Annotated in this window: 43 protein-coding genes and 1 pseudogene (1 of these 44 running past the window's edge); 31 read left to right on the top strand and 13 right to left on the bottom strand. The window is 62.0% G+C overall.

Annotated features, from left to right (window positions below):
• Positions 1–1,431: the 5' end (the start) of a heterodisulfide reductase-related iron-sulfur binding cluster gene (locus tag QKE52_RS05150; protein WP_347948317.1), read on the bottom strand. It extends 1,560 nt beyond the left edge of the window; 1,431 of the gene's 2,991 nt are visible here — the first part of the coding sequence; it begins with the start codon at positions 1,429–1,431; the stop codon falls past the left edge of the window.
• 112 nt (positions 1,432–1,543) lie between these two features.
• Here QKE52_RS05150 and QKE52_RS05145 point away from each other — a divergent pair, with 112 nt between their 5' ends.
• Genes QKE52_RS05145 through QKE52_RS05135 form a run of 3 tightly spaced genes read left to right on the top strand, consistent with a single transcriptional unit; the run spans position 1,544 to position 3,159 of the window.
• Positions 1,544–2,116, top strand: coding sequence for a DUF6230 family protein (locus tag QKE52_RS05145; protein WP_049154769.1), 573 nt, complete (start codon positions 1,544–1,546; stop codon positions 2,114–2,116).
• Positions 2,106–2,570: a DUF6114 domain-containing protein gene (locus tag QKE52_RS05140; RefSeq protein ID WP_232745439.1), complete on the top strand. Its 465-nt coding sequence runs from the start codon at positions 2,106–2,108 to the stop codon at positions 2,568–2,570. The genes QKE52_RS05145 and QKE52_RS05140 overlap by 11 nt, the downstream gene beginning before the upstream one ends.
• Entirely contained in the window at positions 2,563–3,159 is a 597-nt protein-coding gene (locus QKE52_RS05135; protein WP_347948316.1) for a hypothetical protein, read from the top strand. The genes QKE52_RS05140 and QKE52_RS05135 overlap by 8 nt, the downstream gene beginning before the upstream one ends.
• Before the next feature lie 2 nt (positions 3,160–3,161).
• Here the strand turns inward: QKE52_RS05135 and QKE52_RS05130 are convergent, their stop codons facing one another.
• From QKE52_RS05130 to QKE52_RS05120, 3 genes are all read right to left on the bottom strand, one after another.
• Positions 3,162–5,099: an ABC transporter ATP-binding protein gene (locus QKE52_RS05130; RefSeq protein ID WP_347948315.1), complete on the bottom strand. Its 1,938-nt coding sequence runs from the start codon at positions 5,097–5,099 to the stop codon at positions 3,162–3,164.
• Positions 5,100–6,818: an ABC transporter ATP-binding protein gene (locus tag QKE52_RS05125; protein ID WP_347948314.1), complete on the bottom strand. Its 1,719-nt coding sequence runs from the start codon at positions 6,816–6,818 to the stop codon at positions 5,100–5,102.
• 163 nt (positions 6,819–6,981) lie between these two features.
• Positions 6,982–7,398 (bottom strand): methylenetetrahydrofolate--tRNA-(uracil-5-)-methyltransferase, encoded by a 417-nt coding sequence (locus QKE52_RS05120; RefSeq protein ID WP_347948313.1) that lies wholly within the window; start codon positions 7,396–7,398, stop codon positions 6,982–6,984.
• A gap of 162 nt (positions 7,399–7,560) precedes the next feature.
• On the opposite strand from QKE52_RS05120, the gene QKE52_RS05115 reads away from it, so the two are divergent.
• Genes QKE52_RS05115 through QKE52_RS05105 form a run of 3 tightly spaced genes read left to right on the top strand, consistent with a single transcriptional unit; the run spans position 7,561 to position 10,525 of the window.
• Positions 7,561–8,343 (top strand): phosphoadenylyl-sulfate reductase, encoded by a 783-nt coding sequence (locus QKE52_RS05115; protein ID WP_347948312.1) that lies wholly within the window; start codon positions 7,561–7,563, stop codon positions 8,341–8,343.
• A complete protein-coding gene (gene cysD / locus QKE52_RS05110) occupies positions 8,343–9,239 on the top strand; it encodes a sulfate adenylyltransferase subunit CysD (protein WP_347948311.1) in 897 nt (298 codons plus the stop codon). Before QKE52_RS05115 ends, cysD begins: the two co-directional genes overlap by 1 nt.
• Positions 9,239–10,525 (top strand): GTP-binding protein, encoded by a 1,287-nt coding sequence (locus QKE52_RS05105; protein WP_347948310.1) that lies wholly within the window; start codon positions 9,239–9,241, stop codon positions 10,523–10,525. Before cysD ends, QKE52_RS05105 begins: the two co-directional genes overlap by 1 nt.
• Positions 10,526–10,556: 31 nt before the next feature.
• On the opposite strand, the gene QKE52_RS05100 is transcribed toward QKE52_RS05105, so the two are convergent.
• Complete coding sequence (locus QKE52_RS05100; protein WP_347948309.1) at positions 10,557–11,189, bottom strand: LppP/LprE family lipoprotein; 633 nt, start codon at positions 11,187–11,189, stop codon at positions 10,557–10,559.
• 58 nt (positions 11,190–11,247) lie between these two features.
• The gene (locus QKE52_RS05095; protein WP_049155049.1) at positions 11,248–11,739 is read right to left on the bottom strand and encodes an LppP/LprE family lipoprotein; all 492 of its coding nucleotides are present in this window, start codon (positions 11,737–11,739) and stop codon (positions 11,248–11,250) included.
• A 111-nt stretch (positions 11,740–11,850) separates the two neighbouring features.
• Between QKE52_RS05095 and QKE52_RS05090 the strand changes: the two genes are divergently transcribed.
• Positions 11,851–12,429, top strand: coding sequence for a nucleosidase (locus tag QKE52_RS05090; RefSeq protein WP_070511004.1), 579 nt, complete (start codon positions 11,851–11,853; stop codon positions 12,427–12,429).
• Between the two features lie 33 nt (positions 12,430–12,462).
• Here the strand turns inward: QKE52_RS05090 and QKE52_RS05085 are convergent, their stop codons facing one another.
• The 3 genes from QKE52_RS05085 to QKE52_RS05075 all read right to left on the bottom strand — a co-directional run bounded on the left by QKE52_RS05085 (position 12,463) and on the right by QKE52_RS05075 (position 18,777).
• Positions 12,463–13,776 carry an AI-2E family transporter gene (locus tag QKE52_RS05085; protein ID WP_347948308.1) on the bottom strand — a complete coding sequence of 438 codons (1,314 nt, stop codon included), beginning with the start codon at positions 13,774–13,776 and terminating at the stop codon, positions 12,463–12,465.
• A 34-nt stretch (positions 13,777–13,810) separates the two neighbouring features.
• Positions 13,811–17,257 (bottom strand): bifunctional proline dehydrogenase/L-glutamate gamma-semialdehyde dehydrogenase, encoded by a 3,447-nt coding sequence (locus tag QKE52_RS05080; RefSeq protein ID WP_347948307.1) that lies wholly within the window; start codon positions 17,255–17,257, stop codon positions 13,811–13,813.
• A 410-nt stretch (positions 17,258–17,667) separates the two neighbouring features.
• Entirely contained in the window at positions 17,668–18,777 is a 1,110-nt protein-coding gene (locus QKE52_RS05075; protein WP_046647137.1) for an iron-siderophore ABC transporter substrate-binding protein, read from the bottom strand.
• 161 nt (positions 18,778–18,938) lie between these two features.
• Here QKE52_RS05075 and QKE52_RS05070 point away from each other — a divergent pair, with 161 nt between their 5' ends.
• From QKE52_RS05070 to QKE52_RS05035, 8 genes are all read left to right on the top strand, one after another.
• The gene (locus tag QKE52_RS05070; protein ID WP_232745446.1) at positions 18,939–19,868 is read left to right on the top strand and encodes an iron ABC transporter permease; all 930 of its coding nucleotides are present in this window, start codon (positions 18,939–18,941) and stop codon (positions 19,866–19,868) included.
• Positions 19,865–20,872: an iron chelate uptake ABC transporter family permease subunit gene (locus tag QKE52_RS05065; protein WP_232745432.1), complete on the top strand. Its 1,008-nt coding sequence runs from the start codon at positions 19,865–19,867 to the stop codon at positions 20,870–20,872. Before QKE52_RS05070 ends, QKE52_RS05065 begins: the two co-directional genes overlap by 4 nt.
• Positions 20,873–20,930: 58 nt before the next feature.
• Complete coding sequence (locus QKE52_RS05060) at positions 20,931–21,671, top strand: ABC transporter ATP-binding protein (protein WP_232770689.1); 741 nt, start codon at positions 20,931–20,933, stop codon at positions 21,669–21,671.
• Positions 21,672–21,901: 230 nt separating this feature from the next.
• The gene (gene dnaK, locus QKE52_RS05055; protein ID WP_049155042.1) at positions 21,902–23,746 is read left to right on the top strand and encodes a molecular chaperone DnaK; all 1,845 of its coding nucleotides are present in this window, start codon (positions 21,902–21,904) and stop codon (positions 23,744–23,746) included.
• A gap of 3 nt (positions 23,747–23,749) precedes the next feature.
• Complete coding sequence (gene grpE / locus QKE52_RS05050) at positions 23,750–24,454, top strand: nucleotide exchange factor GrpE (protein WP_347948306.1); 705 nt, start codon at positions 23,750–23,752, stop codon at positions 24,452–24,454.
• A gap of 135 nt (positions 24,455–24,589) precedes the next feature.
• On the top strand, positions 24,590–25,795 hold the full coding sequence (gene dnaJ / locus QKE52_RS05045) for a molecular chaperone DnaJ (protein WP_046647142.1): 1,206 nt from the start codon (positions 24,590–24,592) through the stop codon (positions 25,793–25,795).
• Between the two features lie 13 nt (positions 25,796–25,808).
• A complete protein-coding gene (locus QKE52_RS05040; RefSeq protein WP_046647143.1) occupies positions 25,809–26,231 on the top strand; it encodes a helix-turn-helix transcriptional regulator in 423 nt (140 codons plus the stop codon).
• Between the two features lie 332 nt (positions 26,232–26,563).
• Positions 26,564–28,084: an aldehyde dehydrogenase family protein gene (locus tag QKE52_RS05035; protein ID WP_347948305.1), complete on the top strand. Its 1,521-nt coding sequence runs from the start codon at positions 26,564–26,566 to the stop codon at positions 28,082–28,084.
• Here the strand turns inward: QKE52_RS05035 and QKE52_RS05030 are convergent.
• Entirely contained in the window at positions 28,081–29,232 is a 1,152-nt protein-coding gene (locus QKE52_RS05030) for an alpha/beta hydrolase (RefSeq protein WP_347948304.1), read from the bottom strand. The genes QKE52_RS05035 and QKE52_RS05030 overlap by 4 nt on opposite strands.
• Positions 29,229–29,489: a hypothetical protein gene (locus tag QKE52_RS05025; protein ID WP_347948303.1), complete on the bottom strand. Its 261-nt coding sequence runs from the start codon at positions 29,487–29,489 to the stop codon at positions 29,229–29,231. The genes QKE52_RS05030 and QKE52_RS05025 overlap by 4 nt, the downstream gene beginning before the upstream one ends.
• 102 nt (positions 29,490–29,591) lie before the next feature.
• On the opposite strand from QKE52_RS05025, the gene QKE52_RS05020 reads away from it, so the two are divergent.
• On the top strand, positions 29,592–30,401 hold the full coding sequence (locus tag QKE52_RS05020; RefSeq protein ID WP_070682366.1) for a carbon-nitrogen hydrolase family protein: 810 nt from the start codon (positions 29,592–29,594) through the stop codon (positions 30,399–30,401).
• A 4-nt stretch (positions 30,402–30,405) separates the two neighbouring features.
• On the opposite strand, the gene QKE52_RS05015 is transcribed toward QKE52_RS05020, so the two are convergent.
• Positions 30,406–31,605, bottom strand: a complete 1,200-nt coding sequence (locus QKE52_RS05015; RefSeq protein WP_347948302.1) for an FAD-binding oxidoreductase — start codon at positions 31,603–31,605, stop codon at positions 30,406–30,408.
• Between the two features lie 168 nt (positions 31,606–31,773).
• On the opposite strand from QKE52_RS05015, the gene QKE52_RS05010 reads away from it, so the two are divergent.
• The 10 genes from QKE52_RS05010 to QKE52_RS04965 all read left to right on the top strand — a co-directional run bounded on the left by QKE52_RS05010 (position 31,774) and on the right by QKE52_RS04965 (position 45,326).
• On the top strand, positions 31,774–33,144 hold the full coding sequence (locus tag QKE52_RS05010; RefSeq protein WP_347948301.1) for a sodium:glutamate symporter: 1,371 nt from the start codon (positions 31,774–31,776) through the stop codon (positions 33,142–33,144).
• A 209-nt stretch (positions 33,145–33,353) separates the two neighbouring features.
• Positions 33,354–34,751 carry a WHG domain-containing protein gene (locus tag QKE52_RS05005; RefSeq protein ID WP_347948300.1) on the top strand — a complete coding sequence of 466 codons (1,398 nt, stop codon included), beginning with the start codon at positions 33,354–33,356 and terminating at the stop codon, positions 34,749–34,751.
• Between the two features lie 536 nt (positions 34,752–35,287).
• Entirely contained in the window at positions 35,288–37,849 is a 2,562-nt protein-coding gene (clpB, locus tag QKE52_RS05000; protein WP_347948299.1) for an ATP-dependent chaperone ClpB, read from the top strand.
• An 83-nt stretch (positions 37,850–37,932) separates the two neighbouring features.
• Positions 37,933–38,784, top strand: coding sequence for a sulfurtransferase (locus QKE52_RS04995; RefSeq protein ID WP_293775890.1), 852 nt, complete (start codon positions 37,933–37,935; stop codon positions 38,782–38,784).
• Between the two features lie 97 nt (positions 38,785–38,881).
• The gene (locus QKE52_RS04990) at positions 38,882–40,147 is read left to right on the top strand and encodes a hypothetical protein (RefSeq protein WP_347948298.1); all 1,266 of its coding nucleotides are present in this window, start codon (positions 38,882–38,884) and stop codon (positions 40,145–40,147) included.
• Positions 40,148–40,272: 125 nt separating this feature from the next.
• The gene (pyrE, locus tag QKE52_RS04985; protein ID WP_070753941.1) at positions 40,273–40,818 is read left to right on the top strand and encodes an orotate phosphoribosyltransferase; all 546 of its coding nucleotides are present in this window, start codon (positions 40,273–40,275) and stop codon (positions 40,816–40,818) included.
• Positions 40,811–41,485: a TrmH family RNA methyltransferase gene (locus QKE52_RS04980; protein ID WP_071407172.1), complete on the top strand. Its 675-nt coding sequence runs from the start codon at positions 40,811–40,813 to the stop codon at positions 41,483–41,485. Before pyrE ends, QKE52_RS04980 begins: the two co-directional genes overlap by 8 nt.
• A gap of 63 nt (positions 41,486–41,548) precedes the next feature.
• Entirely contained in the window at positions 41,549–42,748 is a 1,200-nt protein-coding gene (locus QKE52_RS04975) for a glycoside hydrolase family 76 protein (RefSeq protein ID WP_070682384.1), read from the top strand.
• A gap of 181 nt (positions 42,749–42,929) precedes the next feature.
• Positions 42,930–43,964, top strand: coding sequence for a class II fructose-bisphosphate aldolase (gene fbaA / locus QKE52_RS04970; protein ID WP_144014041.1), 1,035 nt, complete (start codon positions 42,930–42,932; stop codon positions 43,962–43,964).
• 141 nt (positions 43,965–44,105) lie between these two features.
• The gene (locus QKE52_RS04965; RefSeq protein WP_070509844.1) at positions 44,106–45,326 is read left to right on the top strand and encodes an FUSC family protein; all 1,221 of its coding nucleotides are present in this window, start codon (positions 44,106–44,108) and stop codon (positions 45,324–45,326) included.
• Positions 45,327–45,352: 26 nt separating this feature from the next.
• Here the strand turns inward: QKE52_RS04965 and QKE52_RS04960 are convergent, their stop codons facing one another.
• Positions 45,353–46,282, bottom strand: a complete 930-nt coding sequence (locus QKE52_RS04960; protein ID WP_347948297.1) for a hypothetical protein — start codon at positions 46,280–46,282, stop codon at positions 45,353–45,355.
• A gap of 195 nt (positions 46,283–46,477) precedes the next feature.
• Between QKE52_RS04960 and QKE52_RS04955 the strand changes: the two genes are divergently transcribed.
• The 5 genes and pseudogenes from QKE52_RS04955 to QKE52_RS04935 form a co-directional block, all read left to right on the top strand.
• Positions 46,478–47,566 (top strand): hypothetical protein, encoded by a 1,089-nt coding sequence (locus tag QKE52_RS04955; protein WP_071409876.1) that lies wholly within the window; start codon positions 46,478–46,480, stop codon positions 47,564–47,566.
• Between the two features lie 150 nt (positions 47,567–47,716).
• Positions 47,717–49,009, top strand: a complete 1,293-nt coding sequence (locus tag QKE52_RS04950) for an adenylosuccinate synthase (protein WP_070509851.1) — start codon at positions 47,717–47,719, stop codon at positions 49,007–49,009.
• Between the two features lie 587 nt (positions 49,010–49,596).
• Complete coding sequence (locus QKE52_RS04945) at positions 49,597–54,636, top strand: YPDG domain-containing protein (protein WP_347948296.1); 5,040 nt, start codon at positions 49,597–49,599, stop codon at positions 54,634–54,636.
• Positions 54,637–54,892: 256 nt separating this feature from the next.
• Positions 54,893–56,242 (top strand): formate-dependent phosphoribosylglycinamide formyltransferase, encoded by a 1,350-nt coding sequence (purT, locus tag QKE52_RS04940; protein ID WP_347948295.1) that lies wholly within the window; start codon positions 54,893–54,895, stop codon positions 56,240–56,242.
• Between the two features lie 692 nt (positions 56,243–56,934).
• Positions 56,935–57,671, top strand: a pseudogene (locus QKE52_RS04935) (adhesin); the annotation flags it as partial.

Below are 57,671 nucleotides of genomic sequence, written 5' to 3'. Positions count from 1 at the left end.
CATCACCTGGAACAGGAACTCATTGCCGGCACGGCGCGCCGGGTCACCGGTACAGGTCTCGCCCGTAGCCAACACACCGAACTTCACGCCCGCAGTGTGCAGCATGTCCACCACCGCGCGCGTTGTGGCGCGGCCCTTGTCGTCGTAGGCACCCGCGCAACCGACCCAGAACAGGTACTCCAGGTCCGAAAAATCCGCAGCGTCCTCGCCGATGATCGGCACCTCGATGCCGTCGGCGCGCGCCTGATCAATCCACGCGCGGCGCTCCGAGGCGTTGCGGCCCCACGGGTTGCCCTTCGTTTCCATGTTCTTAAACAGCCCGGTCAGCTCCGACGGGAAGTCAGACTCCGCCAGAACCTTGAAACGGCGCAGGTCCGCGATGTGGTCGATGTGCTCGATGTCCACCGGGCACTGGTCCACGCACGCACCACAGTTGGTGCACGACCACAGGACGTCATCATCAATCGTGCCGGCCATCGCCAGCACGTTAAGCCCCTCATGCGGGTTGTAATTATCCAGCGCGCCCTGGCGCAGGTCCATCATGACCTTCTTCGGACTCAGCGGCTTGCCGGTATTCCACGCGGGGCACAGGTCCTGGCAGCGGCCGCATTCGGTGCAGGAGGAAGCGTCGAGAAGCATTTTCCAGCTCCCCGGTTCGAGGTCCTCCAAGTCCGGCGTGGGTAGCGCGCCGAGCGCCTTCTCACCGTCGGCGTTGCGCTGGAAGAAGATGTTGAAGAAGGCCAGGAAGCGGTGCCACATCACGCCCCACTGGAAATAATGGGCGATGCACGCGATGAACACTAGGCCCGTGAGCAGCTTCACCAGGGCGAAGAACTGCACCATGCTTGGCGACGCCTGCATCATCCCCGCCACACGCATCGTCAAGAAATCAGCCCACGGGGACCCACCGCCGTAGGTGGCGATAGCGGCGGCCTTGACGGCGAGCATGCCCAGGCCCTCGAGGAGCACGATGGCCTCCACCAGGCGTGCGGGGAAGACCTGCGAGTTGTAGAAGCGGCTGCCGCGATCGGTGTGGCCGAGTTTCAGGCGCACGCCGATGAGGAAGCAAATGCCGAGCACGGTGCCGATGGCGAGGACCTCTTCGATGAAGTGGTACACCGGCCAGTCGCTGAGCCACGGCCAGCCCTTATCGGGCGCGAAGGTTTGAATATAGGCCTCGAACCACACGATGGCGCCAAAGAGGAAGCCCACCATGACGAGCCAGTGCGCGGCGTTGACCAGCGGGCGGCCTTTGAAGTGGGTATGGCCGAAGACTTCGATGAGCACGCGACCAAGGCGCGCCAGGGGCCGGTCGGTACGGTTCAGCTGCGTGGGCCCGCCGGAGCGGATAAACCGAAACAGCGCCGTGAGGCGGTAGAAAAAGTACAGCCACACCGGGATCGATGCGGCGATGGCAACCCAGCCGAACATGCGCGCTCCTTTAATTGCTGCTGTGCGTGCCTCCTACCTTAAATCCCCCGGCCCCAAATCAGTGAGTCAGCATTCAGCTATCATCTTGAGGGCTAAGAATTCAGGAGGCGTTGTGGGCAGAATCAATGTTCCGAAGGCCGCGGTGGGCCTCGTTGCGGGCTTCGCAGCATTCGGAGTGGCCGGAGTTGCGGTTGCGCAGGGCGGTCTGACGGCGAATCTGGCGCTCTCGGGTACGTTCTTCAACGTCAACATTCGTCACTTGGAAGGCGATGGCTTTTCCTTGTTTGTGGATAGCGACAAGAAGGGCGAGGAGGATGTTCCCACCGCGCGGCTGAAGATGGAACACGCCGTGGCCTCGGATTTGTGTCTTTATGTCACCACTGACCTGCCTGCGGTGGGGGAGTCCACGCTCGCGCTCAAGGCGAAGGGCGATAACAGTGTGGAGGCCACTGGTCTCCTCGTTGGTGCGTCGAATATCGAGGGCTCGCTGGTCATGCAGGACGCGAACGTGGGCATCGACGCCAGCCAGCTGTCCCAGTCCGCCGACCCGGGAACGTGGGGCCTCTATGCCAAGCAGGTTTCGCTGACTGCCGACGACGTGCGCGCCACCTCCATAGGCGCGAAGACGCTATCCGCAAAGAATGTGGGCGTATCTGTGGAGCGGGGCCGCGGCAATGTCTGCTGATCACGCTAGGGATTCCGACGCAGCACTGCATGGAGCAGAAGCGCCGGATTCTCTCGATGTTGACCAGGCTGTAGCTCCCGCGGCAGCCACAGGCGGGGCGTGGGGGCGGTTTAAGACGTGGCGCGCCGGGCGGCCGTTTATTCCGGGGCTGCTGCTCATTCTTTCGGGCATCGTCATCGCTATGCCGGCCTACTTCACGGTGCAGATCTCGGACCTGCTCGTCATGATTTCTACCGTGTCGGGTGTGTCCACCCTGCTTATCGGGGCGTTGCTGGTCATGTTTGGCCTTGGCGCGTGGTTCCGTCCCACCACTGCGACGTATCTGGGGGTACTGGGCATCATCGTGGCGGTCATCGCGCTTCCCACCTCCAACTTGGGAGGCTTTCTCATCGGTTCGCTACTCGGCATCATCGGCGGCGCGCTGACCTTGGCCTGGGAGCCCAGCGATGGTTAACGCTTCGAGGCGCGAAGCTGCCCGACCGGCGCGCGTGAAGGTCGGGGTAGCCGTGCTCAGCGCGCAGATCCTGGTGAGCAGCGCGGGACCAGTCGGGGCGCAGGTTGCCCCAGCGCAGCCTTATTTTTCCACCGTGCGAGCGGACGAGGTGACTCTGACGGGGAACGTGAAAGCCACATTGGGTACGATGCCCGCCCGAGACGGCGAGGTGCGCGTTATCGAGCTCACCGGCGAGCGCCTTGCCGTGCGCAACCTTGCCATCACGCTGCCGGGCAACGCCGGCGATGGCCTGCTCACCACCGGCGGGGCCATAACGACGGTGGAGCCCGCGCGCATCGTGGCGACCTCGCTGACCGCCACGCCCACCGTCGAAGGCGCGCGCACCGTGCCCGTCACGGCAGACCTCACCGGCGGTGACATTAAGGCCGTCCTCGACCAGCTCGGTATACCCCAGCCGAATCCTGTCCCAGACGCCGAGCTTCCCGACGCCCTCATGGAACACCTCTCCCTCACCGACGTCACCCTCGAGCTAGCAAACCTCACGGGCGACTCGTTCTCGGCCCCGATAATGTCCGTGACGGTCGACTAGCGTTAGTCTTCGCGGAACTGGGACTGGTGGAGGCGCCAGTAGGCGCCGTGGGCGTCGAGAAGCTCGGCGTGGGTGCCCTGCTCGACGATGCGGCCTTCTTCCATGACGATGATGAGGTCGGCGTCGCGAATCGTGGACAGGCGGTGCGCGATGATGAAGGACGTGCGGTCCGCGCGCAGCGCATTCATGGCCTGCTGAACGAGCACCTCGGTGCGGGTATCCACGGATGAGGTGGCCTCGTCGAGGATGAGCAGCGCCGGTTGCGCCAGGAAAGCGCGGGCGATGGTGATGAGCTGGCGCTCGCCGGCGGAAATCGCGCCGCCATCCTGGTCAATCTTGGTGTCATAGCCATCGGGGAGGGAGTGGACGAAGCGGTCCACGTAGGTGGCCTTCGCGGCGGCAATGACCTCCTCGTCGGTGGCGTCGAGGCGGCCGTAGCGGATGTTGTCCATGATGGTGCCCTCAAAGACCACGGCGTCCTGCAGCACCATGCCCACCTGGGAGCGCAGTTCGCGGCGCGAGATCTCCGCGGTGTCGACGCCATCGAGGCGGATAGTGCCCGAATCGATGTCGTAGAAGCGCATGATGAGGTTGACCAGCGTGGTCTTGCCAGCACCCGTGGGGCCGACGATGGCCGCGGTCTGGCCGGGCTCCACGCGCAGGTTGAGGTCCTGGATGAGCGGCTTGTCGGGGCTGTAGGAGAAGTCGACGTCGTCGAACTCCACGAGCCCCTTCGCACGCCCACCCAAGCGGGAGGTGGACTCCTCGGCGGGCTCTTCCTCGGCGTCGAGGAATTCGAAGACGCGCTCTGCCGAGGCCACGCCCGACTGCACCTGCTGCATCATGCCGCCGAGCTGGCCCAGCGGCTGGTTGAACTCGCGCGAGTACTGGATGAAGGCCTGCGCGCCGCCCAACGTCAGCGTGCCGGAGGCCACCTTCAACGCACCCAGCACCGCGATGACCACGTAGGACAGGTAGGAGATGAACTGCATGATCGGCATCATCATGCCCGCCAGGAACTGAGCCAGCGAGGCGGAGCGGAACAGCTCCTCGTTGCGCTTATCAAAATCCTCCGTCATGGAATCGATGCGCCCGAAGACCGTCGCCAGGTCGTGGCCCGAGAAGGCTTCCTCGACCTGCCCGTTGAGGTCACCGGTGGCCTTCCACTGCGCCTTGAACTGCTTTTGCGCGCGCGAGCCAATGACCGCAATCACCACTGCGGTCAGCGGCAGCGCCAGCAGCGCGACGAGGGCCAGCTGCCAGGACACGGTGAACATCATGACCGTGATGCCCACGACCATGAGCAGGTTATAAAACAGCTGCGAGATGGCCTGCTGCAAGGCGGACTGGATGTTATCGGCGTCGTTGGTGGTGCGCGAGAGGAGATCGCCGCGCGACTGCGTATCGAAGTAATTGAGCGGCAAGCGGTTGAGCTTGGCCTCGATGCTCTCGCGGAGGTCGAAGACGATCTTCATGACCATGGAGTTGAGCAAGTAGCCTTGCCACCACTGGAAGAGCGAGGACACCACGTACATCGCAATCACGATGCCAATAATCGTGCCCAACGTGGAGAAGTCGATGCCGAAGCCAGGGTTCAAGTCCATGGCGGAAGCCATGTCGGCGAACTTATCCTGCCCGCCCGCGCGCAGCGCCGCGATGGCCTGCTCCTTGCTCATCCCAGCGGGTAGCTGGCGGGAAATGACGCCGGAGAAAATGACGTCGGTGGCCTTGCCCATCACCTTCGGCGCGGCCACGGCGAGGAACACGCAGATGATGTTCATCGCAGCAATCGCAAACAGCTGCACCTTAAACGGAGCGAGCAGACCAAAGAGGCGCTTGGCGGACGGCCAGAAATTCTTGGCCTTGCGCGGGGCGTTCTCGCCGGTCTTTTCCTCGATTGTGGTGTCTTCACTCAACGTAGCGTTGTCCTGCTCAGCCATTTATGCCACCTCCGAGGTCTTCTGGGATTCCACAATCTCGCGGTACGTCTCGGAGGACTCGAGCAACTCCTCGTGCGTGCCGCGGGCCACGACGCGCCCAGCGTCCATGACCAGAATCTGGTCGGCGTCCACGATCGAGCTCACGCGCTGCGCCACGATAATCGTCGTCGCCTCCGCGGTGTACTCGCGCATTCCGGAGCGCACGGCGGCATCCGTCAGTACGTCGAGCGCGGAGAAGGAATCATCAAAGAGGTACACCAACGGGCGGGCGACGAGCATGCGCGCGATGGACAGGCGCTGGCGCTGACCACCCGAGACGTTGGTGCCGCCCTGCGCGATGTGCATGTCGAGGTCCTCAACGAAGTCAGCTTGCGCCACGCGCAGTGCGTTCCACAGCTCCTCATCGGTGGCCTCCGGCGCACCCAGGCGCAGGTTGGAGGCCACTGTGCCGCTAAACAGGTAGGGCTTCTGCGGCACGAGGCCCACACGCTTGACGACGTCCCCCCGCTTCATCTCGGCGATATCGGTGCCGTCGAGAAGCACGCGTCCCTTCGTCGGGAGGTAGAGGCGCGGGACGAGGGAGAGCGCGGTGGTCTTGCCGGAACCGGTTGCGCCGATGAGCGCGGTGGTGGTGCCGGGGGTGGCGGTGAAGGAGACGTCGTGAAGCACGGGCGCTTCGGCGCCGGCGTACTGGAAGGAGACGTTGTCGAACTCGACGACGCCTTCGGAGCGCTCCGGGGTACGGGGCTGGTCCGGCTCGGTGATGGAGGGCTCGTGCTCGAGGACGTCGGTGATGCGGCGCGCGCAGATGACCGCACGCGGGAGGATCATCGCCATGAAGGTGCCCATCATGACCGCGGCGAGGATCTGCAGCAGGTATTGCAGGAAGGCGGTCAGTGAGCCGACCTCTACGAGGCCCTCGTCCACGCGGTGGCCGCCGAACCAGAGGACCGCGCCCGTGGCCACGTTGAGGATGACGGTGATGATGGGGAACATGAGGATGAACAGCTGGCCGACCTTCAGGGAGAGGTTGGTCAGGTCGCGGTTGGCGGTGCGGAAGCGCTCGGCTTCGTGCTCCTCGCGGGTGAAGGCGCGGACGACGCGGATACCGGCGATTTGTTCGCGTAGGGTGCCGTTCATGACGTCGAGCTTGCCTTGCCAGGCGCGGAAGAGCGGCATGAGCCGGACGATGATGAGGGAGATGGCGGCGAGTAGCACGATGACGGAGACCGCGACGAGCCAGGACATGCCGGCGTCTTCGCGGATGGCCATGATGACGCCGCCGATGGACATGATCGGTGCGGTGACCATGAAGTTGAGCATCATCATGTAGACCATCTGGATCTGCTGGACGTCGTTGGTGCCGCGGGTGATGAGGGTGGCGGTGCCGAAGTTACTCATATCTTCGGCGGAGTAGCGGGTGACGCGGCGGAAGATGTCGGAGCGCAGGTCGCGGCCCAGACCCATGGCGGTGCGGGAGCCGAACCAGATGGCGGCGATGGCGGTGAGGACTTGGACGAAGGCCACGATGAGCATGATGCCGCCGGTGCGCCAGATGTAGTCGATGTCTACTTGGGCCACGCCCCTGTCGATGATCTTCGCGTTGAGCGAAGGCAGGTAGAGCGTTGCCGCGGTGGATAGCGCCTGGAGGAGCAGCACCGCGATGACGTAGCCGGTGTACGGCTTGGAGCGGGATAGAAGGATGCGAACGAGTTCCATGTGCCAGCGTTTCGTGCGTGTTGGCGGCCGCGCCGGGCCGCTGGAGAGCATTGACCGCGCAAGTCTATCCCGCTAGACGCGAGCGCGTCTAGCGTGGGTATGGGCAGCAGGCTTCCCTTATGGCTGCGCGAGCGACTAGCTCGCGCGCTCGCGCGCCCGCGCGCTAGAAGCAGACCGGCGCGCGCTGCGCTTGTGCTGTGACGGCGGCCCAATCCTCGACGTCGTCGGTGGGTTGGCACAGTCCCTCCCACGTGGTGATGGCCACGCCGCGGGCCATGAGCTCCAGCAAAACTAGGTGGCGGTCGCCGGAGGCGGAGAGCTGGTTGAGGTCCGTGTGGTTGATGTCCGCGTCCGGGCCAGAGCCCACGCTCACGTTGCCGATGAGCCGCAGGCGCGGCGTTGTCCCCTTCGGGCACGGCGAGGCGGCGGATTCCGCGCCGGACAGCCCCGCGAAGCGGCGCAGCAAACCGAAGGGCGCGGGGCGCTCGCAGTAGAGGTCCACGCACAGCCCGGCCCTGATGAGCCGTTCGGCGGTGGAGAGCGCTGCGGGACCGTCCCCGACGATGGTAACACGCTGCATGAGAACCCCTTCAGTTCGTTAGAAATAGACTATCTAGTCTGTAAATCTAGTCCGCTCGGTTCATTCTGGCTAATTTTTATTCTTCCTAGTACCCAAGCTCACAGCCCTCGCACCCCTCTGTGGGGCTGCACACACGCCCAGCTCCCTTTAATGTGAGGAGTCATGACCGAACCGATCAACCTGCTGGACCGCGGCGACTACCGCGACCCCAGCATTAGCCCCGAAGGCACCCGCGACACCGCGCCGCTGGAACCTGCCGTGGCCCAGCGCAACCAGGAACTTGTCGAGGAGTGGGCCGATAAGCTCCACGACGCCTCCGCCGAAACAATTACCGCCTGGGCCGCCGAGCACGCGCCGGGCCGGCTTGCCGTCACGATGTCCATGGAAAACACCGTGCTGGCCGAGCTCGCGCACCGCGCCCACTTAGACGCCGACCTGCTCTTTATCGACACCGGCTGGCACTTTCCGGAGACGTTGGAGGTAGCGGGGGACGTCGCCAAGCGCTATGCGGATCTGCCGCTGGTGACCGTGCGCCCGCTGCTGAGCCCCGAGCAGCAGGACAAGATTTATGGCCCGCGCCTGTATGCGCGCGACGTTGCAGCATATAACCGCATGCGCAAGGTGGAGCCGCTCAACATGGCCATGGACCCGTACGTCGGGTGGGTTACCGGCCTGCGCCGTGCTGATTCCGAGCACCGCGCGAGTGCCCCGGCGCTGAGCCTGGACCGCACGGGCCGGCTGAAGATTTCCCCGATTATTACCTGGGACCTCGACGACACCGACGCTTACATCAAGGAACACGATCTCATCATCCACCCCCTCACCCTGCAGGGCTACCGCTCCATCGGCTGCGCGCCGCTGACTTTCCCGGTAGGCGAGGGCGAGGATGCGCGCTCCGGGCGCGTTTTCGCTGACGGCAAGACAGAATGCGGGTTGCACGAATAATGACTCTTTCACCACACCTTAAAGACTTAGAGAACGAATCCCTCCACATCCTGCGCGAAGTCGCCGGACAATTCGACAAGGTAGGCCTGCTCTTTTCCGGCGGCAAAGACTCCGTCGTGGTCTTCGAGCTGGCCCGCCGAGCCTTCGCGCCGGCGACCGTTCCGTTCGAGCTCATCCACGTCGATACCGGCCACAACTTCCCGGAAGTAATCCAATTCCGCGACGAGCTGGTGGAAGAAACCGGCGCCCGCCTGCACGTGGCGCTGGTCCAGGATTGGATCGACCGCGGCGACCTCCAGGAGCGCCCCGATGGCACCCGCAACCCGCTGCAGTCCGTGCCGCTGGTGGAGACCATTGCGGAGCGCGGCTTCGACGCCGTCCTCGGCGGCGCGCGCCGCGACGAGGAGCGCGCCCGCGCCAAGGAGCGCATCTTCTCCATCCGCGATTCCTTCGGCGGCTGGGACCCGCGCCGTCAGCGCCCGGAGCTGTGGGACCTCTACAACGGCGGCAAGATGGCCGGCGAAAACGTCCGCGTATTCCCCATCTCCAACTGGACGGAGTCCGATATTTGGGAGTACATCGGCGCGCGCAACCTGCAGCTTCCCTCCATCTACTACTCGCACCAGCGCGAGGTATTTAACCGCAACGGTATGTGGCTCACGCCAGGTGAATGGGGCGGCCCGCGCGAGGACGAGCAGGTAGAGACCCGTACCGTGCGCTACCGCACCGTGGGTGACATGTCCTGCACCGGCGCGGTGGATTCCACAGCTTCCACGACGGATGAAATCCTTGCCGAAATCTCTGTGTCTACCCTCTCCGAGCGCGGTGCTACCCGCGCCGACGACAAACTCTCCGAGTCCGCCATGGAGGACCGCAAGAAGGAAGGTTACTTCTGATGACTCTCGCGCCCAGTGTTAGCGCCCTGAAGCAGCGCGATACCCTGCGCCTGTGCACCGCCGGCTCCGTAGATGACGGCAAGTCCACCTTCGTCGGACGCCTGCTCTATGACACCAAGTCCGTGCTCGCGGACCAGGTGGAGTCCATGGAGCGTTCCTCCGCCGACCGCGGTTTTGACGGCATGGATCTCTCGCTGCTTGTCGACGGCCTCCGTGCCGAGCGCGAGCAGGGAATCACCATCGACGTGGCCTACCGCTACTTCGCCACCGATAAGCGCACTTTCATCCTCGCCGATACCCCGGGACACGTGCAGTACACGCGCAATACGGTCACCGGCATGTCCACCTCCCAGGTGGTGGTGCTGCTTGTCGACGCCCGCAATGGCGTCGTCGAGCAAACCCGCCGCCACCTCAACGTTGCCGCGCTCTTGGGCGTGCGCCACGTGATTCTGGGTGTGAACAAGATCGACCTGGTGGACTACGACGAGGCCACCTTCCGCGCGATTGAGGCGGAGTTCAACGAGGTCGCCGCGCGCCTGGGCATTACGGATTCGGTGGTCATCCCGATTTCTGCGCTCAAGGGCGATAACGTGGTGGAACGCTCCACCAACATGGACTGGTATGAGGGCCCGACGGTCCTCGAAACGCTCGAGACCGTCCCCGTGGCCACCGGCCGCGCCGATGACCTGGACCTGCGTTTCCCCATCCAATACGTCATCCGCGAGCACGCCTCCGACTATCGCGGCTATGCCGGCCGCGTGAAGGCCGGGCACGTGGCGGTGGGGGATGAGGTGACCCTGCCGGGCGGGCGCACCTCGACCGTCACCGCGATTGATACCACCGATGGCCCGCTTGGATCCGATGAGGCGGCGCGCGCCGGCGACTCCGTGGTGCTGCGGCTGGCCGACGACATCGACTTGGCCCGCGGTGACCTCATCGCCGGTTCGCAGCGCCCGGAGGAGGTACGCGAATTCGGCGCCACCGCGGTGGTCCTCACGGACAAGGAGCTGCGCGCGGGCCAGATGGTGAAGCTGCGCTATGGCACCGCGCTGGTCAAGGCGCGCGTGGCATCGGTGGACCGCATCCTCGACCTAGACGGCGTGGCGGATGTTGAGGCTCCGGAGTCCGCGGCGCTCAATGACATCGCCTACATCACCGTCCAAACACAAGCGGAGCTTCCCGTGGAGGACTACGCCGCCCGCGGCGCGGTGGGCAATTTCCTGCTCATCGATCAGTCGAGCGGCAACACGCTGGCCGCAGGCTTTGTGGGCCAGCGGCTGCGCTAACGGTTGCGTTGCGGCGGCCGAACCGCCGCACTTAGCTTCCCGGCGGGACGTCGCCAGACATGATGACCTTCTGCTGGCCGTCGTCCCAGCGGAAGCCGGCATGCGTCTCACCGGTGTGCCCCGCATTGGATTCGCCCTCGCGCGGCCAGTGGTAGGTCACGGCGATTTCGTTGCTGCTGACCTGCTCGACGGTGGGGAAGAAGCCATAGGGCTCAGCGGTGGCGGTGCCCAAGTACTCGCCCTTGTGGAAGAGCATGATGTGGTACGGCGAGGAGGACGTTCCGCGCTCGATGCTGATGGTCTGCCAGCTCAGCTCCGCGCAGGGATCGAACTGCGAGAAATCCACCAGCGTCCAGTTGTTGTCATTCCACGGCGGAATCGTGCCAATGCCTGATTCATAGGCCGCGTGGGCGTCGATATCCTGGCAGGATTCCGCATCGTCTGTAGGGGACTCGGCAGGCAATGTCGGCGAGGCACCTGCGGCCGGCGACGATGCAGCGGGGCCCTCGGCGCCCTCTGCGTTATCCGGAGTGCTATCCGTTGCGCTGCTCTGCACGGAATTGAACATCGGCGAGTCCGCAGAATCCTGCGCCGCGTTGTCCTGGGAACAGGCGGCCAGCGGGAGGCAAATAAGGGCAGCGCCGATGAAGGCGGACCTGAGCATGATGTTCCTTTCCTAGTGTGTGCGCCTCGTCTAAGGCGCACGACTAGCTCTATCTTATCTAGCTCACCGGCGGAACATCGCCGCTCATGATGACTTTGTGCTGGGCCTCGTCCCATCGGAAGCCGGCGTGTGTCTCTCCCGTCGGCGCGGCATTGGCATCGCCCTCTTGTAGCCAGTGATAGGTTACGGAAATCTCGTTGCCATTGACCCGCTCCACGCTGGGGAAGAAGCCATAGGGCTCGGCGGTGGCGGTGCCGATGTACTCGCCGTAGTGGAAGAGCATGATGTGGTGCGGCGAGGAGGCCGTTGCACCTTCGATGGAAATGGTCTGCCAGCTCAGCTCCGCGCATGGATCGAAGTGGGAGGAATCAACCAGAGCCCAGTTGTGGCCATTCCACTGCGGGACTTGGGCGATGTTGTCGTTGAAAGCCGCGTGTGCGTTTCCTGCCTCGCAGACTACGGGGCTGGCTTGGGCTTCTTCGGGGCTGCTGCAGGCGATAAGGGGGAAGCACAGCAGTGCGGTTGCGGCGAATACTCGTGGGGTGAACATGGTGTTCTCCTTTCTGAGGTCTCGGTGTGGTTCCAGACCCTACAAGTGGCCGCAACGCTCAGAACAGAGATGTGGAGAGCATTCCTCGGGCCACCGGGTAGTCTCGCAGGCATGGAGAATCTTTCTGGTCGTACCTTGTTCGTCGCCGCCGTGGACGCTGAAGCCGCGCATGTGCCTCAGGGAGCGCCGCTGCTCATCACGGGTATTGGTACGGTGCCCGCCGCCATCGAGCTGACGGCGGTTTTGGCCTCAGCGCAGCAGCTGCCGGAGCGCGTCATCAATATCGGTACCGCGGGCGCGCTTCGCGACGATCTCGCTGGCGTCTTCGAGATCTCGCACGTTCGCAAGCACGACTTCCACTTGGAGGTGCTCAGCGACGTCTCTCGTTATCTCCTCCCCGAGGTCATTGAATTAGAGACCTCCGGAAAGCTGCCCACTGAGACTCTGGCGACGGGCGATTCCTTCATCTCGGACACCCCTACCCGCACGCGCCTTGCCCAAGATTCCGCGCTGTGCGACATGGAGGGCTACGCCATCGCCGCGGTGTGCCGAAAGTTCGGTGTGCCGTGCACGTTGCTCAAGCAGGTATCGGATACCGCGAATGAGGAATCCTACGGCTCGTGGGCTTCGGTGCTCGATCGCGCCGCGGAGGAGCTGGCCGTCGCTTTTGGCACGGTAACCGCGGACTAGGCCCTACATACGACAGTTGCAAGGCCCCGGGGGCTAGCGGGCGCTGCTGGCTTCCAGCTTCTCGTAGAGCTCCATGACGGTGTCGTGGCCCTCTGACGTAGAAATCTTGATGTTCTTGGCTTCGATTTCGCCGGCGCGCAGGCTGGCCATTTCCTGGTGGTAGCGGAAAACCACGGCAATGGTGGCCGCCACCGGGACGGCCAGGAAAGCGCCGATGATGCCCGCCAGGGCGGAACCCACGGTCACGGAGAGCAGCACCATTGCTGCGTGCAGTCCCATGGCCTTGGACTGCAGCATCGGCTGGAGCACGTTGCCCTCCACCTGCTGGACAATGATGATGAGGGCAAGTGCCAAGAGGGCCTTGGTGAGGCCATCTGAAACCAGCGCGATGATGACGGCCAAAGCACCCGCAGTGACCGCACCGATGACTGGGATGAAGCTGGCGAAGAAGGTCACCACGCCGATGACGAGAGCCAGCGGAACCTGGAGGACCCAGAGGCCGAGGCCGATGAGGAGGCCGTCGACAGCCGCGACGGCTGCTTGTGCCTGAATGAAGCCAGACAATGTATTCCACACGCGAGTCAGCAGCTCAGTGGCGTGCCAGCCCGCGGAGTAGCCGGAGTAGGTGCGCAGCCATGGCAGGAACTTGTCGCCGTCCTTGAGGATGAAGAAGGCTACGAAGAGCATGATGGCGAGCGCCATGGCGATGGAGCTGGCCATCGATACGCCGGAAATCACCCCGGTGGCAATGTTGGAAGCTTGGCCCTTGATGAAGGTCATGGCGTCATCGAGCACTTCCTGCACCTTCGCCGCATCAATCTCAAAGGGCAGGTCCTTGGCCATATCGACGAGCTTGTTCAAGCCGCTCTCAGCTTGGCTGACCAGGGACGCACCCTGAGAGGAGACCACCGGGGCCATCGCCGCGAACACGCCGCCAATGATGGCCAAAAAGCCCAGCAGCGTGGTGATAGCGGCCAGCGCACGGGGGAACTTATGCGCACGCAACCAGTTGGTCACGGGGAAGAGCACCGTGCACACCAAAATGGCCAGGATGACCGGCAGTAGGCCCACCCAGATGAACTTCAGCAGGTAGCCGGCCAAGCCGACACCTGCCACCACGATGATGAAGATCAAGCACACCTTGGCCAGGGAGATGGCGTCGCGCCCGAGGACGCGGGACTTGTCATCGGTCTTCGACACCGGGAGGGCGGCTTCTTCGTTGATGGGCTTCGCAGCAGCGGACTGTTCTGCGGCTTCAAAAGCCGCAGTGGACGCCGCCGCGTCAGAGGCCGTGGAGGGCTGGGGGTCGGTGCCCGGGCGGGCACCGTCACCATTGTTGTTTGTCATGCGCTCCATCTTCTCATATGAGCGCAGAAACGAGCTATGCGCGGATGCTGCTTACCTGGCGGATGATGCCGAAGCGGTGCATCGTCACCGAGACCGCCTGCTCGAGGAGGAAGGGCAGAAGCTCGCGGCGGCCATCGGCCAACACCGGCTGGTCCAAGACCACGGAGTTGGATTCCACCGCCGCCTCAAAGAGGCCCGGCTCCACGGAGCCAACGACGCGCACGCGGCCCGATTCCAGGCGAGCGACCTCGCGGGCGAAGGCATCCGCCGACACGCTGTCGACCTTAAAGCCCAGTCCACGCAGCTCCGCGGCCTTCTCCGGGGCGGCGCTGAAGCGCACCGGTGAGCCGGTGCGGGTGGCGGCGAGGGCGAGGCGGGAGACGTCGCGAAGCGCGCCGTCCGAGGCAATGCGCACCTGCAGCGGGGTGAGCACCGGGCGGTAGCGGAAGACGTTGGCCTCGCACACCAAGCCGGCGCGGTCGTGCTTGCGGCCGAACTCCTGTTGCCAAGCCAGCTCGTCGAGCTCCGCCGCGCGCCACAGCCAGGCGGTGTCCTCTTCCGAGAGATCGAGGTCACCGAAGGCACGCAGCTGGGCCGCCACCGGCTGCGAAATATCCACGTCGAAGGGGCGCAGCGGGCCCTCGGACCAGGTGCCGAACTGTGCGACATAGTTCGGGCCGCCGGCCTTGGCACCCGGGCCCATGACGGACTGCTTCCAGCCGCCGAAGGACTGGCGTTGCACAATCGCGCCGGTAATACCGCGGTTGACGTAGGCGTTGCCCACCTCGACGCGCTCGAGCCAGTAATCGATCTCATCGTTATCCAGCGTGTGGATGCCGCCGGTGAGGCCATAGCCGGTGGAGTTCTGCCACTCGATGGCCTCCTCCAGGGTCTCCGCGTGCATGATGCCAAGCACCGGGCCGAAGCACTCGTTGACGTGGAACCAGGAACCCGGGCGCACGTTATCGCGAATACCCGGCGACCACAGGGTGCCTTCCTCGTTGAGCTTCTTCGGCTTCACCAGCCACTTTTCACCCGGCTCCAGCTGGGTCAGGCCGCGCAGCAGCTTCTCACCCGGGGCTTCGGCCAGGCCATTCATCGTCGTCGTGATGTCGTAGCCGGGGCCGGGGATGAGGGTCTTGACGGCGTCGACAAGCTGGGAGCGCAGGCGTTGCGACTCGCCGGCCGCGCCGACAAAGATAACCAGGGAGGAGGCCGAGCACTTCTGACCAGAGTGGCCGAAGGCAGAGAGGTAGAGGTCCTGAATGGCCAGGTCCGGGTCCGCGGACGGAGTGATGATGAGCGCGTTCTTGCCGGAGGTCTCCGCCATGATGTTGAGCTCCGGCTTCCAGGAGCGGAAGAGCTTGCCGGTATCGGAAGCGCCCGTGAGGATGACGGCGTCGACGTCGGCGTGGGAGACCAGAGCGCGGCCGGCGTCGCCCTCGTCGGTGAAGACGAGCTGGACCAGATCCGGGTCGAGGCCCTGTGCCTCGAGGCCGGCGCGGAAGGCGTCCACGACAAGCTTCGCACAGTGCACGACCTGCGGCGCAGGCTTGATGATGACGGCGGAACCCGCGGCCAGAGCGGCCGCGATGCCGCCGGTGGGGATGGCCACCGGGAAGTTCCACGGCGGGGTCACCACGGTCACGCGGTAGGGCGTGAACTCGGCGGCGTAGTTCTCCAGCAGGCGCGCGGACTGCGCGTAGTAGGTGCAGAAGTCGATGGCCTCGGAGATTTCCGGGTCGGTCTGGGTCACCGTCTTATTGGCCTCGTAGGCGGCCACGGAGATGAACTCGCCGCGGCGGTTGGCCAGCACATCGGCCACGGCCTCGAGCGCGCGGGCGCGGTCCTCGGCAGGACGGGCACCCCACTCGGCGCCGAGCTCGGCGGCGCGGGCCACGTGCTTGTCGACGACCCCCGTATCCGTCACCTCGTCCACCCCGTGCTCGCCCGGGTCGTTGGCCAGGGCCTTAAGCGCCCACTCGCGGTTAGCCTCCAGGGCTGGGTCGGTGTCCGGCTCGTTGGCGAAGCGCCCGGTGCGCGGTGCCTGGCGGCCGGCTGCCTGCTCGGCCTCCTCCAGGCGGTTCTGGGTGCGGCGCGGGCCGGCGAAGGTATCCCAGCGCTGCGCGACGGCCTCGCGGAAGACCTCCTCCTGGTCCTTCAGTGCCTGCTCCTCCGGGGCGAAGAGGGCGTAGAGGAAGTTCTGCGGAGCGGAGTTCTCCTCCAAGCGGCGCACCAGGTAGGAGACAGCGACGTCGAAGTCCTCCATGTGCACGACCGGGGTGTAGAGGATCTGGCGGCCCTCGAAGGCCTCGCGGACCGCGGTCTGCTGAGCCGGGGACATGCCCTGGAGCATCTCGGAATCCATCATGCGCATCACGCCGCGCTTGGTGCCCAGCTTGTAGGCAAACGCCGCGGTGTAGAGGTTGTGGGTGGCCACGCCGATGCGCACGCAATCGGCGAACTCGGGGCGCAGGATGTAGTCGAGCAGGCGGTAGTAGTTGGCGTCCACCTCATCCTTGGTGGCATAGGGCGCTGCCGGCCAGCCGTGGATCTCGCCCTGGACGTGCTCCATGGAAAGGTTTGCGCCCTTGACGATGCGAATCTTGATGTGGGAGCCGCCCTCGGCCACGCGCTGCTTAGCGAACTCGGCGAGGTGCGTCAGAGCGTCGAAGGTATCCGGCAGGTAGGCCTGCAGCACGATGCCGGCCTCGAGGTTGATGAACTCCGGCTCGCTGAGCAGCTCGGTGAACAGGCGCACGGTGAGGTGGAGGTCGTGGTATTCCTCCATATCCAGGTTGATGAAGACCTTGTCCGGGCGGCGCGCGGCGGCCTCGTACAGCGGGCGCAGGCGCTCCTTGAGGCGGACCAAGGAACCCTCGATATCCCAGGGGTTGAGCTGGGCCACCATGGAGGAAGCCTTGACGGACACGTAGGTCACGCGCGGGTTCTTGATGAGCTTGAGGGTGCGCTCAGCGCGGGAGCGCGCTTCCGCATCACCCAGCACGGCCTCGCCGAGGAGGTTGAGGTTGAGTTGCTCGCCGGACTCGGCGGCCTTGTCCAGGGTCTTGTTCAGGGCATCGCTCTCAGCGTCGAGGACCAGGTGGCCGACCATCTGGCGCATGCGCATGCGGGCCAGCGGCATGACCAGGTTGGGCAGGATCGGGCCGAAGAAGCCACCCAGGCCCACCAGCGATCCGTTGATGAGGCCGAGGAAGGAAGCATCGTAGGTGGTGGTGACGGACTTCAGTGCGTGGGCGGCTACCTTGTCATCTTCGGGGCGCATGACGCGGTCGACGAAGTCCATGGTGAAGGCCACTCCGTCCGGGTTGCGCAATAAGTCAGCGAGCTGTTCTGTGGCCGGATCCTGTTCGTCGGCAGTGGAGGCGAGCCAGGAGTGGGCTTGGGCCGCGGCGGCGTCGATCAGCGCGGCGTCGATGTCGGTGGATTCGGGCACGGGGGTATGAGCATCGTTAGTCATGGATTACAACCTTTATGGGTCTCAAGGCACACTGGTACAGCCTTATGGAATGCGGAAAGAACACAAACTATCGAGTCCAGCAGTTGCTCAAGCTCTGTGCGGCGCTGATTAGCCTGTCCAGTTTGTGTGATAAGAGGGCTTACTTAACGTTGGCGTGCACAACTGGAGGCCGGTCGGAAGAACGACGCTGTCTAATGAAGTAAGCATTCATATGTGACCACCCTTCTTGCGTGGGGAAACGGCCAAGCGGTGGCTTGGCCGGGCCAGCGAAAAATAGGCGCCTTTAACATGGTCCGCCACACAGTGGGTGCAGACATGTAACCCATCTCGCTTATATGAAAGCTAGCCCCTTATGTTGGGGTGAGTCAATCCCACAGGTGTTGTTTTGAGGGGAGGTTGCTACCCCCGTGTTAGTGACTGAGATACTCCGTGAGATCTGTCGCGATCTTCTGTGCGCCCATTGGACCTAGGCCGAGTGCCCACGTATCGTCGCTGACCTCGATAGCATGGCCGTCTTTAACCGCTGGAAGCTGCTGGAACGCCGCAGTGGAAATGGCGGTGTCTTGGCCGGTGGCGGAGGGATCTCCGTAGCTGCAGTAGAAGATGTAGTCGGCGTCCGCTTGGTCAATGTTCTCCGGTGAGATTTCTGCAGCGAGCTCTTCGATGTCCTGGTTGGCGGGGCGGGCGAGGCCGGCGTCATCAAGCACCGTTCCAATGAGTGAAAGGCGCCCGTAGAGGCGTACTTTGCCCGGCATGAAGCGCAGAATGGTGACGGTGGTGTCTTCGCTAGCTGGCCCGTCCTTAATGACCTTCTTTACTTCTTCGATCTTCTTGTCGTAGTCGGCCATGACTTGTTCGGTGCGCTCTTCCTCGCCGAGGGCTTCACCGATCAGGTGGAAGTTTTCTTTCCAAGTGTACCCAGGGCGAATCGAGAAAACGGTAGGCGCGATGGAGCTGAATTGGTCATAATACTTATCCATGCGCAGCTGCGAGCCGATGATGAGGTCCGGTTGTAGTGAGGCGATCTTTTCCATATTGACTTCGTTGATCGTGCCTACCGTTTCGATGTCACTTGCTTTGTCGGCCATGTAATCGGGGACGGGGTTCTGACCCTTAGACGTGGTCATGCCGACTGGCTTCATGCCAAGGGCAAGGACGGAGTCGAGCTCGCCGCTTTCGAGAACGACTACTCGTTGAGGCTTCTCTTTGAGCTCGGTCGTACCACGGGCATGTGTGACGGTGCGGGGGAACTGGCCGGGAGCTGCATCGCTGCCAAAGGATTGGGTCTTCTCTCTGGCTCCAGCAAAGCCCTCGCCACCAGTTGCCACGGAGTCATTTCCTGCGGCGGAGTTGGATTTTCCTGTTTCCTTCTCTGCTGGAGAGGATGAGCTGGACCCGCCGGTGTTTGAATCGGCGTTTTCGAGGCTGGCGCAACCGGTGAGAGCTAGCGCTGCGGTAAGGCCAACAGCGGTAAGGCGGAGGAGTGGGATGTGAGACGCGATTTTCTTTCGAGTAGTCATAAAAGGTAGCCTAACCTAAATTAGGTCAAGCTAAGGAAACGTGAGCGTATGAAGGTGTTTGGGTGGTGTTGGTGATTGAGCAGGGGGTGCACACCGGAAAGGGAAATACTCGGCGTCTTGGTCGGGTAGTAGTTGCTGGCCTTGCCATTCTCTGTATCGGCGTGGGGCTGTCGCTGGCGTTGGGGGCGCGCAGCATTCCTTTCAGTGACGTGTTGGCCGCCCTTCGAGGTCAGCCTGGTATAGCTTCCTCGATCGTGTGGGAGAGGCGGCTTCCCCGTACTCTCGTGGCCGTTTGTGCGGGCTGTGCTTTGGCTCTCGCTGGTGCAGTTCTGCAGATTATGACGCGCAACCCTTTGGCAGATACCGGAGTTTTCGGGATTAACGTAGGCGCCAGCTTGGCCGCGGCCATTGCTCTGGGCTGGTGGGGGTGGCAATCACCTTTTGCTTTTTCGCTCGCAGCCATCATCGGTGCGGCAGTGACCATGCTGCTGGTCACCGCGGTAGGGCGTGGCAGAGCTGGCGATGTTGATCCGCTGAGACTGATTCTTGCAGGTGTAGCCATCGGGGCGGTATGTGAAGGGCTTTCCTCCGCTCTCATCCTGGTAGATCCGCACTCTTTTGCACGTATCCGCGCGTGGGTGACGGGCTCTGTTGACGTGGCCTCGTGGACACCGGTGGCGATTACAGCCGGCGGGTTAGCAGTTGGTGTGGTGCTGCTGATTGCCTTTGCGCGCCATTTGCCGCCCCTTGCTCTGGGGGATGACGTTGCGGCGGGTCTCGGTATCAACCTCAAACTGACTCGTTTGGGACTTGTCGCGGCGGTAACAGTGTTGGCTGCTACCGCTACCGCAGCGGCGGGGGTGATTGTATTTGTCGGATTAGTCATCCCGCATGTTGTCAGGCTGTGCGGGATATATGAAGAACGGGCACAGCTTGTCGCCGCTGCCGTGGTGGGGCCTTTGTTTTTGTTGGGAGCCGATATTGTGGGGCGCTACCTCACTGCTGCTGAGTTGCCGGCTGGCGTCACGGTGTCGCTCATTGGTGCCCCAGTATTGATTGCGCTGTCCCATCGCGCTGGAAGGAGGCTGTGATTGTGAGCGTGAGAAGTGTTTTGTCCTTTACGGGCATTGTGATTGTCGCGCTGGCTATTGCTGCCTATTCGCTCTTCTCGCCTGGTGCCGGGCAAGAAAGCGCAGCGTTGTGGTCCGTGGCTACGAATCCCAATAGCACTGACTTTGCGGCCACCGTCGTGTGGCAATGGCGTGCTCCGCGGGTGGTTGCTGCGATTGTCGTAGGAATGTGTTTGGGCATAGCGGGCGCCATCTTTCAGATCCTTACTCACAATCCTCTGGGGTCGCCCGACATCATCGGGTTTAATACCGGTGCCTATACCGGTGTCATCGCGGTTTCCTTGGCGGGCTTTAGCTCCGCGTTCAACATTGCGCTAGGCGCATTGGTGGGTGGGGCTCTCACTGCGTTACTCATCATGGGGCTTTCATTTGCAGGAAGGCTTACGGGAGCAAGACTGATTGTGGTGGGGATTGGAGTGACGTTCTTTCTTTCAGCAATAAACAAGTGGTTGATTCTTAGCGGTGAGTTGGAGCAATCCTTAGGCGCGGCGACTTGGGCTGCTGGAACATTGAATGCTGTGTCCTGGGCACGAGTTATTCCATTGGGGGTGCTGGGAGGCGCGGCGTGCGTCGCTGGGTTGCTGCTGCGTGGCTGGTGCGACGCGCTTGCCCTGGGGGATAGCGCGGCGAGTGCGTTGGGGTTGAACGTGAGTCGTGCACGTGTGGTGATGGTTCTGGTTGGCACAGTTCTTGTCGCTGTATCGACGGCGATAGCGGGTCCAATCTCATTTATCGCCCTCGCGGCCCCGCATATGGCTCGGTTGCTCTCGCGTCCAGACAGGACACCGGTGTTGCTCTCTGGAGTCCTCGGTGCTCTTTTCTTGCTCGCTGCCGACTTAGCAGGGCAGCGACTGTTTTTCCCAATTACTCTGCCTGCCGGTCTTATTACGGTGTGCGCCGGTGGCATCTATCTGGCGGGTCTGCTGCTGTGGCAATCCCGAGCTGCCGGAATGAAAGGTCAGTAAAGTGAACCAGCAAAAAGTATGTGACGGTGCGCCGAGCGTGCGGGCTGAGGGGGTGAGCATGTCCTACGGGAGGACTGCCCCGCTAATTCTCGACTCGGTGGATGTGTCTTTTCCGGCCGGGAAATTCACTGCCATTATCGGTCCCAATGGTTGTGGAAAATCCACTTTGGTCAAGGTGTTGGCGCGGTTGGAAACACCGAACGCGGGCGCGGTGCGCATTGGCGAACAAGATGCAGCCGCATTCTCTCGGCGAAGCTACGCTCGGCGCGTCGCCGTGATGTCGCAGCAATCCATAGCTCCCGAAGGGATCAATGTCAGGGAACTGGTCGCGCGCGGGCGCTTCGCCCACCAAGGATTTATGGGGTGGAGGAGTCAGGAGGACGAGCGTGCTGTTAGTCGCGCGCTAGCAAAGGTAGGCCTTGAAGAACTGGAGACGGCCGAGGTAGCGGCGTTGTCTGGTGGTCAGCGTCAGCGTGCTTGGCTGGCTATGGCCCTCGCCCAGGAAACGCCTGTGCTCTTCTTGGATGAGCCAACGAGCGCTCTTGACATCGGATACCAGCATTCCTTCATGCGGCTGATGCGACAGCTGGCAGGAAACAAAACCCTCATTGCGGTCATTCATGACTTGGCGCATGTATTGCGCTATGCGGATCGCGTCGTGGCGATGAAAGATGGAAAGGTGTGGGACGCGGGCGTGCCGCGCGACGTCATTACCCCTGCCCTTATTGAGGAACTCTATGGGCTGACAGTCCGCGTTGTAGATGTGGACGGTGAGCCAGCAATCGTCCCTGTGGGGTGAGTTTCCGCCAAACCGGTTTTGTTTTCCCAGCGTGTGGGCGGTAATTAAAAAAGTTGAGTGGATCGGGAACAACTTTGGGTTTGCCCGCGTTGTGTAGGTTGAGTGACCGGCGCTCAGGTTTGGATGACAATGGGTGCCGCTTCTGTTAGAGTTCAACCCTGAACGCGGCGGAAGTTGAGTCGCGCACTATCAACTTAAGAACAAACCCCAACAAGCAAGGAGAAAAGATTATGGGACGCGCAGTAGGAATTGACCTCGGTACCACCAACTCGGTCGTATCCGTTCTGGAAGGTGGCGAGGCCACCGTTATCGCTAACTCGGAGGGTTCCCGCACCACCCCGTCCGTCGTGGCTTTCGCTAAGAACGGCGAAATCCTCGTCGGCCAGTCCGCTAAGAACCAGGCGGTCACCAACGTTGACCGCACCATCCGCTCCGTTAAGCGCCACATCGGCACTGACTGGACCATCGACATTGATGACAAGAAGTACACCCCGCAGGAGATTTCGGCCCGCACGCTCATGAAGCTCAAGCGCGACGCCGAGGCTTACCTGGGTGAGGACGTTACCGACGCCGTTATTACCGTCCCGGCTTACTTCGAGGACTCCCAGCGCCAGGCCACCAAGGAGGCCGGCCAGATCGCAGGCCTCAACGTCCTGCGCATTGTTAACGAGCCGACCGCCGCTGCACTGGCCTACGGTCTGGAGAAGGGCGAGCAGGAGCAGACCATCCTGGTCTTCGACCTGGGCGGCGGTACCTTCGACGTCTCCCTGCTGGAGATCGGTGACGGCGTGGTTGAGGTTATGGCTACCGCTGGTGACAACCAGCTCGGTGGTGACGACTGGGACCAGCGCATCGTCGACTGGCTCGTGGATAAGTTCAAGGCTTCCCAGGGCGTTGACCTGACCAAGGATAAGCGCGCCGTCCAGCGCCTGCGTGAGGCTGCGGAGAAGGCCAAGATTGAGCTGTCCTCCTCCCAGTCCGCCAACATCAACCTGCCGTACATCACGGTGGACGCGGAGAAGAACCCGCTCTTCCTGGATGAGACCCTGTCCCGCACCGAGTTCCAGAAGATCACCCAGGACCTGCTGGACCGCACCAAGGAGCCGTTCAACCAGGTCATCAAGGATGCTGGCCTGTCCCTGTCCCAGGTTGACCACGTGGTTCTCGTCGGTGGCTCCACCCGTATGCCGGCTGTGTCCGACCTGGTGAAGGAAATGACCGGCAAGGATCCGAACAAGGGCGTTAACCCGGACGAGGTCGTGGCAGTCGGCGCTGCTCTCCAGGCAGGCGTGCTGCGCGGTGAGGTCAAGGACGTGCTGCTTCTCGACGTCACCCCGCTCTCCCTCGGCATCGAGACCAAGGGTGGCGTGATGACCAAGCTCATCGAGCGCAACACCACCATCCCGACCAAGAAGTCCGAGACCTTCACCACGGCTGATGACAACCAGCCTTCCGTGCAGATTCAGGTCTACCAGGGCGAGCGCGAGATGGCTTCCGCCAACAAGCTGCTCGGCTCCTTCGAGCTCGGCGGCATCGCCCCGGCACCGCGCGGTGTCCCGCAGATTGAGGTCACCTTCGACATCGACGCCAACGGCATCGTCTCCGTCTCCGCTAAGGACAAGGCCACCGGCAAGGAGAACACCATCAAGATTCAGGATGGTTCCGGCCTGTCCCAGGAGGAGATCGACCGCATGGTCAAGGATGCCGAGGCTCACGCCGAGGAGGACAAGAAGCGCCGAGAGGAGCAGGAGACCCGCAACCAGGCGGAATCCACCTCCTACCAGACCCGCAAGTTCATGGATGAGAACGCCGACAAGCTGCCGGAGGACCTCAAGACTCGCGTGACCGAGGCTGCCGACGCCGTCGACGAGGCCCTCAAGGGTGATGACATTGAGGCGATTAAGTCGGCCGTCGAGAAGCTTGGCACCGAGTCTCAGGAGCTGGGCAAGGTCCTGTACGAGGCACAGGCTGCTGAGGCAGGTGCCGAGGGTGCCGCTGCTGGTGAGACCGCTGGTGACCCGAACGTCGTCGACGCCGAGGTTGTCGACGAGGACGACGAGAACAAGGAGAAGTAAACCATGACCTCCCCTCAGGACCCGGGCAACCCGGCCAACACCGACCCTGAGGCAACCTCCGCTGAGGCTGCGGAGGCTGCCGCCGCCGAGGCTGCTTCTGCCGACGGTGCCACCGACGAGGCCGCTGAGGCGCAGGCCGATGCTGCCACCGCGGGCACCGCTGAGGCAGAGGCCGCGGTTGAGGATGCCGCCCGCGACATCACCGAAGAAGCGGCCGCTGGTGAGGACACCGTCGCAGAGAATTCCCTGGAGGCTCAGCTGGCTGAGCGCACCGAGGACCTGCAGCGCCTCAACGCGGAGTACACCAACTACCGCCGCCGCACTGAGCGCGACCGCCAGGCCGTGATCGAGACCACCAAGGCCAAGGTCCTGGCAGACTTCTTGCCTATCCTTGATGACCTGGAGCTCGCACGCCAGCACGGTGACCTCAATGAGGGCCCGCTCAAGGCCATCGCGGACAAGCTCACGGGCGTGCTGACCAACAACCAGCTGACCCCGTTCGGTGCCGAGGGCGATGCCTTCGACCCCGAGGTGCACGAGGCAGTTCAGGACCTGTCCACCGGTGACGAGCAGGTCATCGGCACGGTTCTGCGCCGCGGCTACACGGTGGGCGAGCGCGTTGTGCGCACCGCCATGGTGATTATCGCCGACCCCGCCGAGTCAGCCGATGCCGCTGACGGTCCGGACAGCCCGGATAACGCAGAATAGGCATCGCAGGTGGCGTCAGGGTTTGAGTATTCCTTGGCGCCACTGTTCTTTTCACTACTTAGTTAGCATTTTTACTTAGCAAAAAATCTTTAAACCCAACCGATTAACGATTCTCCTGAAAGGAGGAGATGCCCAGTGAACGCTAAGCCAGAATGGGCAGACAAGGATTATTACGCGGATCTGGGGGTCTCCTCATCCGCTACCGCTGAAGAAATTAAGCACGCGTACCGCAAGCTGGCCCGCCAGAATCACCCCGACGCCAACCCGGATAATCCCGCGGCGGCGGAGAAATTCAAGCAGGTGGCCGAAGCCTATGATGTGCTGTCTGATAAAGCTACCCGCAAGGACTATGACGAGTTCAAGGCCATGATGCGCGGCGGCGGCTTTGGACGGAGAGGAGGCGCCGGGTTTCCCGGCGGGTTTCGATCCACGCACATGGGTGGACCGGGTGCGCAAGACTTCGACCTCTCGGACATCTTCGGAGGATCCGCTCGAGGAGCGTCTCAAGGCGGCGGTCTGGGGGATATCTTCGGTGGCGTTTTCAACCGCGGCGGTGGTGCTGGCCACACAGCTCGGCCGTCGCGGGGGGCCGACGTCGAAACGCACATAACCCTCGACTTCCGCGAGGCGGCCAAGGGGACCACCATCCCGCTGCAGTTGAGCGGCGAAGCCCCCTGTACCACGTGCCACGGTTCCGGCTCGAAGACCGGCAAGCTGTCGACGTGCTCGACGTGTGATGGCACCGGGTTCACCTCGGAACAGCGCGGCTCCTTCGGTTTCTCGGCGCCGTGTACCGACTGTGGGGGCACCGGCCAGCGCGCGGAGGATCCGTGTGTGGATTGCTCTGGCACCGGAACGGTACACCGCACCCGCTCGATTACGGTACGTATCCCCGCCGGGGTCATCGATGGGCAAAAGGTGCGCCTGGCTGGCCAGGGCGAAGCGGGGCCGAACGGCACCCCGTCCGGCGATCTCTTCGTAGCGGTCACGGTGAAGCCCGACAAGGTCTTCACTCGGGAAGGCGATGACCTACACGTCACCGTCCCCGTCTCCTTTGCCGAACTGGCCTTGGGGGACACCATTACGGTGCCGACCCTCGATTCACCCGTGCGCGTCAAGGTACCGGCGGGAACGCCCGACGGACGCACGCTGCGCGTCAAAGGTCGCGGCGTGGCCAAGCGTGGCGGCAAGGCCGGCGACCTCATGGTGACCGTGCAGGTCACCGTGCCTTCCACGCTGGATGCCGCAGCCTCCTCGGCGCTGCGCAGCTACGCGCAGGCGGAGAAGGACTCCGGCTTCGATCCGCGTGCTGGATGGGCCGGCAATACGGTGACTCGCTAGAAGGAGGTGTGAGATGAGCAAGGACGACACAAATCGAACCGATGCGGCCCAGCCCAAGGCGATGTACGTCATCTCTGTTGCCGCGGAACTATCCGGCATGCACGCTCAAACTCTGCGCACGTATGACCGGATGGGGCTGGTCTCCCCAGCCCGCACCTCCGGGGGTGGGCGCCGCTATTCCGAGAGCGACATCGAGCTCTTGCGCAAGATTCAGGCACTCTCGCAAGATGATGGCGTGAATCTGGCCGGCATCAAATCCATCATCGAGCTGACCGCGGAGCGGGACCGCCTCGCGGCCGAGCGCGATGAGCTGCAGGCGGAGGTCGACCGCCTGCGCAGCCAGGCGCGACCATCGCGCGGCGAGCTGGTCCACGTTCCTCGTTCTACCTCCGTGGTGATGTGGACGCCGCGGCGCAACCGCCGCCGCGACAGCTAGGCACGTCCCCCTCCTTCGCGGAGGGGGTTCTTTTCGTTTTGAGCAAGTCGGACTGAGGCTCCGTACTCTCCACTTAACAAGTGCCCGAGTTGCCAAAGATCCACGGTCCAGAGCAATTGTGGGCATGATCTTTGGCAACTCGGGCACTTTTTCTGGCGGCAACCGTCCAGAAGAAAAAGCTTTCCTTGTAGAAAACGTGAGTTTGTTGAAAAATAGCGCTACACTCGCACCCAACGTTGTGCGGCCTGTCACATTTCTTGGAGAATGTGTTCGAGAACCACTGGTGAAGGCGCAACGGAAACCCTTAAGACAACGAGAAAGGTGCGATGACCATGACTTTGTACGCTAACCCCGGAACCGCAGACGCCATCGTCAACTACCGCGAGCGCTACGACAACTACATCGGCGGCGCGTGGGTACCGCCGGTCGACGGCGAATACATGGACAACATCACCCCGGTTACCGGTGAGGTCTTCTGCCAGGTTGCCCGCGGCAAGGAGGCGGATATCAACCTGGCCATTGACGCTGCGGAGAAGGCTTTCGAGACCTTCGGTAAGACCACCCCGGCAGAGCGCGCGCTTCTGCTGCACCGCATCGCCGACCGCATCGAGGAGAACTTGGAAAAGATCGCCGTCGCGGAGACCTGGGAGAACGGCAAGGCCGTGCGCGAGACCCTCGCCGCCGACATCCCGCTGGCGGTCGACCACTTCCGCTACTTCGCCGGCGCCATCCGCGCGCAGGAGGGCCGCCTGTCGCAGATTGACCAGGACACTGTGGCTTACCACTTCCACGAGCCGCTGGGCGTTGTGGGCCAGATTATCCCGTGGAACTTCCCGCTGCTCATGGCGGCGTGGAAGATCGCGCCGGCGCTGGCTGCGGGCAACACCATCGTGATGAAGCCTGCCGAGCAGACCCCGGCCTCCATCCTGCTGCTCATTGAGCTCATTGAGGACCTCCTGCCGAAGGGCGTGCTCAACATCGTCAACGGTGTAGGTGAGGAGGCAGGCGTGGCGTTGTCCACCTCGGACCGCATCGCCAAGATTGCCTTCACCGGCTCCACCCCGGTGGGCAAAATCATTAACAAGGCCGCTGCGGACAAGGTCATTCCGGTCACCCTGGAGCTCGGCGGCAAGTCACCGTCCATCTTCTTCGCGGACATCATGGACAAGGACGATGCTTACCTGGAGAAGTGCGTCGAGGGCTTCGTTATGTTCGCTCTCAACCAGGGTGAGGTCTGCACCTGCCCATCGCGTGCGCTCATCCACGAGGACATCGCGGACAAGTTCCTGGAGCTGGCCGTGGAGCGCGTGAAGAAGATCAAGATCGGCCACCCGCTCGACACCGAAACGATGATGGGCGCGCAGGCATCCCAGGAGCAGATGGACAAGATCACCGAATACCTCGAGATCGGCCCGAAGGAAGGCGCGGAAACCCTCATCGGTGGCCACGTGAACAAGGTAGAGGGCTTGGAGAACGGCTACTACATTGAGCCGACCGTCTTCCGTGGAACCAATGACATGCGCATCTTCCGCGAGGAAATTTTCGGTCCGGTGCTCTCCGTGGCTACATTCAAGAACTTCGAGGAAGCCATCCAGATTGCCAACGACACCAACTTCGGCCTCGGCGCCGGTGTGTGGTCGCGCCACCAGAACACCTGCTACCGCGCCGGCCGCGAAATCCAGGCCGGCCGCGTGTGGGTCAACCACTACCACGTGTACCCCGCCCACAGTGCGTTCGGTGGTTACAAGGAATCCGGCATCGGCCGCGAGAACCACCTCATGATGCTCGCTCACTACCAGGAGACCAAGAACATGCTGGTGTCCTACTCTGAGGAGCAGGCTGGCCTGTTCTAATATCTGCTGGCTATGACCCCCAGGCCCCGCAGAAATGCGGGGTCTTTCCAATAGGAGCCATGATCGCCCGGTAGCCCGCTCGCGCCCGGCACCGCGGTGGCGCCGAAGGCAGGGGAGGAAGGATCTGGGCCGTGGATGCCGCCGCGCGGTCCGGTGGTGGCGGCGATCGGATCCTCGGCGTTGCGTGCGCTCCAAACCCGGCCGTGCAGTTGCGAGGCGTGAGCTACGGAGGCGCCCGGGCTGCCGACGAGAACGACGTCATCCGCAACATAGTCCTGCTGCGCAGCCTTGCCCGCCACTACGGACCCATAGGAGTAGCCGATCACCATGTGTTGGGCACCAGGGAAGCGTTGCCGCAGGGCGCGCTGGAAGCGGATGAGTTCAGTAGCGCCGCGGCGCGCCGGCTCCTCGTGTGCCGCGCGGGACAGCGAGGTGGGGGCAGCATAGCCAATCCACGCCACGGCGGGCCCATGCGTGGCGTGGGCGATGGCCCGGGCGCGCTCCACTGCGGTGGGCCAGCTGCCAGGCTCGGAGGAGCCGACCCCGCCCACAAACGTGCTGACTTGGGCCGCGTGCGTGCCGATATTCTCTGGGTCGACGAGCACCACCAGCCGTCCGGGACTGGCCTCCAGCACGGTGAGGTCCGGATTAGCTGCAACCAGGGAGCGGACCTCCTCGCTGGCCATGGTCAGCTGGACCTCATGCAATTCCGCCAGGGATAGCTCGCTGAAATCCTCCAGGCGAGTCGGTGGCTCACCCAGCTCCGGGGTGCACAAGGCGCTCAGCTGACGAGCGCAGGCCCAGTCGAGGGCATCGGCCAGCGTGTCGAGGTGCCCCAGCACCGCGCTGACGGGCTCCGCAAGAGCGGGAACCACAGCGAGCCGAAGGGCTCGGGCGCGCAGCTGCTCAATCCGCTCCATCAACGGCGCATAAAGGCTCACGATGTGTGCCGCCACGCGCATCTGCTGCGCCGGACCCAGCAGTGCATCGGTGGCGCTGTGGAGGGTGCCGCGCGCTGCGTCCGCGGCCGCCCCAGAAATCGCTAGCGCTACCCAATGATGGTGCGAGGCATCGATATATCGAGCAAGCTCAGCGGCATAATCCTCCAAACGGAAAGCTTCCGCGCGCAATGCCGAGGCCGTACTCATTGGGTGTCTCCCAAGAAAGAAGAAAGCTCCGCATCGACACCCTGGGCCACACCCACGAAGCGGTCCAGCTCCTCCAATTGGGCTCGCCGCGCACCCTCGCTGAGCCTTCGTGACTCCTCCCACCGCGCGCCGAGAATCTCCAAAGCACGCGCGGTCCGGGGAGGCTGCCGCACGGAGGGCAACGCGGTGGGGGAGGAATGGTCGAAGAGGGAGCGGATCTGCTGGCGGGTACCGCGGTCAATGGCGAGATGGTTCATAGCATCGAGACTGCGCCAGCAGCCCACCCGCAGTAAAGGACTGCGGCACTGAATCCGCGAAATCTGTGGATAACTAGTCCGGGCTCGTCTACCGTGGGCCGCATGAAGGTAGCAGCAGTTCAATTGACCAGCACCGGGGACGTTGAAAAGAACCTCGCCGTAGCACTCGACAAGATCCGGGAAGCCGCGGATAACGGCGCGCAGCTCATCGTCCTGCCGGAAGCTACCACCCAAAGCTTCGACTCCGGGCGCCTCGATACGAACGCGGAGGGGCTCGATGGGCCCACCGCCACCGCGGTGCGCGCCCTAGCGGAAGAACTCGGCGTGTACGTGGTCCTGGGAATGTTCGCCCCGGCGGACACCGTCGAGCGCGGTGAGAAAACCATCAACCGCGTGGCCAACGTCGCGCTCATCGCCGGGCCCGGAGTCCTCAGCGGTTACGAGAAAATCCACACCTACGATGCCTTCAAATACAAGGAATCCGATACCGTCCGGCCGGGTGAATCACTCGTTACCTTCGAGGCCGGGAGCCTCACTGTGGGCGTGGCCACCTGCTATGACATCCGCTTCCCCGAGCAGTTCAAGGAACTCGCCCGCCAGGGCGCCCAGCTCATCGTCGTGCCCACCAGCTGGGCGGATGGCCCGGGCAAGCTGGAACAGTGGCGCCTGCTCAGCGCAGCGCGGGCGCTCGATTCCACGACGTACATCCTGGCGGCTGGCCAGGCTCGCCCCGGCGGCGAGGCCAAGGCGGGCCAGGCCTCTGGGCCGACTGGTATCGGGCACTCTGTTCTCGTGGCGCCAGATGGCACGCGTCTTGCTGAAGCCGGCTATGAGCAAGAAACCCTCTACGGCGAGGTAGACCCAGACACCGTGGCAAAGGTCCGCCAGTCCCTCCCCGTTTTGGACGCCTGAGCGCTTAGGCCCATTGGGATTTCTTCCACGCCGCCCAGGCTTCCCAGTCATCGCCCCAGCCGTCGAGCTCCGCAGCGGAGGCCGCCCACTCGTGGCCACGCTGCCAACTATCCGTGGTGATCGCCTCCTCTTTAACGCCGCCCGAAAGCAGGGCCGCCTGGGCTAGCTCGACGCGGTCGGCCGGGCCGATGAGCACGAAGCGGCGGTCAGTTCCCTCGGCAAGCACCGGTTCCATCGGCTCCTTGGCCACCACGGGATCGAAGCCTGCGGCGGCTGGTTGTGCGCCGAGCAGCCAGGGGTCCTGCCCATCCCGGACGATGTGGCGCAGCTTTAGGCCTGGAGCCACAGCTTGCAGGTTGGCCTGGAATTCCGTGTCATAGTGCTCGCCCGGCGAAGGAGCCACGGCATAGACCTGGAGGCCGGAGGGAAGGCCGTTCGCTAGGCCGTCGAGAAGCAGCGCCCGCGCGCCTGCCCAGCCGGTACCGAAGGAAATCAATGTCGTCGTGTCATCCAGTCGCGGCGGCTCACCGGCGGGCGCGCCCAGCGTCCACCAATCACCCGGCTGCGCCTTGGCCAGCATGGAGGAGGCCTCACCGGCCAGCGCGAGGTGGAATGTCAGCTGTCCTGAGTCCTCCGGGGGTGCCGCCGGGGTCAGCGGACGCCAGGTGCCGGGCGTGAGCTGAGATGTCACCGGAACGTACTGCCCCGCGCGGTAATCCAGCGCCACGCCCGATTCCAGCCGGATCACCGCAGTGCGCCGGTTCGGCTTGTCAACGGCTACCACCTGGGCGCTGTGGGCAGGGGGAATACCATCGGAGTCCGCCTCCTGCGCCGCGGCGCGCATGATGGAGCACACCTGGGAAATGGTGCGCGTGGCGACGTCGTGCTGGTACGGGGTAAGCCCCAGAACCTCAAGCCCGTGAACGAGCGATGCCTCGAATTTCGGATAGACCTCAGGGGGGAAACCGTGGCGGCGATGATCGCGGCCCATACGTGCCAGGCGCTTGGCGACGTCCCCCTGTACCTCACCGTCCTCCACATTCTCCAGCACCCACGCGAGCGCGGGGGCCATGGAGGGGTGCGTGTCCTTCATCGATAGGGCAAAGACTTGGCGGGATTCGGCGACGTTGGCGAAAAAGTGCCTGTGTACTGCATCGCGATAGTCTTCAGCATGGTTGCGTAGATGCTCACCCAGTTCCCTCATGCCCGCCCATCCTAGCCCCTGGGGGTAGAGCTACATCACCCTAGGGTTATATGCCAGGGGTGGAAAAGCGGGAAGGGAGTTGTAGTGTAATCAACGGATCATTTCCCGAAAGAGGGTGAGTCTCGTCTCAAGGACGCCGCCGTGGGCGGCATGGAAGGAAGTTTTCGCATGGAAGAATTCTCTGCGTTCACAATCATGACAGACGTGGGCTGGATTTCTTTGCTCATGGTTATCGGCAACGTTCTGCGCCACCAGATCAAGTTCGTGTTTCAGGATTTGCTCTTGCCTGCCCCCATCACGGCAGGTCTACTCGGCCTGCTCTTAGGCCCTAATGTCTTGGGCTGGATCGGTTTCTCCGACAATCTTGGTGATTACACCTCGCTGCTCATCGCCGTAGTCTTCGCCTCCATGGCCTACTCTATGGAGATGGGCGGCAACATGGGCAAGGGTGCCCGCAATATGTGGGGCTACTCCACCATGATGTTCACCGGCCAGTGGGGCCTGTTCATTGTTTTGGGTCTTCTCCTGTTCAAGCCGGCCTTCGACACCCCGGACTGGTTCGGCATGATGCTGCCCGTTGGCTTCACGGGTGGCTTCGGTACCGCGGCGGCTGTTGGCAGTGCCCTGGAAGGCGTGGGTGCAGATGCCGCAGCCTCCCTAGGCTTTACCTCCGCCACCGTGGGTACGCTGGCCGCCATCATCGGCGGTATCGTCGCCGGTAACTGGGGCATTCGCAAGGGCAAGGTTTCCCACGTTCCGAAGGAGCTCCCGGAGGAGCTGCGCCGCGGCTACATCTCGCGCTTGGAGGACCGCCCTTCGCTGGGCCGCGCCACGACGAACCCCTCCGCCATCGAGCCCATCACCCTCCACGTGGGCTTCATCGCCCTGACCGTGATGACGGCCTACGGCATTAACAAAGGGATCGCCTCCGTGTGGGAGAACGTCTCCATCCCGCTGTTCGCTATGTCCATGGTCGTGGGCCTGCTCTTCCGTGCAGTGATGAACATGGTGGGCGCCAAGGATTACCTGGATAAGGACACGGTGAGCTCGGTGTCCGGTGCGGCAACCGACTACCTCATTGCCTTCGGCGTGGCCGCCATTGTGCCGGCCGCTGTGGCCGCCTACTGGCAGGCTCTTCTCCTGCTCTTCTTCTTGGGCACCATTTACTGTGCATTCTTCCTCATGTGGTTCCCCGCCGAGTTCTTCGGCGAGCGCTGGATTGAGCGCGGCATTTTCGGCTGGGGCTGGGCGACGGCGACCGTGGCCACCGGTATTGCGATTCTCAAGATCGTGGACCCGAAGCTCAAGTCCGGCACACTGTCGGAGTATGGCATGGCCTACATTGGCTTCGGCCCCTTCGAGATCTCCTGGACCATCATCGCGCCGCTGTCGGTGATGTACGGCTTTACCGCCGGCTTCGGCTGGATCTCCCTGGGTATCGCGGTGGTTATTTACCTCGTCTTCAAGTTCAGCGGCATGATGCCGCCGCGCGGCACCATCTTCAAGGAAGGCATCGGGCACGTCGGTTCATCGAAGTAGACGCTGACCTGCTAGCACGTGAAAACCCTCAGCCTTATGGCTTGAGGGTTTTCTCGTTTTAAGCAAGTCCTGAGTAGTAGTGCGAAATGAATCTCAGCTTGCATTGCTCTTGTGAGAAGAAAAAGGCTAAAATTCAGGAAGCTGTCAGCGTGGCGCTCTCGCAGCCTCTCTTTTTCTTTCCCTCAGTGTGCGCAGGCTTAGGAATCCATATGCATTTTCTTTATGAAGACTCACCTCGTGAGGTCATCCTCGAGTCTGCTCTTCACATTGGCGCCGCGCAGGGTGATGAGGCAATTACCGTGGAGTCGGTGGCGAGGCTCGCGGAGGTTACTCCCGCCGAGGTTCGCGCGGAATTCTCGGATCGTGAGCAGATAGTTGCCGCCATCCCGGGCTATGCCTCCGAGCGCAAGGTCAAGTTTTTGGAGGAGACGCTCGACGCCGCTCCTGGCTACGCCGATCTTTTTACCAAGCTGACCACCTTCACGGAGGCCTACTATGAGTACGCCGAGCGCGAACCGGAGCTTTTTCGCTACCTGTTTGAAAAGAAGGGCTGCGTCTTTGAGGATGAGTGGCAGTCCCTCCTGCAAGGCAACAGATCGGGCAACCACGCGCTGGATCTGATTTATGACAACATCGCGCTCATCGCGGTCGATGCACAGCTTGAGGTCGGGCCGGATGTGTGCCCCCAGACCTTGGCAAAGCTGAGCGTTGCTAGCTGGGCCACCGTCCACGGAATGGCCCACCTGAGCATCCTCGGCGTGCTGCGGCACCAGCATTCGGTGGTGCGGCGCTTCAACCTGCGCGAGGTGTGCAAGGCGCTCATCGGAACCCTGTTCATGACGGCCGAGACGTTGGAGCTTCCCGATCTGCGCCACCCGATGCAGGAGTACCGCGCACTGCTGGGCGGCTTTACGCCGGGCCGGGACCTTTCCCTGGATATTACCGCCATCGAGGATCTGACAGAGCTTCCCGCGGAGCGGGCCCGCGCGGCCGTCGTGGAGCGCGCCATCCAGCTGGCGGCGTGGGTCGGTATGCAGTCGGTGACTATTGAGAACGTCGCCGAATACTTCGGTGTTTCTGATGTTTTCGTCGCCTCTCTGGCGGACAATGACTTCGTTCTACGTGAAACCGTCGAGCAGGAGACTGACCGTGAACTCGTGGACGGCATCCTCTACCTTTTGGAGCGGCTGCCGGAGGGGGCCTCGGCCGTCGATAAGCTCCTGTGCGTGGCGGTGGCCTATTTTCATTACGCGGTGGAGCATCCAGAGCGCTACAGCGCCTGCATCGGTGCAGCGTCTGGCTCCGTGGTCCCGCTGAGTGAGGACGGCGAGGAGCAGACCCAGATGAGCGAATCCTTCGCGCTGCTCATGCGTTTTGCCCGTGAAGCCCTGCGGGAAGCCGGGCACGAGCCGGAGGACCGCCTGGTCTACATCAAGAACTTCATCCTGTGGGCCGGTGCCGACGGCATGTGTCACCTGGCCTCGGTGGGCGAATTCCGCAACATCGACCTCGACGAGAAGTGGTCGCTCTATTACTCCGTGGCGGCGGTCGTCCTAGCATCGTTTAAATACGGCCTTCCCCAGGAAGCGGCAGTAGCTAACCCCTAGCCCCGCGCACTGACACCACGGGCAATCCACAGCAATCCGCGTCACGCAGAAAATCACACAGCGCAACGTCTGCGTACCTTCAGTGACATGCTGGAGGCATCCAGCAAAAGACGTCTGACAAAAGGTATCAGTCATAAGGCGTTTTTACGGCTAAAAACGCCATTTACGCATTGCAGATGGCGTTTTTAGGCCCAAAGATGCCGTTTGTCAGATGCCTTGTGCGGAACGCCCTTCGGACGAAGGCGCATTTTAGTGCGGGCCAATCCCACCCCACCGCCGAACACCGCCAAGCAGCAGCGCCAAGAACAGTGCCAAGAATGGCGTTGCTTACCCGCCCATGACCTAAGTCGGGGTAAAAGACGCACACCGTAGACTTGAGCGAACCGCGCTCAAGCTGGCCGGGGGTGAAAGATCTAAAAAAGTTCTAGTTGAGTGGAACAGACTCAAGTTCTGTAGCGTTATAGACAGTGAAGCTTCCTTCCCTGCCGTAGCCGCAGGGAGGTTTGGATAAACAGTAGAAACGGAGAAACACAATAATGAGTTCTTTTAACCCCACCACTAAAACTCAGGAGGCCCTGCAGCAAGCACTGCAGACGGCCTCCGCCAACGGTAACCCGGACATCCGCCCGGCACACCTCTTAGCAGCCATCCTCGAGCAGAAGGACGGCATCGCCGCCCCGGTGCTCAAGGCCACCGGCGTGGATCCGGAGACGGTTCTCAAGGAGGCGCGCCAGCTTATCGACGCCCTCCCCAAGGCCGAGGGCGCCAACATGGCGAACCCGAACTTTAACCGCGACGCTCTCAACGTCCTCACCCGCGCCCAGGAGCTGGCCGGTGAGCTCGGCGATGAGTACGTTTCCACCGAGGTCCTGCTTGCAGCTATTGCGGGCTCCAAGTCGGATGCTGCCGAGCTATTGACCTCCCGTGGCGCTACCTACGACGCGCTCAAGGGCGCTTTCCCCTCCGTGCGCGGCGCGGCCAAGGTGACCTCGGAGAACCCCGAGGAACAGTTCCAGGCCCTAGAGAAGTACGCCACGGACCTCACCGCCCGCGCCCGCGAGGGCAAGATTGACCCGGTGATCGGCCGCGATCAGGAGATCCGCCGCGTGGTCCAGGTGCTCAGCCGCCGCACGAAGAATAACCCGGTGCTCATCGGTGAGCCCGGCGTGGGTAAGACCGCCATTGTGGAGGGCCTAGCCCGCCGCATCGTAGCCGGTGACGTGCCGGAATCCCTCAAGGGCAAGACACTGCTGAGCCTGGACCTTGGCTCCATGGTCGCCGGCGCGAAGTACCGCGGCGAGTTCGAGGAGCGCCTCAAGGCCGTCCTCGATGAGATTAAGGCTTCCGACGGGCAGATCATCACCTTCATCGATGAGCTGCACACCATCGTGGGTGCCGGTGCATCGGGCGAAGGCTCCATGGATGCTGGCAACATGATTAAGCCCATGCTGGCCCGCGGCGAACTCCGCCTGGTTGGCGCCACCACCCTCGACGAGTACCGCAAGTACATCGAGAAGGACGCCGCCCTGGAGCGCCGCTTCCAGCAGGTCTACGCCGCCGAGCCTTCCGTGGAGGACACCATCGGTATCCTCCGTGGCCTCAAGGAGCGCTACGAGGTGCACCACGGCGTGCGCATCCAGGACTCAGCACTGGTGTCTGCCGCGGAGCTCTCTCACCGCTACATCACCAACCGCTTCCTGCCGGATAAGGCCATCGACTTGGTCGATGAGGCCGGCTCCCGCCTGCGCATGGAGATTGACTCCTCCCCGCAGGAGATCGATGAGCTGGAGCGCATCGTGCGCCGCCTCGAGATTGAGGAGCTGGCCCTGAAGAAGGAGTCGGACGCGGCCTCGAAGGACCGCCTGACCGCCCTCCAGCAGGAGCTGGCGGATGAGCGCGAGAAGCTCGGTGAGCTCAAGGCCCGCTGGGCCAATGAGAAGAAGGCCATCGATGACGTGCAGACCATCAAGGAACAGCTGGAGGATCTGCGCCGTCAGGCAGAGATTGCGGAGCGCGATGGTGACCTAGCCCTGGCCTCCGAGATCAACTACGGCAAGATCCCGCCGCTGGAGAAGGACCTGGCTGCCGCCGAGGAGAAGGCCGCGCAGCAGCACAACACCATGCTCAGCGAGGAAGTCACCCCGGACACCATCGCGGAGGTTGTCTCCGCCTGGACCGGCATCCCGGCCGGCAAGATGCTACAGGGAGAGACCGAGAAGCTGCTCAACATGGAGTCCGTGCTGGGTGAGCGCGTGGTGGGCCAGAAGGAGGCCGTCACCGCGGTCTCCGATGCCGTGCGCCGCGCCCGCGCCGGTGTGGCTGACCCGAACCGTCCGACCGGTTCCTTCCTCTTCCTGGGCCCCACGGGCGTGGGTAAGACGGAGCTGGCGAAGGCTCTGGCGGACTTCCTCTTCGATGATGAATCCGCGATGGTTCGCATCGACATGTCCGAGTTCGGTGAGAAGCACTCCGTGGCCCGCCTCGTCGGTGCCCCTCCGGGATACGTGGGCTATGACGCCGGCGGACAGCTCACCGAAGCTGTACGTCGCCGCCCGTACACGCTGGTGCTTTTCGACGAAGTTGAGAAGGCCCACCCGGATGTCTTCGACGTGCTGCTCCAGGTGCTCGATGAGGGCCGCCTGACCGATGGGCAGGGCCGCACCGTGGATTTCCGCAACACGGTCATCATCCTGACCTCGAACCTGGGTGCCGGCGGTACCAAGGAGGAGGTCATGGAGGCCGTCAAGCGCAGCTTCAAGCCGGAGTTCATCAACCGTCTTGATGATGTGGTGATGTTTGAGCCGCTCACCGCGGATCTGCTCTCTGGCATCGTGGACATCCAGCTCACGGGCTTGGCCGAGCGCCTGTCCGGCCGTCGCCTGACTCTGCAGGTCTCCGATGCCGCCAAGTTGTGGCTGGCCGAGCGCGGCTACGACCCGGCCTACGGCGCCCGACCGTTGCGCCGCCTGATCCAGCAGGCCATCGGTGACCAGCTGGCCAAGAAGCTGCTGGCCGGTGACATCGTGGACGGCGATACCGTGCACGTCGACGTCGTCGACGGTGGCGAGCACCTCGAGCTAGCTGCCCGCACAGCTTAATCCGCCTAAACCGGTGAGCACGATGAGTGCTCACCGCGCTCAACGGTCGCCAGCACCCGCTCATGCCCCTATGATCTGGGGGCATGAGCATTTTGATCTCCCCTCACGAGTTGAGTGAGAAGATTTACCGCGGTGACAAGACAACCATCCTTGCCTCCCTCTGGGCACCAGGGGAAGGCGAGGCCTTCAACCAGTTTTCCTCCCTGCACATTCCGACCGCCCAGTACGCGGACGCCGCCTCCGCCTTCGTGGGTCTACCCGGCTCCAAGGTGGGCCGCAACCCCCTCCCGCAGACGGAGAAGGTCCAAGAGTGGATCGATCACTGGGGCTTGCACGCGGACAGCGAGGTCGTGGTCTACGACGAAGGCCGTGGCCTCTTCGCCGGCCGCGCGTGGTGGACGCTGCGCTGGGCCGGCATCCGCAACGTTCGTATCCTCGACGGTGGCCTGTCCAACTGGCGCGCCCAGTCACTGCCCACGCTGACCGGCCCCGGCAACTTGGGCATGCCTTCGGACTTTAAAGTGACGACGGGGTCAATGCCCACGGTCACCATTGATGAGGTCAAGGAACACGACGGCCTGCTTCTCGACGTTCGCACGCGCAACCGCTTCGCCGGCCGCCGCGAGAACCTCGACTTGAAGGCCGGCCACATCCCAGGCGCGGTTAACCTGCCGGAGCGCCTCTTCCACACGGAGGACATCACCGTGTGGAAGTCCAAGGAAGAGATCCTGGAGATCCTCGACGACCACGGCGTGACCAAGGAAAACGTGGACGGCGCCATCATCTACTCCGGCTCCGGCAACCACTCCGCGCTCACCATCGCCGTGCTGGAATACGTCGGCTTTACCGGCCTGCGCCACTTCGTGGGTGGCTGGTCGCAGTGGTCAGCCAACCCGAAGAACCCAGTGGAGCGCGGCGACCGCGAGCACGTCTAGCGCCCGCACCCGCCGCCCAGTTGTGCGCGCCCAAACCTGTGCGTGACCAGCGCGTCAGTGCGGATCGGGCGCGCCGGGCGATTAGAGTCGATCAGTGATGCCTTTCGTACTCTTATCCCTCGCCGCCGTCGCGCTCGTGGCTGGTCTCATCGTGCTCTGGCTGGACCAGCGCCAGCGCCGCGCCGCTCTCTCTGCCGGCGACCCCGCTGACAGCGCCGTTGCCGATACGGCTGACGACGCTGCTACCGATACGGCAGTCGACGCTGACGCAACGCTCGACTCCGAGCCGGGTGCCTCCACCCCGGAGCCCGAGGTCGTTCAGGAACCAGAGTTCACCGCAGAGCCGGAACCCGTTGTCGAGTACAACCCCGAACCTTCCGACGAACCCGTTGCTGAGCCCAACGAGCCCGAGGAACCAGAAGAACCCGAGGAACTCACCGCAGAGCCGAACGAACTCACCGAACCGCAAGCTGCAGCGCCCAGCTTCGCGGAGCGTGCGGAGCGCGCCAAGTACTTCGTGCCGGGCAGCGCCCGCCGCGAGCGCAAGGCCTTTGGCCAGCAGCGCGGCTGGGAATACGCCAAGCATGATTCCTACCTGGCGGATGAGTGGAGCCGCGGCGCGGCCGCCCGCGGCCAGGAGCCCAGGGACATCGTGGCCGGAAACTTCCGCGGCCACGAGACCCTCCTTTTCGATATGGGCACGATCCCGGTCATGGCCATGCGCACCGGCGCGGCCTCCGACATCGTGGTGGATTTCCGCCGGGCAGGGGAGACAGTGGACAACTCGTCCGAGGATCTGGTGTACGTGCGTGAGGAGGAAGGGTTTGAGGTCTTCGCCTCCGATGCCGGCGTGGGCCAGCGCCTCATCGATACCCGCGTCAGCGCGGCGCTACACCGCCTACCCACCGCAGTGACCGCCGTGTGGATGGAAGGGGAGTGGGTTCTTGCCCAAACCACCAAGCACGCCCGCAGCGCGGAGTGGGAAGAGCTACTGGAACCGCTAGCCCTGCTGGCTAATGCCGCCCGCGTCCTTCCGCCGCGCTCTGAGGCGACACAGGTCCTGCGCGTCGATGAACTCGACCCGAGCCGCGACATCCCGCAGCCCCCGCAGCCCGAACCTACCGGGCCTACCGCTGTCCCGGACCGCGATGATTCCCTCGATGCGCCCACCATCCAGCGACCCACCGAACCGGTTGTCATGCCGAGCCGCAGCACCAGCGATGCGCGCGGCACCATTGACCACTCCAGCCTGGGTGCGGATGAAGTGGATGCGATTGCCGATGGCCGCGAACACCCCACCCCGGAGGACAACCAGGCCCGCCTGCCGCGCCGTTTCGACGGCGGCTCGTCCATCTTCGACTAACAGCAACTCCCAACAGCCCTCGGTGTGCCAGCAACCCTGGATGTGGCGGCCACCCGCGGGGAAGAGGGTAAACTACAGAGCGGATTTTTAAAGACGAGAAAGCCACAGACTTTAAGGAGCGAGCGATGAGCCTGGATCAGCAGAAGAAGCAACGCCTAGCAGAGCTGGTGAAGGAGCTGGCCGTCGTCCACGGCAAGGTCACGCTGTCCTCCGGCAAGGAGGCCGACTACTACGTGGACCTGCGCCGCGCCACCCTGCAGCACGAAGCCTCGCGCCTCATCGGCTCGCTGCTCCGCGAGCTCACCGCCGACTGGGACTACGCCGCTGCCGGTGGCCTGACCATGGGCGCGGACCCGGTCGGGTTGGCCATCATGCACGCCGATGGCCGCGACATCGACGCCTTCGTTGTCCGCAAGGAAGCCAAGAAGCACGGTATGCAGCGTCAGATCGAAGGCTTCAACGTCGAGGGTCAGAAGGTGCTCGTTGTCGAGGACACCACCACGACCGGTAACTCCCCACTGACCGCTGTCAAGGCGCTGCGCAAGGCCGGCGCCGAGGTGGTCGGCGTGGCCACCGTGGTGGACCGCAACACCGACGCCGGCGCAGCTATCGCCGCCGAGGGCTTGGAATACCGTTACCTGCTGGGCCTGGAGGACCTCGGCCTTGCCTAAGCCCGAGGAAGAGGCGGAGGCTAAAGGTCCCACCGAATGGAATGAGGGCCGCCACGGCGTCGGCCCCTGGGAAGGCCCGTTGCCCGAAGGCCCCGAAGCGGAGAAATACGATCCCGAGCTTCTCGCAGAGGGGGACCGCCGCAATGTCGTCGACGCCTACCGCTACTGGACGCGCGAGGCGATCCGGGAGGATATCGACACCCGCCGACATGCCCTGCACATCGCCATCGAGAATTTCGAGAACGATGCCAACATCGGCACCGTGGTACGCACCGCCAACGCCTTTGCCGTCGATACCGTCCACATCGTGGGCCGGCGCCGCTGGAACCGGCGCGGTGCCATGGTCACCGACAGGTACCAACACCTCATGCACCATGCGGACGTGAACGAGTTGATGGCCTGGGCGGCGGACCAAGACCTGACCGTCGTGGCCATCGATAACACCCCCGGGTGTGTGCCCCTAGAAACCGCGGAGCTGCCCGAGCGCTGCTTGCTCCTCTTCGGGCAGGAAGGCCCGGGGGTTAGCCCGGAGGCCCAGGATGCAGCAGTAATGACGTGCTCCATCGCGCAATTTGGTTCTACTCGCTCCATCAACGCGGGCGTGGCCGCGGGCATTGCCATGCATGCATGGATTCGGCAGCATGCGGATTTATCAAAAGCTTGGTGAGATCCCGCGCACTGTGTTTACATCTAGGTAACGAATTCACATTGTGAGAATGATGAGACAAAAGTGTTAGAGAAATGGTCCCACCGCGCCGACCTTGCGGAAACAGCCATCAATGAGCGCCACGCGCAAGCCGTGTGGGGCTTGCCCCGAACCAACCTTGCCGTGGTGAGTTGGCCACCCACCACCAAGGAATCACTCTTCGTCCACTGGCATTACTGGTGGCAGGCACACTACCTGGACTGTCTTGTCGACGCCGCCCTGCGCAAGAACACCAAGGCGCGCCGCACGCTCATCGCCAACACCATCCGCGGCGTCCACGTGCGCAACCTCCAGCCACTGACGAAGAACCGCTACTACGACGACAAGGCCTGGATGGCCCTGGCCATCGCCCGCGCTGGCGAGCTTAAGAAGATGCGCCCCCACAAGAAGCTGAGCAGCCTGCAGCACAACATCCGCGATGGCATCGACTCACAGGTGGGCGTGCTGCCTTGGCGCGAGGGTGAGACCTTCCTCAACGTCCCCTCCAACGGGCCGGGCGCCATCATGCTGGCTCGCATGGGCCGGGTCGAGGAAGCTCGCCACATCGTGGACTGGATCTATGACCATCTCATCGATGACGATGGCTTCGTCATGGATGGCATCCGCATGCGCATGGATGGCCGCGAGGTCGTCCGCGCCATCCACCCCTATTGCCAGGGCGTGGTGCTTGGCGCCTGCCTGGAAATCGTGCTGGCGCTGCGGGAGAAGACCGGCCTGCGCTCCGTGGAGGATATCGATTCTGTCCACGAGGCCGAACTCGCTGCGGACATGATGGACTACACCACCCGCATCCGCGGCCTGGTCCAAGCGGTGGCCACGGGCATGGCAACGTACACGGGCGTCATCGATTGGCAGACTGGCGACGGCGACGGCGGCCTGTTCAAAGGCATCCTTGCTCGCTACCTGGCGGACGTAGCGGTGCGCTTGCCGGGCGATTCCCCAGCCAACCGCGCAACCAAGAAGCTGGCTGCTCGCCTCGTGACGGCCTCGGCGGAATCGGTGTGGGAACACCGCTTGGAGGTGGATGGTTTGCCCATCTTCGGCTCCGACTGGACCGCGGACGCGAAGCTTCCCCACAACTACGGTTTTGGGCCCTCTTCGCTGAGCCAGAAGATGGGAATTATCCGCGTGGCTGAGCGCGATTTGTCCGTTCAGTTGTCCGGTTGGATGTTGTTGGAGGCCTGTACCCGGATTGTGAAGTACAAGTCAGAATCCAAGAAATAGCAGCGCTTGCCCAGCTAGGCGGGGGTGTGCCGTCCCCGCGAGACGGTGTTTAAGTGAGGTCACATCACATCTCGCGGCGGAAAACCACAACAACAGGCATACTTGGATGTTGGAACGTGTTGTTTCGCTGGACGTGGGACGGCACGGCTTACTGCACAGCAACTCCAAAGGATGGAATTTCATGCCTATTGCAACCCCTGAGGTTTATAACCAGATGCTGGATACCGCCAAGAAGGGCGGCTTCGCATTCCCGGCAATTAACTGCACCTCCTCCGAAACCATCAACGCCGCACTCCGCGGCTTCGCCGAGGCTGAGTCCGACGGCATCATCCAGTTCTCCACCGGCGGCGCCGAGTTCGGTTCCGGCCTGTCCGTGAAGAACAAGGTTGCCGGCGCCAAGGCACTGGCGGCCTTCGCCCACGAGGCTGCTCAGCACTACGGCATTAACGTTGCGCTGCACACTGACCACTGCCAGAAGGAAGTTCTGGATGAGTACGTGCGCCCGCTGATTGCCTTCTCCCAGGAGCGCGTTGACCGCGGCGAGCTTCCGCTCTTCCAGTCCCACATGTGGGACGGCTCCGCTATCCCGATCGATGAGAACCTCGTGATCGCCCAGGAGCTCCTCGAGAAGGCCCACAACGCCAACATCATCCTCGAGGTCGAGATCGGCGTTGTCGGCGGCGAAGAGGACGGCGTTGAGGCTAAGGCCGGCGCTAACCTCTACACCTCCCCGGAGGACTTTGAGAAGACCGTCGATGCCCTCGGCACCGGTGAGAAGGGCCGCTACCTGCTGGCCGCTACCTTCGGTAACGTCCACGGCGTGTACAAGCCGGGCAACGTGAAGCTACGCCCGGAGGTCCTCGATGAGGGCCAGAAGGTTGCTGTGAAGAAGCTCGGCCTCGAGGCCGGCGCCCAGCCCTTCGACTTCGTCTTCCACGGCGGCTCCGGCTCCGAGAAGGAGAAGATTGAGGAGGCACTGCGCTACGGCGTCATCAAGATGAACGTTGACACCGATACCCAGTACGCCTTCACCAACCCGGTCGCTCGCCACATGTTCGCTAACTACGACGGCGTCTTCAAGATCGACGGCGAGGTTGGCAACAAGAAGGTCTACGACCCGCGCTCCTACCTCAAGAAGGCTGAGCAGGGCATGGCTGACCGCGTGGTTGAGGCCTGCCAGGACCTGCACTCCGTGGGCAAGACCGTGTCCAAGTAAACCCACACCAACCGGATGCCGACGCTGAGCACCCACTGGCGCTAAGTGGCGTCGCGCCATCCCAACAAGCCACCCCTTGACGTCAAAGGGGTGGCTTTGTTCGTCCAAACCCGCCGCCAGAACGCGTAAAATACCGGAGTCATGGAAGCGCAAGAGTCATCGTCGAGTTCGTCGAGTACCGTCAAGCGTGTTCGCAAGACCACCCGCGAGCAGCTGCGGTTGGTGGATAAGTCCCTCAAGGCGCGCCTGACACGCATCCGCAACCGGCTCGTGTTCATGCTTCAGTGCACGATAGGCGCGGGTTTGGCCTTCTATGTTGCGCACGATTTCTTCGGCCACGCGCAGCCCTTCTTTGCCCCGATGGCCGTCATCATCATCCTCGGCTTATCGGGCAGGGACCGCCTCAAGCGCGCCGTGGACATGGCCCTCGGCGGTGTCGTGGGAGTCTTGGTGGGCACGCTGCTTGTCGACGCCCTCGGGACCGGCCCCATCCACATGACCATCATCATCGGGTTGGCCCTGATTATCGGTTCCTTCTTCACTAGTTCGCAGCTGGTGAGCAATCAAATCGTCATTGCCGCCATCCTCATCGCCACCATTCTTCCCCCAGAAGAAATGGGCGGCATCTCCCGTGCCATTGACGCCATCATCGGCGCGGTCATTGGCCTCACGATGATCGTGCTGATTCCCTCCTCGCCCCTGCGGGCGGGCCGCTCGGAAGTCTCGAAGGTCTTGGGCATTACCTCCTTGGTCCTCTCCGACGTGGCCAAGGGCCTGGAGGAAAACGATCCTGAGACCATCACGGAAGCACGCGACGCGGTGCGCGGCACGCAGGATGACATCAACAACATGCTTAACGCCACCAAGGGCGGTGCGGAAACCGCACGCCTCTCGCCCTTCCTGTGGAGCTCGCAGCGCACCGTTCGCTCCCTGGAGCGCATCCTCACGCCCGTCGACAACGTGGTCCGCGGCACCCGCGTGCTCTCCCGCCGTGCGCTTGTTCTCTCCGAGGACGGCGACCAGGCCACGCCCGAGCAAGTTGAGATCATCGACGAACTCGCTGAAATCACGATGGAGCTATCCGATCTCTACACTCACCAAACAGCGCGTGAGCGCCGCGTGGATGAGGCGCATGCCATCCCGGACATCGTCAAACGCCTACGCCAGCTGGGTGCGCGCTGCTCGATGGACGTTGCCGGCGAGGAGGCAGTCCTCTCCGCTTATGCCGTGCTCGCCCAGACGCGCTCCATCATCGTGGACCTTCTCATGGTGTGTGGCATGTCGCGGGAGTCGGCCGTGGCACAACTCGTGCCCACCTCCAAGCACCCGGCCTACCCGCCGGAGGTCTGGGAGGAAAACTAAGGCTGGGCTAGGGCAGCTGATACAGGCTAGGGCCGCACGATCTGCAGGTCCCGCAGGTGGCGGTAGAACGTCACGCGCTTGACCGGCCGCTTGGCACGGACTCCATCGACGCTGACGCTGAGCGACGGCCCTCCTGCCTGCACCGCCCGGCCCTGCACGACGCTGGCCGGGTCGAGTTGTCCAGGTTGGGCAGGCTTGCGCAGGCGGGTGAACAGCCCACGGCGCGGTGCAGCCTCCGCTTCAAAGCTCGTCACCGCCTTCGCTGCCACGATGCCCGGCGCATCCGTCATTGGTACGAGCTTTGCTCCGAAGACATCTTTCTCACGATCTGCGCGCAGCAGCACGGCATCGTCGACGATGATCTCCCCGGTGATCTCCTCATTCGACCATTCCGCAATCGTTGCCGAGCCCGCCACGGCGAGGCCCGCGTCATTACGGATGAGCGGCACCGGCTTGACGGGCGCGGTCATGGCAAAGGAGAGTGCTTCCTCCATTACTGCTCCCTGGTTGCCGGGCCCCTGGCGCTCCTGACCCGCTCCGCTCGATTTCAGGCCCCAATTCATCGCCGCTGTGGAATGCTCCCCGGTGGGGACATACCCAACCTCGGCCCACAGGTAATCCGCCCGCATCATGCGGGTCAACACCGCGCTGAGTGCGGCGTCGCTGCCAATAACCACGATGCGCAAAGGCTCGCGCAAGTACTGCTTTTGGGGTGCTGGGCCCGGCTCGCCGAGGTGACTCACGTCCGGTTGCGCGGCAATCTTATCCAGCGATGGAGTGGGGTCCTCCGGAAGGATGTCCCTGGCCAGCGCATCAATAGCCTTCAGCTCCTGCCGGCTGGGGACCGAGGCGACGCGGAAGTGCTCAACGCGGATTCCGCTCTGTTGAGCCTCAGCGAGGGCATCGGTATGGGCCTCAGTGAGATGGCCGCCGCAGTCTACAAGCGCACAGATCATACAAGAAGCATAGAAGCGTGAGAAGAGGTTCGCGAAAAAGGAGCGCCAGCGCCGCTCAACCAACGGCGCTTCCAGAAACTAAGTAGTGCACGTCACATCTGCTAGGTAGGCTCCATTACAACGCTTAACTCCAAAGCAACTCTCAACTTCTTAACACTTAACTTTTTCTTTGTCTGATAGCTGGAGGTATTCACCGTGTCCACCCGTATGGCAACCCTTGCGCTTGTATCCGCCGCTGGACTGTTGGTGAGTTCGTGCAGTTTCGGCGGGGGTTCACAGACGGAAGCCGAGGAACCCGCCTTCACCGAGGCCGCCGCCGCGTCCGTGACTAGTTCTACGAAGGCCAGCGCGACGACATCGTCGACACCGAGCAGCACTTCCTCCTCCAGCACGCACCCTAACTGCGAAGAAAAGAAGGAGCTCGAGGACACCGACCTTGGCAAGGTCCTTGATAACAAGGAAGCCTACGTGAAAGGCTCCACCGAGAAATTTGAGGACCTCACCATCGGCGAAGACGAGTATGACCCCTGCAAGTTCCTCAGCTACGTGGTGTTGGAGGGCAAGTTCGATGGCGAACCCGTGAAGGTTCCCGTCTTCTTCGTCAACGGCAGGGTCTACGACGAGAATGCCCTGTACATCACGTCCTCCTCATTTGAGGTCACTGAGGATGGAGAGGGTTACACCTATGAGTCCAAGACTGAAGGAGACATTGTCGGCGTCGAAGGAAAGGTGTACAAGCGCCCAGGCACTGAGGCACCTTCGATGGAGAACTCCTTTGACGGTGTGAACTCGGACATATTCTTCATTGACGTAAAGTCAGAGCTCACCGACTCCGCGGACCTGGCCAAGGATGAAGAAGACCTCCGCGGTGAAACGCTGTTCGATATTTCCGCCGACGGTTGGAACTTGGTGTGCGGTATCGATGCGAATGAAAAATCCATTGACTGCGCACACGGCGGTGGCGGAGCCTGGGTTATCAAGAGCGATAAGACCAACCTGCCGGAAGATATGGAATTCGATGTGGTGAGCCTCCTACCGCTGGAGGGTGAAACCAGGTACAGCCAGGGTGGTGTCGACAACCTCCCAACTGACGGCAAGAAGATCGATAGCAACGGTCTCTACCGAATCGGCATCGATGACATTGAAGCTCAAATCGCTGTCGTTGACGATGGGATCATTATCAGCACCCCAAACAATTCGAGGCTGATGTTCACCAATGACACCATCTTCATCGAAGAGAAAGACAAGGGCGACGGTGCCAACTCAAACACCGAAATCGCGTAGTTGGACTTGAACGAGGTTCGGGACGAACCTCTCCACGAAGGTGCCGGCGCATCAATTCCTGACGAGCTTGTCACAAACTCACCGCTGCACCGCTGCGGCGGGTAAAGTAGGTGCGTATTTGACTTCAATAAATAGGAAGTGACATCAAACATGGCAGCGATCGTCATCGTCGGCGCCCAGTGGGGCGATGAAGGCAAGGGCAAGGCTACCGACATCCTCGGCGGCAAAGTCGATTACGTAGTTAAGCCCAACGGCGGTAACAATGCCGGCCACACCGTCGTGGTCGGCGGCGAGAAGTACGAGCTGAAGCTCCTTCCCGCCGGTATTCTCTCTGAAAACGCCACCCCAGTCCTGGGCAACGGCGTGGTGATTAACCTGGAGGCCCTCTTCGATGAGATTGATGGCCTCGAAGCCCGCGGCGCTAACGCTTCGCGCCTGAAGATTTCCGCCAATGCGCACCTCGTGGCGCCCTACCACCAGACGCTTGACCGCGTGCAGGAGCGCTTCCTGGGCAAGCGCGCCATCGGCACCACCGGCCGCGGTATCGGCCCGGCTTATGCCGACAAGGTCGCCCGCATCGGTATCCGCGTGCAGGACATCTTCGATGAGTCCATCCTGCGCCAGAAGGTCGAGTCCGCCTTGGACATTAAGAACCAGATGCTGGTGAAGATGTACAACCGCAAGGCCATCGAGCCGGAGCAGGTTGTGGAGTACTTCCTGAGCTACCGCGAGCGCCTGCGCCCGATGGTTATTGAGGCCGAGCTGGAGCTGAACCAGGCGCTGGATGAGAGCAAGCACGTCCTCATGGAAGGCGGCCAGGCCACCATGCTGGACGTTGACCACGGCACCTACCCGTTCGTGACCTCCTCGAACCCGACTGCCGGTGGCGCTGCTGTGGGCTCCGGCATTGGTCCGACGCGCATTACTACCTCCCTGGGCATCATCAAGGCCTACACCACCCGCGTCGGTGCGGGTCCGTTCCCCACGGAGCTTTTCGATAAGTGGGGCGAGTATCTGCAGACCACCGGCGGCGAAATCGGCGTCAACACCGGCCGCAAGCGCCGCTGCGGTTGGTATGACTCCGTCATTGCCCGCTACGCCACCCGCGTCAACGGCTTCACGGATTACTTCCTGACCAAGCTGGACGTGCTTACCGGCATTGGTGAGATCCCCATCTGCGTGGCTTACGATGTTGATGGCAAGCGCTACGACGAGATGCCGCTGACCCAGTCTGAGTTCCACCACGCCGAGCCCATCTTTGAGACCATGCCGGCTTGGGATGAGGACATCACCGGCTGCCAGACCTTTGAGGAGCTTCCGCAGAAGGCACAGGATTATGTCCTGCGCTTGGAGGAGCTCTCCGGCTGCCGTATCTCCTACATCGGCGTTGGCCCCGGCCGCGACCAGACCATCGTGCGCCACGACGTCATGCAAGACCAGTAAGGCGCCAAAGAGTCCAAGCCGCACAACCTCAGGCACCGCCTAACGGCGGCGGTGTCACAAAGCAACCGCCCTGCTTCTCCTGCAGCATCGTGCACACAACCACCTGCACGCACCACGCACAGGGAAGCGGGGCGGTTTGTGTTTCTATGGCTACATTTGTGCGCTCAATACACCCTGCTTGGCGACGCCTCCCACACCTCCACCCGTCACTATGCTGTATAAAACACCCCCGTTAGGAGTATATTCCTGGGGAAAATGTTACGGATGTGACGACGTGAGCTATTTAACAATCGCAACCGCGTGTCGCAATCGCGGCGAAAAGAGCAGGTCAAACATGTGCTTCGTGTTGTTAGCGGCAAAAAGTTTGCATTCATGAAATTTTCAGGATTCCGTACGGTTCCTTTAATTCGTGCACGGAGTTAACATTAGAGACGAGTTTGTTCATAGACCCTTGGAAACCTCTGACCTTCTTCCAAGGTGACAGATGTGAGCTGCTCTCGGTTGCGTAAGCCGGTATCACCCCTTGCGCGGTCACGTATCCCTAGCGTGATCAGTTCTTTCAAGTCTTAAGGAAAGGGCTTCTTGATATGAACAAGAAGGAAATTAAGCGTACAGCTGTACGCCGTCGCGGCACTACTATTGCTGCCGCGGCGCTCTCTATTGCTATGGTGGGCCCCTTCGTCCACTCGGTAACCCCGAACTTCCCAGTGGCCGCGGTCGCTGGCACCCCGGCTGAGGCTGGCCAGTCGAACACCGCCGGTAATGGCGTCAAGTACCCAGGCAAGAATGCCGATGGTGTTTACCAGTCTGTGGTAGATGAGCAGCGGTACGAGTTTAGCGACCAGCCGATTAAGGTTGAGGGTGCCATCGAGTCTGGTGCTGAGCAAGGCACCAACGAATCTATCGAGGGCTACGTCATTCACCAGCGCGATGGTGACCTTTCGGTGAACCCGGGTACCCGTGATCCATGGAAGCCGATCCCGATGGCAGGCGTGCGCGTTTACGCTCAGTGGACTGAAAAGGGCGGCGTCACCTCGCCGGTGTACACCACCACCACGCGTGAAGATGGTTACTACACCATCAATATGAAGCCTTTCAACAATGCGAAGGGCGAGGTCGTCAAGTTTGACGCAGACCCGAATGGTCCGCAGTACGAGAAGATTCGTGTGTGGGTGGATAACCCGGATACGGATAACTTCACGCAGCTGTATGGCTACAACTTCGGCCACATGGGTCCGAATGCGGCTACGTACGACACCCCGGGTGGCATGGGCTGGCTCGTTGGCCCGGACCGCGTGACCAACGTTCGTTTCGCATTTGGTGAGAAGACCCGCCATGACGTGATGCACCGTGACAAGGCTGATCAGAACCCGGTGGTTGGCAATGGTCCTGGCCAGATCAAGGGCAACCTGTTCTGGCACCTGTACAATACGCAGGGCGCGTTCACTCCGAGCCTGATGAACAAGATGAACGGTGCCGATGTGCCGGCAACGGGCGTGAAGGTTTACGGTTCCTACCTGTCTGACTACGCAGTTAACGAGATCAAGACGAAGGCTGCTAAGGATCTTGGCTTCGACGAGATCCGCGGGCGTGGTTGGACCAACCGCAACGAGACTGCGCTGCAGAACTGGATCAAGCGCAAGATGGCGGAAGAGGGCAAGGACAAGTGGATTGCCGAGACCTCTGAAGCCACTGTCGACAGCAAGGGCGACTACACGCTGCAGTTCAAGGGCACCTTTGGGCGAAATACCGGGACAACCAACAACGTCGACCGTGGCTACGACGACGGCGCGCTCATCTACACCGACCTGGCGCGTGATAACGGTGCTGAGGTGACCTTCCCTGACGGTTCGAAGCACAATGCTTATAACCTGTTTGGCCAGGTTGCGCCTGCTGCAGACGTCGGTAGCTGGGAGAGGTCCGTTACTGGTCGTGGCATCAAGAACATTCCGAAGCACGTGAACTGGGACTGGCTGTTCTTCTCTACGGAGGAGACTGAGGGGCTTGGTCAGTTCACGCCGTTCTACAACAACTCCTTCCTGCCGCGTGACCAGTACGTGTTCAACGGTGAGGGCAAGTGGGCTGGTGGCATTGTCTACGGCGCTGGCGAGCATTACCTGCTGGAGAACCGCAACGTTATCTACTCGGACTACGTGGTCTTCGATGTGCTCAAGTACGATACCCGCCAGAACCCAGCGAAGCCGGGTGCGAAGGTTGATACCAAGACGGCGGGTCTGCCGATCCAGTGGGTTGACGGTCTGCAGTACCAGATCGAGTGGATTAACCAGGAGACTGGCGAGGTCGTTCACACCTGTGCTCCGGAAGACCCTAAGGCTAACGGCATTATCGATTCGTGCCAGTTCGACACCACGGGTGTTAAGTCCACTACGACGTTCACGGCGTACCTGTACCCAGTCAACAAGAAGACCAAGGAGCGCGGTCAGGCGATTGCAGCAGACTCGTTCACGGTTCTGGTTGGTTGGCAGCCACACTACGAGGAGACTCCGGCTAAGCCTGGTGAACCAACCAAGTCCAAGGCTCCGACTTTCGACAATACGGCGACCGATGACGTCGAGAAGCTTAGCGCTGAGGAGCTGAAGGCTCAGGACGAGAAGAAGGCGCCGACGAAGTTCGCGCTGCCTGAGACCTTCAAGGCTCCAGAGGGTTACACCGTCACCGTTGATGAGAAGACCGGTGAGGTTTCCGTAACCTTCCCGGCTGATGCAGCCAACAAGGACAGCATCGAGGTTCCGGTCCAGGTCACCTACCAGGACGGCACGACCGCAACCGGTACCGCTCCTTTCGTCGTTGAATCCACCGATCGTGATTCCGACCAGTACACTCCTGAGTATGAGAACGGCTCTGGTAAGCCGGGTGATGACGTCGAGATTAAGAAGCCGACGTTTAAGGACGGCGACGGCAAGGAGACCACTCCGCCGGAGGGCACCAAGTTTGAAAAGGGCGAGGGCGCGCCGGAGGGTGTGACCGTTAACGAGGATGGTTCCGTCAAGGTGACCATTCCTGAGGGCGCTGAGCCTGGTACGAAGATTGAGGTTCCGGTTAAGGTGACTTATCCGGATGGTTCGACTGATGATGCCACGGTGACTGTCACGGTTGAGCAGCCTGGTGACAAGGACACTGACCAGTACACTCCTGAGTATGAGAACGGCTCTGGTAAGCCGGGTGATGACGTCGAGATTAAGAAGCCGACGTTTAAGGACGGCGACGGCAAGGAGACCACTCCGCCGGAGGGCACCAAGTTTGAAAAGGGCGAGGGCGCGCCGGAGGGTGTGACCGTTAACGAGGATGGTTCCGTCAAGGTGACCATTCCTGAGGGCGCTGAGCCTGGTACGAAGATTGAGGTTCCGGTTAAGGTGACTTATCCGGATGGTTCGACTGATGATGCCACGGTGACTGTCACGGTTGAGCAGCCGGATGCTCCCGAGGCCGATGTGTCCGTGGATGCTATCCCGGACATGAAGGTTCCCCGTGGTGAAAAGGTTTCCATCCCGGTAAAGGCAACTGATGGTGCGGAGGTAGCCGTTGATGGTCTGCCTGAGTTCCTGAAGTACAACCCGGATACCAACGCGATCGAGGGCGAGGTGCCGGCAGATGCTGAGCTGAAGTCCTATGACATCAAGGTCAAGGCGACCAAGGATGGAAAGAATGCCTCGGATGAGTTCAAGCTCACGGTAACCGAGCGGATGATCGAGGATCCGGACACTGATGGTGACGGTATCCCTGATTCTCAGGATCCCGACATTGATGGTGATGGTGTCAACAACTCTGATGAGAAGGCTGCTGGCACTGACCCGTACAACCCGGATACCGATGGCGACGGCGTCAACGATGGTGACGAGGACACCGACGGTGACGGCAAGCCGAACAAGGACGAGTCCAACCCGAATGAGGACAAGATCACCGATAAGGATGGTGATGGCATCCCGGACATCATTGACCGTGATGATGAGGATGGTCCGAAGGGTGACAAGGACGGCGACGGCATCATCAATGAAGAGGACCCGGACGCTGACGGCGATGGTGTTTCTAATGATGATGAGAAGGAAGCCGGTCTTGATCCGTTGAACCCGGATACCGATGGTGACGGCGTCAACGATGGTGACGAGGATACTGACGGTGACGGTAAGAAGAACCGTGATGAGTCTGAGGTTCCTGAGGGTCCGGTTAAGGACGAGGACGGCGACGGCCTTGGCGATACCGGTGTTACCGATAAGGATCCGGAGGACGGCAAGGCTGACATCACCGATGGTCCGCTGACCAACGACACTGACAAGGACGGCATCCCGGATGCTGTTGACCCGGATATCGATGGTGATGGTGTCAACAACACCGACGAGAAGGTTGCTGGCACTGACCCGTACAACCCGGATACCGATGGTGACGGCGTCAACGATGGTGATGAGGACGCTGACGGTGATGGCAAGACCAACGCTGAGGAGTCTGACCCGACTGTTGATGAGTCCAAGGACTCTGACGGTGATGGCATCCCGGACATCATTGATAAGGATGACGAGGATGGCCCGAAGGGTGACAAGGACGGCGACGGCATCATCAACGAAGAGGACCCGGACGCTGACGGCGACGGTGTTTCTAATGATGATGAGAAGGCCGCTGGCCTGAACCCGTTGAACCCGGATACCGATGGTGACGGCGTCAACGATGGTGACGAGGACACTGACGGTGACGGTAAGAAGAACCGTGATGAGTCTGAGGTTCCTGAGGGCAAGGTTGAAGACAAGGACGGCGACGGCCTTGGCGATACCGGTATCACCGATAAGAACAACAACGGTGTTGCTGACTTGGTTGATAAGCCAGGTAAGAAGCCTTCTAACCCGTCGTACCCGGACTACCCGTCCTGGCCGATTGATCCGAACAAGCCGGGCGAGGATGACAAGCCTGGTGATAAAGATCCGAAGGACAAGGACACCGATGGTGACGGTCTGACTGACGAGCAGGAGAAGGAGCTTGGCACCGATCCGAATAAGGCTGACACCGATGGTGACGGCATCAATGACGGTGACGAGGTAGACGGCTCCAAGAACCCGTTCGATAAGGACGGCAACAAGGTTAAGCCGGGTGAGAAGGGTGCTCCGACTGACCCGAAGAAGGCTGATACCGATGGTGACGGCACCAACGATGGTGACGAGGTCACTGGTTCCAAGAACAACGGCAAGCCGACTGATCCGAATAACCCGGACTCCAAGCCGGAGAAGGACCCGAACGGTTCCTCGAAGTTGCCTGACTGGAATGGTTCTTCCAACCTGTCTGAGCGTTGCATCAACACCGGTTTGGGTATTGGTATCCCGCTGCTGTTCCTGATTCCGGTTGGTCTGGCTTCCCAGATGAACATTCCGGGTCTGTCGGAGTTTGTTGCTCCGATTAACAAGCAGATTCAGGATCTGAATACCCGTCTGCAGCAGCAGGCTGGTCTGTTCAACGGCCCGTTGGCTGACCAGGTCAATGGCATCAATGCTCAGCTCAAGCGCTTCGGTGCTGATTACCAGCAGGCTGCTGGTGCTGTGGCTCTGATTGCTGCTGGTGCTCTGGCTATCGGCCTGTTGGCTGATGCTTGTGCACCGGGTGCTGGTGAGGGTTCCTCCAAGTAAGAGGAAGACCGCGATAACCGAGGGCCAGTCGGCCCCCGTGGCCGGCTGACACGCTAGAAGGTCAGTCTGTAGCACCAGGCCCCCTTTCCCACTGTTTCCCTGCGGTGGGTAAAGGGGGCTTTGGTGATCCTGCGCCCCCGGGCCGGAGCCCGGGGCGGCAATGCGTCGTCGTGGGACACAGTGAGTTTTGGTGGTTGTGGGGAACAGGGGGACGTCGCCAAGCAGCGAGGCGTCAAATGTGTGCGATAATTCGAGAATGACTACCGCAGGCGACATCGCAGGCCAGATCGGAACCCCCCTAACAGGAAACGCCACCAAGGTGCTGCTCCTAGGGGCGGGTGAGCTGGGCAAGCAGTTAGTAATTGCCTTTCAGAACTTAGGGCTTGAGGTTCACGCCGTGGACCGCTACGCAGGAGCACCCGCGCAACAGCTTGCGCACTTTAGCTACATCGCAGACATTAGGGACCCATACAAGGTGTGGGAGCTGACTGAGAAGATTAAGCCAGACTACGTAGTCCCAGAGGTGGAGACTGTCGCGGTGGAGACGCTGAAGCGTATAGAGGAATTCGGCACCACTGTCGTGCCGTCAGCGCGGGCTTGTGAGCTCACGCAGTGCCGTGAGAGCGTGCGTGAGGTCGCTGAGAGGATTGGGCTGCCCGTCACTGCCTATCGCTTTGCTGAGTCCGCTGAGGAGTTGCAGGAGGCAGTGGGGGAGTTGGGGCTGCCGTGCATCGTGAAGCCGGACATTACGACCTCAGGGAAGGGGCACATCCTTCTTAAGGAAGAAGAGGACGTGGAGGAGGCCTGGGCCATGGTGCGCCACGTGTCCTCGGAGTATAAGCGCGTCGTGGTGGAACGCTTCGTCGACTTTGACTATGAGGTCACGCTGCTTGCTGTGCGCTCCATTGACCCGGCTACGGGCAAGATGGCCACGTGGTTCAGTGAGCCCATTGGCCACCGCCACGAGAAGGGGGATCTGGTGGAGTCCTGGCAGCCGATGGCGATGAGTGAAGACGCCCTGGCGAACGCACGCTCCGTGGCCGCGCGCATCTCCAACGAATTGGGTGGGCGTGGTGTCTACGGCGTTGAGCTCTTCGTGGCGGGTGATGAGGTGTATTTCTCCTCTGTTTCGCCGCGTCCTTTGGATACCGCAATGCTGACTGGATACACACAGCGCTTCTCTGAGTTTGAACTCCATGTCCGCGCAATGTTGGGCTTCCCGATCGATGTGACGTTGGTCAGTCCCGGTGCGGCGGTCATTTTGCACGCGGACGCTGAGCTTGATGACGTCTCCTACTCCGGCCTCGATGCCGCCCTGGCGTATGAGGAAACTGACGTGCGCCTGTTTGGCAAGCCCTGGGCCTACGCCGGCCGCCGCATGGGCATGGTGGCTACGACCGCCGAGGACGTTGAGACCGCCCGCGACAGGGCAGCACTCGCGGCGGCGAAGATTACTGTGGAGCCGGACTCGTCTTCAGGGGGAGACCAGGTGGATGCGCAACCTGTGGCGCCCGCGGGCTCGCCGGTTTCCGACATCGAGGTTATTGAGGTTCCCGAGCCTGTCGTCGACGTTGACCCGAAGCTCACGCGTTCCGCCGATGATTAAAGAGGGGGCTCGGTGATCCATAAAAATGTTTAATGGGGGCAGTGGCCTAAGCCCTGTGGGGTGAGGTTTCTAATGGGGAAAGACGGCCGTGCTTTGCGCACGGCCGTTTCGCGTGTCTGCGAGGTGTAGCGGTAAGGATGTTAAGTGCTCGCGAGTACGAGTTTCCGCGGGCCTTGGGGTGCTGCAAGGTGGTGAGGTTCGTAGGTGCTTACAAGGGGATTAGGCCAGCGCGGGTGCGCACTGTGCTGTTGCGCTGGCGGAAGGTTTCCGAGCGCAATCCGGATGGGCGAAAACTGATATGTAAACTTAGCAAATCTTAGGTAGAGAATTATAAGAATTGCTTAGAAATTGACGACGTCAACAAAAAATAGAACAAGTAGGCGATAGAGGGGGGACAGTCTGACTTGAAAGTGGTTTAGTACAGCATAAACATGCTCCAACTTGGGTATAGGCGAAATTTATAGAGCAATGAGATACCTTGCAGCTTCCCGTATTGAATGATAGTCTCCTGAGTGAACTATAAGAGTTCGTGAGATTCCTGAGAGGAATCGCCGGTCAGGGTGTAAAAACCTACGTCCAGATTTCAGATTGGTTCAGTGGTCTAAGGCTGCTGTGTAGAAAACTTGTAGACATTCACATCATTCGAAGAGGAAACGATGAGTAGATTAAGGAATATCTCCAGAGAGGGGTGGATGGTCTTTACTGCTGTGCTTACAGCAATTGCAGTAATTGCGGCCATGGTTACCGTTCCCTGGGCGAAGGCTGGCGCGGCCGAGCCGACTGATTTCGTGCCTAACACCACCTTGGGCGCTGAAAATGCGAAAATTGGCGGAGATCATAGCTGGGGCCAGCTTGTGTGGGCTGGTGTTCCGCCAGAAGGTGCGAGAAACCCTCACAAGAACAATGATGTCGGATGGGGCTGGTGTATTGATTACACTGTTGCCGATCCCATGCTCAAGAAGGGCAGCTACAAGAAGTCCACAGCAGGTGCGATTCGCTTTGATGACCCGAAGTTCCAGAATGCGGCTATCGGCATTGCAATGAAGCTGCGTGATGCTACGGCGGCTGGCGATAAGAAACTTGCTAACCGTTACAGCGTTTACTTGGCAGCGCTCGTCTCTGATGCGTCGGGTAGGGCTGCCGCGATTAAGTTTATTCACGCAAACGACGGCGGAAATGTTTCTGGTCTGGCACGTCCGCTCCACGGGTTCGACGGCAATTCAGAGGATTTCACGGCGAACACGGGGCTGCGCATTCTAAAGGACAATGCCCAAACGCTCGACCAGCAGTTTGAAGCCGATCCGTCGGTTACTATCCCTGAGCAGCCGGCGGATGCCTTCATCACTGTGGTTGGTCCCAACGGCATAACCACTCATAACAGTGGTGGGGGACAGCGTGTGGTTCCGATTGACCAGCCTGGTCTTCCAGA

Origin of the sequence: Corynebacterium sp. c25Ua_47 (assembly GCF_039907205.1) — a bacterium.
Taxonomy (GTDB): Bacteria; Actinomycetota; Actinomycetes; order Mycobacteriales; family Mycobacteriaceae; genus Corynebacterium; species Corynebacterium hiratae.
Note: the sequence above shows the minus strand (reverse complement) of the source record. Positions and strands in the feature narration are given on the sequence as shown.

What these genes read in the sequence shown, in the direction of transcription:
- QKE52_RS05115 (WP_347948312.1), top strand. Translation starts at nt 7,561, where the DNA reads ATGACCGAACCGATCAACCTGCTGGACCGCGGCGACTACCGCGACCCC.
- QKE52_RS05090 (WP_070511004.1), top strand. Translation starts at nt 11,851, where the DNA reads ATGGAGAATCTTTCTGGTCGTACCTTGTTCGTCGCCGCCGTGGACGCT.
- QKE52_RS05075 (WP_046647137.1), bottom strand. Translation starts at nt 18,777, where the DNA reads ATGACTACTCGAAAGAAAATCGCGTCTCACATCCCACTCCTCCGCCTT.
- QKE52_RS05080 (WP_347948307.1), bottom strand. Translation starts at nt 17,257, where the DNA reads ATGACTAACGATGCTCATACCCCCGTGCCCGAATCCACCGACATCGAC.
- QKE52_RS05060 (WP_232770689.1), top strand. Translation starts at nt 20,931, where the DNA reads ATGTCCTACGGGAGGACTGCCCCGCTAATTCTCGACTCGGTGGATGTG.
- QKE52_RS05040 (WP_046647143.1), top strand. Translation starts at nt 25,809, where the DNA reads ATGAGCAAGGACGACACAAATCGAACCGATGCGGCCCAGCCCAAGGCG.
- QKE52_RS05035 (WP_347948305.1), top strand. Translation starts at nt 26,564, where the DNA reads ATGACTTTGTACGCTAACCCCGGAACCGCAGACGCCATCGTCAACTAC.
- pyrE (WP_070753941.1), top strand. Translation starts at nt 40,273, where the DNA reads ATGAGCCTGGATCAGCAGAAGAAGCAACGCCTAGCAGAGCTGGTGAAG.
- QKE52_RS04960 (WP_347948297.1), bottom strand. Translation starts at nt 46,282, where the DNA reads ATGATCTGTGCGCTTGTAGACTGCGGCGGCCATCTCACTGAGGCCCAT.
- QKE52_RS05025 (WP_347948303.1), bottom strand. Translation starts at nt 29,489, where the DNA reads ATGAACCATCTCGCCATTGACCGCGGTACCCGCCAGCAGATCCGCTCC.
- QKE52_RS05120 (WP_347948313.1), bottom strand. Translation starts at nt 7,398, where the DNA reads ATGCAGCGTGTTACCATCGTCGGGGACGGTCCCGCAGCGCTCTCCACC.
- QKE52_RS05015 (WP_347948302.1), bottom strand. Translation starts at nt 31,605, where the DNA reads ATGAGGGAACTGGGTGAGCATCTACGCAACCATGCTGAAGACTATCGC.
- clpB (WP_347948299.1), top strand. Translation starts at nt 35,288, where the DNA reads ATGAGTTCTTTTAACCCCACCACTAAAACTCAGGAGGCCCTGCAGCAA.
- cysD (WP_347948311.1), top strand. Translation starts at nt 8,343, where the DNA reads ATGACTCTTTCACCACACCTTAAAGACTTAGAGAACGAATCCCTCCAC.
- QKE52_RS05030 (WP_347948304.1), bottom strand. Translation starts at nt 29,232, where the DNA reads ATGAGTACGGCCTCGGCATTGCGCGCGGAAGCTTTCCGTTTGGAGGAT.
- fbaA (WP_144014041.1), top strand. Translation starts at nt 42,930, where the DNA reads ATGCCTATTGCAACCCCTGAGGTTTATAACCAGATGCTGGATACCGCC.
- QKE52_RS05020 (WP_070682366.1), top strand. Translation starts at nt 29,592, where the DNA reads ATGAAGGTAGCAGCAGTTCAATTGACCAGCACCGGGGACGTTGAAAAG.
- QKE52_RS05010 (WP_347948301.1), top strand. Translation starts at nt 31,774, where the DNA reads ATGGAAGAATTCTCTGCGTTCACAATCATGACAGACGTGGGCTGGATT.
- QKE52_RS04965 (WP_070509844.1), top strand. Translation starts at nt 44,106, where the DNA reads ATGGAAGCGCAAGAGTCATCGTCGAGTTCGTCGAGTACCGTCAAGCGT.
- QKE52_RS05125 (WP_347948314.1), bottom strand. Translation starts at nt 6,818, where the DNA reads ATGGAACTCGTTCGCATCCTTCTATCCCGCTCCAAGCCGTACACCGGC.
- purT (WP_347948295.1), top strand. Translation starts at nt 54,893, where the DNA reads ATGACTACCGCAGGCGACATCGCAGGCCAGATCGGAACCCCCCTAACA.
- QKE52_RS05100 (WP_347948309.1), bottom strand. Translation starts at nt 11,189, where the DNA reads ATGCTCAGGTCCGCCTTCATCGGCGCTGCCCTTATTTGCCTCCCGCTG.
- QKE52_RS04990 (WP_347948298.1), top strand. Translation starts at nt 38,882, where the DNA reads ATGCCTTTCGTACTCTTATCCCTCGCCGCCGTCGCGCTCGTGGCTGGT.
- QKE52_RS04950 (WP_070509851.1), top strand. Translation starts at nt 47,717, where the DNA reads ATGGCAGCGATCGTCATCGTCGGCGCCCAGTGGGGCGATGAAGGCAAG.
- QKE52_RS05085 (WP_347948308.1), bottom strand. Translation starts at nt 13,776, where the DNA reads ATGACAAACAACAATGGTGACGGTGCCCGCCCGGGCACCGACCCCCAG.
- QKE52_RS05140 (WP_232745439.1), top strand. Translation starts at nt 2,106, where the DNA reads ATGTCTGCTGATCACGCTAGGGATTCCGACGCAGCACTGCATGGAGCA.
- QKE52_RS05005 (WP_347948300.1), top strand. Translation starts at nt 33,354, where the DNA reads ATGCATTTTCTTTATGAAGACTCACCTCGTGAGGTCATCCTCGAGTCT.
- QKE52_RS05135 (WP_347948316.1), top strand. Translation starts at nt 2,563, where the DNA reads ATGGTTAACGCTTCGAGGCGCGAAGCTGCCCGACCGGCGCGCGTGAAG.
- QKE52_RS05105 (WP_347948310.1), top strand. Translation starts at nt 9,239, where the DNA reads ATGACTCTCGCGCCCAGTGTTAGCGCCCTGAAGCAGCGCGATACCCTG.
- QKE52_RS05130 (WP_347948315.1), bottom strand. Translation starts at nt 5,099, where the DNA reads ATGGCTGAGCAGGACAACGCTACGTTGAGTGAAGACACCACAATCGAG.
- dnaK (WP_049155042.1), top strand. Translation starts at nt 21,902, where the DNA reads ATGGGACGCGCAGTAGGAATTGACCTCGGTACCACCAACTCGGTCGTA.
- QKE52_RS05095 (WP_049155049.1), bottom strand. Translation starts at nt 11,739, where the DNA reads ATGTTCACCCCACGAGTATTCGCCGCAACCGCACTGCTGTGCTTCCCC.
- grpE (WP_347948306.1), top strand. Translation starts at nt 23,750, where the DNA reads ATGACCTCCCCTCAGGACCCGGGCAACCCGGCCAACACCGACCCTGAG.
- QKE52_RS04945 (WP_347948296.1), top strand. Translation starts at nt 49,597, where the DNA reads ATGAACAAGAAGGAAATTAAGCGTACAGCTGTACGCCGTCGCGGCACT.
- QKE52_RS04995 (WP_293775890.1), top strand. Translation starts at nt 37,933, where the DNA reads ATGAGCATTTTGATCTCCCCTCACGAGTTGAGTGAGAAGATTTACCGC.